General features: G+C 53.3%; 50 protein-coding genes (2 of these 50 cut by a window edge). 34 read left to right on the top strand and 16 right to left on the bottom strand.

Features of this window, described 5'->3' with window-relative positions; all coding sequences use genetic code 11:
• Positions 1 to 243: the 5' portion of a DUF2062 domain-containing protein gene (locus BMX66_RS10675; RefSeq protein WP_090882091.1), read on the bottom strand. It extends 333 nt beyond the left edge of the window; only the first 243 of its 576 coding nucleotides appear in the window; it begins with the start codon at positions 241 to 243; the stop codon falls past the left edge of the window.
• Positions 244 to 473: 230 nt separating this feature from the next.
• Between BMX66_RS10675 and BMX66_RS10670 the strand changes: the two genes are divergently transcribed.
• The 11 genes from BMX66_RS10670 (at position 474) to BMX66_RS10620 (ending at position 16,811) form a co-directional block, all read left to right on the top strand.
• Positions 474 to 2,906, top strand: a complete 2,433-nt coding sequence (locus tag BMX66_RS10670; protein WP_090881973.1) for a ComEC/Rec2 family competence protein — start codon at positions 474 to 476, stop codon at positions 2,904 to 2,906.
• A gap of 5 nt (positions 2,907 to 2,911) precedes the next feature.
• Entirely contained in the window at positions 2,912 to 5,119 is a 2,208-nt protein-coding gene (locus BMX66_RS10665; RefSeq protein ID WP_255398909.1) for a RelA/SpoT family protein, read from the top strand.
• A gap of 351 nt (positions 5,120 to 5,470) precedes the next feature.
• The gene (locus BMX66_RS10655) at positions 5,471 to 7,408 is read left to right on the top strand and encodes a glycosyltransferase (protein ID WP_090881969.1); all 1,938 of its coding nucleotides are present in this window, start codon (positions 5,471 to 5,473) and stop codon (positions 7,406 to 7,408) included.
• Positions 7,405 to 8,136 carry an SDR family oxidoreductase gene (locus tag BMX66_RS10650; RefSeq protein WP_090881968.1) on the top strand — a complete coding sequence of 244 codons (732 nt, stop codon included), beginning with the start codon at positions 7,405 to 7,407 and terminating at the stop codon, positions 8,134 to 8,136. The genes BMX66_RS10655 and BMX66_RS10650 overlap by 4 nt, the downstream gene beginning before the upstream one ends.
• Positions 8,127 to 8,678, top strand: a complete 552-nt coding sequence (locus BMX66_RS10645) for a D-glycero-alpha-D-manno-heptose-1,7-bisphosphate 7-phosphatase (RefSeq protein ID WP_199679310.1) — start codon at positions 8,127 to 8,129, stop codon at positions 8,676 to 8,678. Before BMX66_RS10650 ends, BMX66_RS10645 begins: the two co-directional genes overlap by 10 nt.
• A 50-nt stretch (positions 8,679 to 8,728) precedes the next feature.
• Entirely contained in the window at positions 8,729 to 10,204 is a 1,476-nt protein-coding gene (gene rfaE2, locus BMX66_RS10640; RefSeq protein ID WP_090881966.1) for a D-glycero-beta-D-manno-heptose 1-phosphate adenylyltransferase, read from the top strand.
• A gap of 14 nt (positions 10,205 to 10,218) precedes the next feature.
• Entirely contained in the window at positions 10,219 to 11,412 is a 1,194-nt protein-coding gene (locus BMX66_RS10635) for a glycosyltransferase family 9 protein (protein WP_090881964.1), read from the top strand.
• 42 nt (positions 11,413 to 11,454) lie between these two features.
• Positions 11,455 to 12,261 carry a glycosyltransferase family 2 protein gene (locus BMX66_RS10630; protein ID WP_090881961.1) on the top strand — a complete coding sequence of 269 codons (807 nt, stop codon included), beginning with the start codon at positions 11,455 to 11,457 and terminating at the stop codon, positions 12,259 to 12,261.
• Positions 12,262 to 12,462: 201 nt separating this feature from the next.
• Positions 12,463 to 12,636, top strand: coding sequence for a hypothetical protein (locus BMX66_RS15690; protein WP_158593406.1), 174 nt, complete (start codon positions 12,463 to 12,465; stop codon positions 12,634 to 12,636).
• Positions 12,629 to 13,441 carry an inositol monophosphatase family protein gene (locus tag BMX66_RS10625; protein ID WP_158593407.1) on the top strand — a complete coding sequence of 271 codons (813 nt, stop codon included), beginning with the start codon at positions 12,629 to 12,631 and terminating at the stop codon, positions 13,439 to 13,441. The genes BMX66_RS15690 and BMX66_RS10625 overlap by 8 nt, the downstream gene beginning before the upstream one ends.
• Before the next feature lie 160 nt (positions 13,442 to 13,601).
• On the top strand, positions 13,602 to 16,811 hold the full coding sequence (locus BMX66_RS10620) for a hypothetical protein (RefSeq protein ID WP_090881957.1): 3,210 nt from the start codon (positions 13,602 to 13,604) through the stop codon (positions 16,809 to 16,811).
• Between the two features lie 94 nt (positions 16,812 to 16,905).
• Here BMX66_RS10620 and BMX66_RS10615 read toward each other — a convergent pair whose 3' ends face one another.
• Positions 16,906 to 17,310, bottom strand: coding sequence for a hypothetical protein (locus BMX66_RS10615; protein WP_090881955.1), 405 nt, complete (start codon positions 17,308 to 17,310; stop codon positions 16,906 to 16,908).
• Positions 17,311 to 17,916: 606 nt separating this feature from the next.
• On the bottom strand, positions 17,917 to 18,375 hold the full coding sequence (locus BMX66_RS10610; RefSeq protein ID WP_090881953.1) for a YbhB/YbcL family Raf kinase inhibitor-like protein: 459 nt from the start codon (positions 18,373 to 18,375) through the stop codon (positions 17,917 to 17,919).
• A 341-nt stretch (positions 18,376 to 18,716) separates the two neighbouring features.
• On the opposite strand from BMX66_RS10610, the gene BMX66_RS10605 reads away from it, so the two are divergent.
• Positions 18,717 to 19,724 carry a glycosyltransferase family 9 protein gene (locus tag BMX66_RS10605; RefSeq protein WP_090881951.1) on the top strand — a complete coding sequence of 336 codons (1,008 nt, stop codon included), beginning with the start codon at positions 18,717 to 18,719 and terminating at the stop codon, positions 19,722 to 19,724.
• Between the two features lie 146 nt (positions 19,725 to 19,870).
• Entirely contained in the window at positions 19,871 to 20,674 is an 804-nt protein-coding gene (locus tag BMX66_RS10600; protein WP_255398908.1) for a glycosyltransferase family 4 protein, read from the top strand.
• Here the strand turns inward: BMX66_RS10600 and BMX66_RS10595 are convergent.
• The 3 genes from BMX66_RS10595 to BMX66_RS15685 all read right to left on the bottom strand — a co-directional run bounded on the left by BMX66_RS10595 (position 20,671) and on the right by BMX66_RS15685 (position 22,309).
• Entirely contained in the window at positions 20,671 to 21,792 is a 1,122-nt protein-coding gene (locus tag BMX66_RS10595) for a glycosyltransferase family 9 protein (RefSeq protein WP_090881947.1), read from the bottom strand. The genes BMX66_RS10600 and BMX66_RS10595 overlap by 4 nt on opposite strands.
• Positions 21,793 to 21,856: 64 nt before the next feature.
• A complete protein-coding gene (locus BMX66_RS10590; RefSeq protein ID WP_090881945.1) occupies positions 21,857 to 22,051 on the bottom strand; it encodes a DUF2795 domain-containing protein in 195 nt (64 codons plus the stop codon).
• Positions 22,052 to 22,147: 96 nt separating this feature from the next.
• Positions 22,148 to 22,309, bottom strand: coding sequence for a hypothetical protein (locus BMX66_RS15685; protein ID WP_158593408.1), 162 nt, complete (start codon positions 22,307 to 22,309; stop codon positions 22,148 to 22,150).
• A 953-nt stretch (positions 22,310 to 23,262) separates the two neighbouring features.
• On the opposite strand from BMX66_RS15685, the gene BMX66_RS10585 reads away from it, so the two are divergent.
• The 17 genes from BMX66_RS10585 (at position 23,263) to ftsZ (ending at position 43,238) form a co-directional block, all read left to right on the top strand.
• A complete protein-coding gene (locus tag BMX66_RS10585; protein WP_090881943.1) occupies positions 23,263 to 24,375 on the top strand; it encodes a DNA topoisomerase IB in 1,113 nt (370 codons plus the stop codon).
• Positions 24,376 to 24,997: 622 nt separating this feature from the next.
• On the top strand, positions 24,998 to 25,441 hold the full coding sequence (gene mraZ / locus BMX66_RS10580; protein ID WP_090881941.1) for a division/cell wall cluster transcriptional repressor MraZ: 444 nt from the start codon (positions 24,998 to 25,000) through the stop codon (positions 25,439 to 25,441).
• A gap of 18 nt (positions 25,442 to 25,459) precedes the next feature.
• Positions 25,460 to 26,395 carry a 16S rRNA (cytosine(1402)-N(4))-methyltransferase RsmH gene (rsmH, locus tag BMX66_RS10575; RefSeq protein ID WP_090882085.1) on the top strand — a complete coding sequence of 312 codons (936 nt, stop codon included), beginning with the start codon at positions 25,460 to 25,462 and terminating at the stop codon, positions 26,393 to 26,395.
• A gap of 46 nt (positions 26,396 to 26,441) precedes the next feature.
• Positions 26,442 to 26,747 (top strand): cell division protein FtsL, encoded by a 306-nt coding sequence (gene ftsL / locus BMX66_RS10570; RefSeq protein WP_090881939.1) that lies wholly within the window; start codon positions 26,442 to 26,444, stop codon positions 26,745 to 26,747.
• On the top strand, positions 26,744 to 28,525 hold the full coding sequence (locus tag BMX66_RS10565; protein ID WP_090881937.1) for a peptidoglycan D,D-transpeptidase FtsI family protein: 1,782 nt from the start codon (positions 26,744 to 26,746) through the stop codon (positions 28,523 to 28,525). Before ftsL ends, BMX66_RS10565 begins: the two co-directional genes overlap by 4 nt.
• Positions 28,522 to 30,087 (top strand): UDP-N-acetylmuramoyl-L-alanyl-D-glutamate--2,6-diaminopimelate ligase, encoded by a 1,566-nt coding sequence (locus tag BMX66_RS10560; protein WP_090881935.1) that lies wholly within the window; start codon positions 28,522 to 28,524, stop codon positions 30,085 to 30,087. Before BMX66_RS10565 ends, BMX66_RS10560 begins: the two co-directional genes overlap by 4 nt.
• Positions 30,084 to 31,466, top strand: coding sequence for a UDP-N-acetylmuramoyl-tripeptide--D-alanyl-D-alanine ligase (murF, locus tag BMX66_RS10555; RefSeq protein ID WP_177168778.1), 1,383 nt, complete (start codon positions 30,084 to 30,086; stop codon positions 31,464 to 31,466). Before BMX66_RS10560 ends, murF begins: the two co-directional genes overlap by 4 nt.
• 114 nt (positions 31,467 to 31,580) lie before the next feature.
• Positions 31,581 to 32,666 (top strand): phospho-N-acetylmuramoyl-pentapeptide-transferase, encoded by a 1,086-nt coding sequence (gene mraY / locus BMX66_RS10550; RefSeq protein ID WP_090881933.1) that lies wholly within the window; start codon positions 31,581 to 31,583, stop codon positions 32,664 to 32,666.
• A gap of 13 nt (positions 32,667 to 32,679) precedes the next feature.
• On the top strand, positions 32,680 to 34,158 hold the full coding sequence (murD, locus tag BMX66_RS10545) for a UDP-N-acetylmuramoyl-L-alanine--D-glutamate ligase (protein WP_090881931.1): 1,479 nt from the start codon (positions 32,680 to 32,682) through the stop codon (positions 34,156 to 34,158).
• 13 nt (positions 34,159 to 34,171) lie between these two features.
• Positions 34,172 to 35,335: a putative lipid II flippase FtsW gene (gene ftsW / locus BMX66_RS10540; protein ID WP_090881929.1), complete on the top strand. Its 1,164-nt coding sequence runs from the start codon at positions 34,172 to 34,174 to the stop codon at positions 35,333 to 35,335.
• A 42-nt stretch (positions 35,336 to 35,377) separates the two neighbouring features.
• Positions 35,378 to 36,469: an undecaprenyldiphospho-muramoylpentapeptide beta-N-acetylglucosaminyltransferase gene (gene murG, locus BMX66_RS10535; RefSeq protein ID WP_369826982.1), complete on the top strand. Its 1,092-nt coding sequence runs from the start codon at positions 35,378 to 35,380 to the stop codon at positions 36,467 to 36,469.
• A 53-nt stretch (positions 36,470 to 36,522) separates the two neighbouring features.
• A complete protein-coding gene (murC, locus tag BMX66_RS10530; protein WP_090882079.1) occupies positions 36,523 to 37,938 on the top strand; it encodes a UDP-N-acetylmuramate--L-alanine ligase in 1,416 nt (471 codons plus the stop codon).
• A 79-nt stretch (positions 37,939 to 38,017) separates the two neighbouring features.
• Positions 38,018 to 39,013, top strand: coding sequence for a UDP-N-acetylmuramate dehydrogenase (gene murB, locus BMX66_RS10525; protein WP_090881927.1), 996 nt, complete (start codon positions 38,018 to 38,020; stop codon positions 39,011 to 39,013).
• Positions 39,010 to 39,939, top strand: coding sequence for a D-alanine--D-alanine ligase (locus BMX66_RS10520; RefSeq protein ID WP_090881925.1), 930 nt, complete (start codon positions 39,010 to 39,012; stop codon positions 39,937 to 39,939). Before murB ends, BMX66_RS10520 begins: the two co-directional genes overlap by 4 nt.
• Positions 39,929 to 40,630 carry a cell division protein FtsQ/DivIB gene (locus BMX66_RS10515; RefSeq protein ID WP_090881923.1) on the top strand — a complete coding sequence of 234 codons (702 nt, stop codon included), beginning with the start codon at positions 39,929 to 39,931 and terminating at the stop codon, positions 40,628 to 40,630. The genes BMX66_RS10520 and BMX66_RS10515 overlap by 11 nt, the downstream gene beginning before the upstream one ends.
• A 74-nt stretch (positions 40,631 to 40,704) precedes the next feature.
• Complete coding sequence (ftsA, locus tag BMX66_RS10510) at positions 40,705 to 41,943, top strand: cell division protein FtsA (RefSeq protein ID WP_090881921.1); 1,239 nt, start codon at positions 40,705 to 40,707, stop codon at positions 41,941 to 41,943.
• 134 nt (positions 41,944 to 42,077) lie between these two features.
• On the top strand, positions 42,078 to 43,238 hold the full coding sequence (gene ftsZ, locus BMX66_RS10505; RefSeq protein ID WP_090881919.1) for a cell division protein FtsZ: 1,161 nt from the start codon (positions 42,078 to 42,080) through the stop codon (positions 43,236 to 43,238).
• Between the two features lie 301 nt (positions 43,239 to 43,539).
• Here the strand turns inward: ftsZ and BMX66_RS10500 are convergent, their stop codons facing one another.
• Positions 43,540 to 44,019, bottom strand: coding sequence for a DciA family protein (locus BMX66_RS10500; RefSeq protein WP_090881917.1), 480 nt, complete (start codon positions 44,017 to 44,019; stop codon positions 43,540 to 43,542).
• Between the two features lie 35 nt (positions 44,020 to 44,054).
• Between BMX66_RS10500 and BMX66_RS10495 the strand changes: the two genes are divergently transcribed.
• From BMX66_RS10495 to BMX66_RS10485, 3 genes are all read left to right on the top strand, one after another.
• Entirely contained in the window at positions 44,055 to 44,972 is a 918-nt protein-coding gene (locus BMX66_RS10495; protein ID WP_090881915.1) for a M23 family metallopeptidase, read from the top strand.
• Positions 44,973 to 45,064: 92 nt separating this feature from the next.
• A complete protein-coding gene (gene secA / locus BMX66_RS10490) occupies positions 45,065 to 47,818 on the top strand; it encodes a preprotein translocase subunit SecA (protein ID WP_090881913.1) in 2,754 nt (917 codons plus the stop codon).
• A gap of 290 nt (positions 47,819 to 48,108) precedes the next feature.
• A complete protein-coding gene (locus BMX66_RS10485) occupies positions 48,109 to 48,534 on the top strand; it encodes a PRC-barrel domain-containing protein (RefSeq protein WP_090881911.1) in 426 nt (141 codons plus the stop codon).
• Positions 48,535 to 48,701: 167 nt separating this feature from the next.
• On the opposite strand, the gene BMX66_RS10480 is transcribed toward BMX66_RS10485, so the two are convergent.
• From BMX66_RS10480 to BMX66_RS10450, 7 genes are all read right to left on the bottom strand, one after another.
• Positions 48,702 to 49,253, bottom strand: a complete 552-nt coding sequence (locus tag BMX66_RS10480; RefSeq protein WP_090881909.1) for a cytochrome P460 family protein — start codon at positions 49,251 to 49,253, stop codon at positions 48,702 to 48,704.
• Positions 49,254 to 49,676: 423 nt separating this feature from the next.
• Positions 49,677 to 51,842 carry a M3 family metallopeptidase gene (locus BMX66_RS10475; RefSeq protein ID WP_090881907.1) on the bottom strand — a complete coding sequence of 722 codons (2,166 nt, stop codon included), beginning with the start codon at positions 51,840 to 51,842 and terminating at the stop codon, positions 49,677 to 49,679.
• A gap of 89 nt (positions 51,843 to 51,931) precedes the next feature.
• Positions 51,932 to 53,206, bottom strand: a complete 1,275-nt coding sequence (locus BMX66_RS10470; RefSeq protein WP_090881906.1) for a dihydroorotase — start codon at positions 53,204 to 53,206, stop codon at positions 51,932 to 51,934.
• Between the two features lie 5 nt (positions 53,207 to 53,211).
• Positions 53,212 to 54,162, bottom strand: a complete 951-nt coding sequence (locus tag BMX66_RS10465) for an aspartate carbamoyltransferase catalytic subunit (RefSeq protein WP_090881904.1) — start codon at positions 54,160 to 54,162, stop codon at positions 53,212 to 53,214.
• Complete coding sequence (gene pyrR, locus BMX66_RS10460; protein ID WP_090881902.1) at positions 54,155 to 54,664, bottom strand: bifunctional pyr operon transcriptional regulator/uracil phosphoribosyltransferase PyrR; 510 nt, start codon at positions 54,662 to 54,664, stop codon at positions 54,155 to 54,157. Before pyrR ends, BMX66_RS10465 begins: the two co-directional genes overlap by 8 nt.
• Positions 54,651 to 55,139 carry a Holliday junction resolvase RuvX gene (gene ruvX / locus BMX66_RS10455; protein WP_090881900.1) on the bottom strand — a complete coding sequence of 163 codons (489 nt, stop codon included), beginning with the start codon at positions 55,137 to 55,139 and terminating at the stop codon, positions 54,651 to 54,653. The genes pyrR and ruvX overlap by 14 nt, the downstream gene beginning before the upstream one ends.
• A 37-nt stretch (positions 55,140 to 55,176) precedes the next feature.
• Positions 55,177 to 55,737 (bottom strand): YqgE/AlgH family protein, encoded by a 561-nt coding sequence (locus BMX66_RS10450; protein ID WP_090881898.1) that lies wholly within the window; start codon positions 55,735 to 55,737, stop codon positions 55,177 to 55,179.
• Positions 55,738 to 56,106: 369 nt separating this feature from the next.
• On the opposite strand from BMX66_RS10450, the gene BMX66_RS10440 reads away from it, so the two are divergent.
• Positions 56,107 to 56,619 carry a sodium:proline symporter gene (locus BMX66_RS10440; protein WP_255398906.1) on the top strand — a complete coding sequence of 171 codons (513 nt, stop codon included), beginning with the start codon at positions 56,107 to 56,109 and terminating at the stop codon, positions 56,617 to 56,619.
• Here BMX66_RS10440 and BMX66_RS10435 read toward each other — a convergent pair.
• Positions 56,613 to 57,065, bottom strand: coding sequence for a hypothetical protein (locus BMX66_RS10435; RefSeq protein WP_090881894.1), 453 nt, complete (start codon positions 57,063 to 57,065; stop codon positions 56,613 to 56,615). The two genes, BMX66_RS10440 and BMX66_RS10435, sit on opposite strands and share 7 nt — an antisense overlap.
• Before the next feature lie 391 nt (positions 57,066 to 57,456).
• Positions 57,457 to 57,671, bottom strand: partial view of a pilin gene (locus tag BMX66_RS10430; RefSeq protein ID WP_255398905.1) — the end only. 304 nt of this gene lie beyond the right edge of the window; only the last 215 of its 519 coding nucleotides appear in the window; its start codon lies beyond the right edge, outside the window — the gene reads right to left on this strand; the stop codon is at positions 57,457 to 57,459.

Here is a 57,671-nt window from a genome sequence, read left to right as displayed (position 1 = left end):
TGCTGACACGGGGAGATTTACCTTGAAAACGATGGCAAGCAAGGCGGCAAAAAAGAACTGAACGGGGTTGCTGCCGGGAATCAGGCCGGCAAATAAACCCACTGCAACGCCTCCTGCCACTGACCGGCGGTGCAGATGCCACAGATTGTGATGGTGCAGGCGTTTTCCAAATAGCGCGACAAAACGGTTTTGCCGAATGGTCTCGTGAGAGGGCAGATATTTTTTGAAAAATTTTCGCGACACAAGAAGAGTGTACGGAAATACAGGCTTGGGGTGCAACGTAAATAACCTGACCAGCCTTCGGTATGCCAACCGGAAATCCGGCGGCTTGAAGCAATCGTTCTTTCCTCCAATTGCTCCGATGTTGTACTGGCATGACTGAAGGGCGAAACTTTTGAGGCGAAGTGCCGTTTTCCTCATTGGCCCGATAGTTTTCCAATGTTCGTATTTTCAATAGATAGCTCAAGTCACTGATGCAAGCCTATATTCTGGCGTTTGCCGTTGGAGTCGGACTGCTGCAACAGCAGGCCGCACTGCCGGCCATTGCGTTGGCATACGCATTATTGCCCGGCGCAGCACTCGCATTCCTGTTCCTGCGCGCTCGAGACGCTACTTTTATCGCTATCGGCAAAGCTCTATTAACTGGTGTTTTTCTGGGAGCGGGATTTTTCTGGGCAGCGGCTTTTGCCCAGTGGCGCCTGGCGGATGTGCTCCCGCATGAATGGGAAGGACGCGATATCCAGTTGATCGGCGTGGTAGCAGAGTTGCCGCAAGTCAACGAGAGGCACGTGCGTTTTGCTTTCGATGTGGAGCAAGTGCTGACGACGGGCGCCATTGTTCCCGCACACATTTCCCTCTCCTGGTATGACGAGCACGGAAAGCGTTCGGCGGCAGAGGCTGCGCCCCCTAAAATCAGCGCAGGTGAGCGCTGGCGGATCACTACGCGGCTCAAACGTCCGCATGGCAGCGTCAATCCCCATGGCTTTGACTTCGAGCAATGGGCCTTGGAACGCAACATACGGGCTAGCGGCTACGTCCGGAAAAATGATGGAAACATGCGTCTGGACGAAATGGTCAGCCGACCGGCTTACCAGATTGAGCGCTTGCGCGAGGAAGTTCGCGAAAGTTTTACGCGCGCGTTGCCAGGCCATGCTTATACCGGTGTTCTGGTTGCGCTGGCGGTGGGCGACCAGCGCGCCATTCCCCGCGAACAGTGGCAGATATTTACCCGCACTGGAATAAACCATCTCATGAGTATATCCGGGCTCCATGTCACCATGGTATCTGGCCTGATATTTGCGCTGGTTTACTGGTTGTGGCGGCGGAGTCATTATTTGACGCTGCTGCTGCCGGCGCGCAAAGCCGCAGCCGTCGCGGGGCTGGTAGTGGCGTTAGGGTATGCGCTGCTGGCGGGGTTTGCAATCCCGGCGCAGCGTACAGTTTATATGCTTGCGGTAGTGGCCATCGCTTTGTGGCTGGGGCGATCCACTTCGATGACGGCAGTACTGGCCTGGGCATTGCTGGCAGTGGTGATGTTTGATCCATGGGCGGTACTATCACCCGGATTCTGGTTATCGTTCGGTGCGATAGCGGTCATCATGTTGATATCGGTCGGGCGTATCGGTAGATCGCACTGGTTAATCGGTTGGGCGCGGGTGCAATGGGCGATAACGCTTAGCCTGATACCTCCCCTGCTGGCGATGTTTCAGCAGGTATCGCTTGTTTCGCCTGTTGCCAATGCCATAGCGATCCCCCTGGTGAGCCTGGTGGTGGTTCCGTTAACCCTGCTGGCTGCGCTGCCGCCGCTCGATTTCATGTTAACGCCCGCGCACTGGCTGCTGAGCGCTTGCATGGAAGCGATGCAATGGATGAGCGATTCACCACAGGCGGTCTGGAGTCAGCATGCGCCGCCCACCTGGGCGGTCATGGCCGGAATGGCCGGAATCTTCTGGATAATGCTGCCCGGGGCATTAGGGCTGGGGTTGGGATCAGGGGGATTAGGACCCAGGCTTACCACGGGTTTCCCGGCTCGATGGCTGGGGCTGGTTGCGTTGCTGCCCATGTTTCTGGCGCTTCCGCCAAAGCCGGCATCAGGAGAGTTGTGGCTGACCATATTGGATGTCGGCCAGGGATTGGCGGTCGTGGCGCGTACGGAAAATTATGCCTTGCTCTACGATACGGGCCCGGGTTTCAGCTCGGAGGCGGATAGCGGCAACCGCACCATTGTTCCTTTTCTGCGGGCAGAAGGTATAAAACATCTTGACGCAATGATCGTAACGCATGCTGACGGAGACCACAGCGGCGGGGCATTGTCGGTACAGCAAGCCGTGCCGGTGGAATGGCTGGTTTCATCGTTGAGCGATGATCATCCCATACAACGGGCCGCTTCCAACAGGCAACGGTGCCGTGCGGGACAGTCGTGGCAATGGGACGGGATTCGCTTCGACATGTTGCATCCTTCGGAACATAATTACAGTAATCCCAGGCTCAAAACCAACGCGTTAAGCTGCGTGCTGAAAATCACCACTTTGCACGGCAGTGTGCTGCTGCCGGGCGACATCGAGAAAAAATCCGAGTACCAGTTGCTCGCAAATGACGCCGGCAACCTCGCCTCCACAGTGCTGGTCGCGCCCCATCACGGGAGTAAAACTTCCTCAACCGACGAGTTTGTACGCCGGGTGAATCCAGGGCTGGTAATATTTACCGTAGGATATCGCAACCGCTTCGGGCATCCCAAGGATGACGTGGTGGAGCGTTATCGGGCAGTTGGAAGCAGGTTGCTGCGTAGCGATATCGATGGCGCGATACTGCTGCGTTTTGAGGATAATGACCTTTCGGTGGAAACCTCGCGCGCACTGCGGCGCCGCTACTGGCAGGATATTCCCGAGATTAACACACGAGCATAAAAAAGATGAGCGACAGATCGCCGGATGCAGATCCCGCAGTAGCTTCTTCCGCCATGCAGAGACAGGATGATACGTCCTGGCTGGAAACCTTGGCGCCTATCTTTTCTCCCGGTGAAACCGAGGTACTCGCCCATGCGCTGGATTTTTCCCACCCGTTTTACGCCGGCAGATTCCTTCCCACGGGAGAGCCGAGCATTCAGCACATGCAGGGCGTAGCATCAATTCTGGCCTCGCTGCGGGTCGATAGCGACACTCTGGTGGCAGGCATTCTTTACGCTGTGCCGGATTATCTGGATGAATATGAGGTAAAAGTGCGAGCCGCTTTCAACCCGACGGTAGCTCACCTGGTGGAAGGAATGGCACGCATGGGCCGCATCAGGACAATGGGAGCGGGAGGGACCGGCAATGGAGTGGATCGTGGCGCGCAAGTCGAGGCATTACGCAAAATGCTGCTGGCTATGGTCGAAGACATTCGTGTCGTCATCATTGCCCTGGCGGATCGTTTGCAGACAATGCGATATATCGCGGGGAATAACGTTCCCAATAGAGCGGACATCGCACATGAGACGCTGGATATATTCGCACCATTGGCGAACCGCCTGGGGCTGTGGCAACTGAAGTGGGAGCTGGAAGATTTTTCGTTTCGAATTATCGACCCCGAACGCTATAAAAAAATCGCCACTTTGCTTGAGGATACGCGCCGCATCCGGGAACAGTATATTGCCATGGTGGTGGATAAATTGGGCGGCGAATTGCAGCGAACAGGAATCAAGGCTGAAGTCACCGGGCGCCCGAAACACATCTACAGCATCCACAAAAAAATGAAACGCAAGGGTGTGGACTTCGAGGAAATCCACGATGCCCGCGCTGTGCGCATTCTTGTTGACGACGTGAGGGACTGCTATGCCGCGCTGGGGGTGGTACATAACCTGTGGGTGCCCATCCCGAAGGAATTCGACGATTATATCGCCAGACCGAAAGGCAATGATTACCGTTCGCTTCATACCGCTGTCCATGGCCCGGAAGACAAGGTGATTGAAGTGCAGATTCGCACCCATGAAATGCATCGGCATTCGGAAATGGGTGTGGCCGCGCACTGGCGCTATAAAGAAGGGGCGAGGCGCGATGCCAGGTATGAAGAAAAAATTGCTTGGTTGAGGCAGATCCTGGAATGGAAGGACGACGTCGCGGACGCAGGCGAATTAGACGAGCATTTCAAGGTTGCGTTGTTCGAGGACTCAGTCTACGTGCTGACTCCGCAGGGCAGGGTAATTTCCTTGCCCAAGGGCGCCACGCCAATAGATTTTGCCTACCACGTGCATACCGACCTTGGTCACCGCTGCCGTGGTGCAAAAGTCGACGATGTCATGGTCCCGCTCGACTACACGCTGCAAAATGCGCAACGGGTGGAAATCATTTCCGCTAAACAGGGCGGACCGAGCCGGGACTGGCTCAATCCCGTTTTGGGTTATCTGAAGAGCCATCGTGCACGGTCAAAGGCCAGGCAATGGTTCAGCAGCCAGCAGCGCGACGCCGCGTTAACGCAGGGGCGAGCGCTAGTGGAAAAGGAATTGCAGCGCCACGGCATGACCGCGATGAGCCTGGACAAACTGGCCGGTGAGTTCAAGTTTGCCAAACTCGACGCTTTCCTGGCCGCGGTGGCCAGAGGAGATATCAATACCCGTGAGTTAGGGTCGTTCCTGGTCGGCGGGCCCGAGCCTGCAATGCCGGCTCCCGAGTTGCCGACAGACAGGAAACCCGTCTCCCAATATGATTCCGGCATACTCGTCGTCGGTGTTGACAAGCTGCTGACGACGTTTGCGAGGTGTTGCAAACCTGCTCCGCCAGATCCGATCATTGGTTTTGTCACGCGTGGACGCGGCATCACGATACATCGTCAAGAGTGCTCGAATCTGTCCCGCTTATCCGGGGAAAGCATCGAGCGCCTCATCTCCGCGGAGTGGGATTTATCGAAAGGCATGAGTTATCCGGTCGATGTGGAGGTCGAGGCTCAGGACAGGCAAGGATTGCTGCGGGATATTTCGAACGTTTTGTCTCGCGAAAAAATCGATGTTGCCGCTACCCGCGCGCAAAGCCGGGACGTTACCGCAACCATGCAGTTTACGCTGAAAATTACCGATCTCACGCAGTTGCGTCGCGTTCTGGCGTTGATAGGGAGCGTACCCGGAGTGATATCGGCATCGCGGAAATGATCGTTTGGCTGAGCGCTGGACGTTTCCAATTGCATTAATGAGAATGCCGGTCCTCCGGAACTCGGAGGCCCGCATCTATAGCTTTCCGTCGCTTGACATCTCACCGCCCTCACTCTCCAGCTGCTTTATAGCACCGATTCCGGGAAAAATCGCTTGAGTTGACATCAGCGCAGAGTCATCTATGCTTAATTCGGCGGGCTGATCTGGTGGAGATGCTCCATCCGTAGTTGTCTGGACACCGCTAAGTGGGTCCACCGACGAGGCTTTACGGTAAAACTTTGCCTGGTCCATGCTGCTCATGTCCCATAACCAAGATAGGTAATCTGTCTGGCTTCAGTAGAAGGGGAAAGCATGAAGAAGAGAATTGCCCTTATAAGCGAACACGCTTCACCCTTGGCAGCCGTCGGAGGCGCAGATACAGGCGGGCAAAATATTGCAGTGGCGGAGCTGGCCCAGCATTTGGCGGCGCTGGGCTACGAGATCGACATATTTACCCGTTGGGACGACCGGCGCATGCCCGAAATCATTAACTGGCGGGGAAGCATACGCGTCATCCATGTAAGAGCCGGCCCGGTAACGTTCATTCCCAAAGAAAAGCTGCTCCCTTATATGCCGGCTTTTACGAAGGACATGCTGCGCGTTATTGAAGCAGAAAACAACCCCTACAAGCTTATTCACGCCCACTTCTTTATGTCTGCACTCGTGGCGGCGGACATCAAGCAGAAACTTCGTATTCCTTTCGTCGTTACCTTTCATGCTTTGGCAAAAGTGCGCAGAATCCATCAGGGCAGGAACGACTGGTTCCCCGATGAAGGTTTTGCCATCGAGGAACGGATAGTAGCAGAGGCGGACCAGATAGTGGCGTTATGCCCGCAGGATCGGGACGACCTGATAAATCTCTATCAGGCGGATTCCGAAAAGATCACTATTATTCCAAACGGTTTCCGCCCGGATGAGATTTACCCGCTCGATAAACTGTTCGCCCGGATGGCGTTGAAACTTGATCCCAAGGAAAAAATCATCCTGCAGCTGGGCCGCATGGTGCCGCGTAAAGGAGTTGATAACGTCATAAAAGCGCTCGGCTACATGCGGCGGGAGCATAATTTCAACGCGCGACTGTTGATTGTGGGCGGCGAATCAGATGAGCCCAACCCCGAAACCACCCCGGAAATCGGCCGCTTGCAAAAATTGGCCGAAGCAGAAGGCGGAAGTGATCTCGTTACATTTGTGGGACGCCGGACTCGCGACGTGTTGCATTATTACTACAGCGCAGCCGATGTGTTTACGACGACGCCTTGGTATGAGCCCTTCGGGATTACCCCGCTTGAATCCATGGCGTGCGGAACGCCAGTGATAGGTTCAAATGTCGGCGGCATCAAATCCACCGTTATAGATGGCAAAACCGGTTTTCTCGTGCCCGCAAACGATCCCGCCTTGCTTGGCCGGCGCATCATTGAACTACTGAGTAGCAATAAACTCATGAAGTACTTCAAGGACAACGCCATTCGTCATGTCAATGAGAACTATACATGGATGAAGGCAACGCATCTTACGGCCAACATGTATGAACGGGTCGCGATGCAGAGCCCTTTGCGGACGGACGACGAGGATGACCCGCTCTCATACATCGACGACTCCTTCGAGTCATTGATAAATACCATTAAAACGTCGAAGCGGAAAATCCGCCTTGCCACCCTTGATTCCGCGCAGGCTATTTATCGGTCACTCGCGCGAGGAGGGAAGGTGCTGGTCTGCGGCAATGGCGGTAGTGCCGCCGAAGCGCAGCATTTTGCGACCGAACTCGTCGGCCGGTTCGAGGCCTCTCAACGTAGGGGCCTGCCAGTTATGGCGCTCACGGCCGATACAACATTTGTAACTGCCTGGGCAAATGATTTTACCTTTGAAGAGGTTTTTGCGAGGCAGGTCGACGCATATGGGCAAGCTGGCGACATTCTGATTGTTATCAGCACAAGTGGGCAGTCGCTGAATCTTGTCGCGGCGATTCGGGCGGCTCGCAAGCGAGAAATGTTTTGTATTGGACTACTCGGTAAAGAGGGCGGACCTGTTGCCGAATTGACGGATCTCAACATCATCGTTCCATCGAATGAGACGTCGCGTATTCAGGAAGTACAGCTGCTTGTTCTCCACATGCTGAGTCACTTGGTTGAGCAGCAAATCATGGTGGACGATCAGAATACTATTCAGGAACCGGAAGAATGGCCAATGGGTCAGCTCCAGGTGGTTGGCCGATCTGGAAAAATCATCAACAAGAGGAAAATCAAAGCATGAGTCAACAAAGCGTAACGGATAAAGTAGCCATTGTTACTGGTGCGGGCCAGGGGTTGGGCGAGGCTATTGCGAACACCCTCGGCGCAGCGGGGGCGATTGTCTGCGCCTGTGATATCAAGGAAGATCAAGTGAAAAGCGTAGTCCAGGCTATCAACGATGCGGGCGGCACCGCTTACTCGTATTTACTGGACGTTCGTAATGAGGATGATGTCAGGCAGACTGTCGATGACATTATGGCCGAACATGGGCGCGTTGATGTATTGATCAATAATGCCGGTACGGACGTGACGCTCTCGATCGAAGATCTGAGCATCGCTGACTGGGAGCGCGTAGTGGAGGTGAATTTACACGGTCCTTTCCTGCTGTCAAAAGCCATCTATCCGTTACTGAAGCGTCAGGGGAAGGGCCACATTGTCAATGTTACCTCCACGGCTGCGAAGCGGGTCTGGACCGAGGCGACCGCGTACCATGCCAGTAAGTGGGGCCTGCTTGGTTTCAGCCACGCTCTGCATGCCGAAGGCCGCCGGGATAATATAAAAGTTACCGCCGTGGTTGCCGGCGGAATGCGCACTCCCTTTATCATGGAGCGGTTTCCCGATACCGACCCAAATGTTCTTCAGGATCCTAAAAATGTGGCCGAGACGGTTCACTTTGTTCTGACCCAGCCGGACGAAACGGTGATACCAGAGGTAATGGTGCTGCCAATGAGGGAGACGTCATGGCCGTAGAGCCGATGGAAGGGGGCAGGGCTGTCTTTATCGATAAGGACGGTACCCTCATTCATGATGTGCCGTACAACGTCGATCCGCGGCACGTCTGGCTTTCGTGTGGTGCCGGCCGGGCGCTCCGCCGTATGAAAGATGCCGGCTACAAACTGATTGTCGTTTCCAACCAATCGGGCATCGCCAGAAGCTTGTTCAAGGAAAAGGATCTCCTGCCGATCAACAGGCGGATTCAAACGCTGCTGGCGCCATATGGCGCTCAAATAGACGCTTTTTATTATTGCCCGCACGCCCCGGATGACGGCTGCGAATGCCGAAAACCAATGCCGGGAATGATTTTACGGGCAGCGAAGGACTACGCGATCAAGCCGCAAATCTCCTGGATGATCGGCGATATCCTGCATGACGTGGAAGCGGGCAACCGCTCCGGCTGCCACACCATCCACTTCAATAACGGCAACGAGACAGAGTGGGTAATGGGTGACTATCGACAACCGGTGTATTCAGTCAGGGATTTGACCGAAGCAGCAGATATTATTTGTCATTAAGCCAAACCGCCACACTGTGGAGTCAAACACGTGGAGTGAAAGGAGGCAGTATGAACAGCGAGTGTCTTGCCATTATTAATCGTTTTGGTGGTTTAAAGGTACTGGTGATCGGTGATGCAATGCTCGATGTTTATATGGATGGTTCGGCTAACCGTATTTGCAGGGAGGCTCCAGTTCCGATTGTTGATATCAAGGAAGTCAAGGCAATGCCGGGAGGAGCAGCCAATACGGCGGTGAATCTGGCGGAATTAGGGGCCGAGGTCCATTATCTATCCGCCGTGGGGTGCGACCGCGAGGCCGAACTGCTAAAAGATACGCTGACTGGGCATGGTCTCGATATCTCACTCATCATTTGCGACCAGGCCCGGCGGACAATTACAAAACAGCGCGTCACTGCCGGCAGTCAGCTGCTTGTGCGCTTTGATTCGGGTACGACGGACGCGGTATGCGGCGAATATGAGCAGCAGATAATCGAGGCCCTGAAAGAAAAGTTTCACGAGGTTGACGCAGTCGTTGTCTCGGACTATGGCTACGGCATCATGACAGATAAGGTCATCGACGCCCTCGGCGCTCTACAGGGTAAAAGAGAGAATATTCTGGTGATTGACGCAAAGTCGCTCGATAAATACAGCTGCGTCGGGGCCACCGTTGCAAAGCCCAACTACCAGGAACTGGTAACACTTCTTGCCATCACGGAACCGGCCGCAATTGGCCACCGGTCAGAGCAGATCAAACTCCATGGACAGAAGCTGCTTAAAAAAACCGGAACAAAATATGTTGCCGCAACGATTGATATCGAGGGAGCCTTGCTGTTTCAACATGGCAAAGAGCCCTATCGCACATTCTCGAAACCGGTCGAGAATACCAGGGCCGCTGGCGCCGGCGACACGTATGTAAGTGCGCTTACCCTTGCGCTGGCTAGCGGTGCGTCTATCGAAGTTGCAGGTGAGATAGCCAAGTCCGCTGCTGCCGTGATATTGCAAAAATCAGGTACCGCTACCTGTATGCACAACGAGCTGAGTCAATACCTGGGAAGCAGCAGCAAGTATATTCACGACTGGCAGGAATTGAAGAGCCATGTTGATACTTTCAGAAAAGAAGGCAAGCGTATCGTGTTTACGAACGGCTGCTTCGACCTGCTTCACAGCGGGCATGTCACTTATCTGGAGCAGGCACGGGCTTTGGGTGATGTGCTGGTGTTAGGCCTTAACTCCGATGCCAGTATTAAACGACTGAAAGGCAGCGCCCGACCCATCAATAACCTGTACGAACGCCTCCGCATACTGTCCGGGCTGGAATCGGTGACGCTCATAACATCGTTCGAGGAGGATACGCCGATAAACCTTCTGGACATTATTCAGCCGGATGTGTACGTAAAAGGCGGTGACTATACCATCGGGAATTTACCGGAAGCGCCTATCGTCCTGGGCTATGGCGGAAAGGTCGAGATTATGCCTTTTGTACAGGATCGATCCACAACGAGCATCATTACCAGGATTAAAAACCTGGATAAGCAACTTGTCTAACCAGGAAACGAACGATGTTTTCCGAGGCCTGGAAGAACCATAAGAATATATTGTGCGTTCGCCCGGATAACATGGGCGATGTGATGATGAGCCAGCCCGCAATGCGAGCACTCAAGGAGTCGGTTCCGGGCCGGAAAATAACTCTTTTGACATCCAGCGCAGGATCGGCGGTTGCTCGGTTTATTCCGGAAGTGGACGAAATCAGCCCGTTTGATGTTCCCTGGGTAAAGACGAGTGAAACCAATGGAGAGCAACAGCTGTTGGCGCTTGCCGATGAGTTGAGAAGCCGGCAATTCGACGCAGCCGTAATCTTCACGGTCTACAGCCAGAACCCGCTGCCTGCCGCCATGCTGTGCTATCTGGCGGGTATCAAAATTGTCCTGGGTTATTGCCGCGAAAATCCCTACCAGCTTATCAGTCAGTGGGTGCCTGATAAGGAACCGCTCGACTATATTATGCACGAGGTTGAACGGCAGCTCCGGCTAGTCGAAATGGCCGGAGCAGTGACGCGCGACACAAGGCTTTCGCTAAAAATTCCAGAGGAGAGCCGGCAAAAGGTATCGGACAAAATATCCACAATATTGGCCGCCGCTGACATTCACCCGGATGAGCCCTGGCTGGTGCTGCACGCTGGGGTCAGTGAGGAAAAGCGGCTCTATCCAGCCAACGATTATATAGCCGCTTGCGGATCGCTCATCAAGCAAGGCTATAAAATCGTACTTACTGGTAGTGGCAGTGAGCGAGATTATGTTGATGAAATTGCTCGCCAACTCGGCGATGTTGCCACGAATCTCGCAGGTGAGATATCGATTGCGGAACTCATTGCCCTGATTGCGGCGGCGCCGGTTCTAGTCTCGAATAACACGGGTCCAGTCCATATCGCTGCCGCCGTCGGGACGCCGGTCGTCGTGCTGTACGCGATGACAAATCCACAGCACACGCCTTGGCAGGTATCAAATCGGGTGCTTTACTTTGAGGTACCGCCTGAGCTGCGGACGAAAAACCGTTTGCTTCAGTCTTTCCCGGGAGTTTCGACGCCCAGGGCTTCGCCGGAGGCAATTGTGGCAGCGGTAAGTGAGCTTGTCTGCCCGGCAGGAAAACACGTATCAGTCACTCCGGATTCAGTCGGGAACCTAGCCCGGAATCCAGCTGAAATCAACAACAGTATGCCGCGCATCCCACTGGTTACCGGCCTTCCACTGGCATGACGAATGCAATATCTGCTCATGGCATCAATATAAAAGGGATAAATGATGCGGACAGAAATTACGGTACTCATTCCTTCCTGTAATCGGCCCGCCGCCCTGGCAGTGACGCTCACAGGGCTTTGTTTTCAGCATTCCCCTGATTTTGCCGTCATTATTTCCGATCAAAGCGACACGCCTGTTTATCACGATGCCTCAGTCCAGACCGCTATTCGTCTGCTGGAAAAAAAAGGGCATCAGGTGCAGCAACTGGCCAACTTGCCACGACGTGGCCTGGCTCAGCAGCGGCAGTTTTTACTGGACCTTGTAGAGTCGCGATACTGTCTTTATCTCGATGACGACGTTTTGCTGGAGCCTTTTGTTATAGGGAATATGTTGCAGGCCCAAAGAGAGGAAGAGATCGGATTTGTCGGACAGGCGGTCATTGGACTGTCATACAGGAATGATTACCGGCCGGAGCAGCAGGCGATCGAGTTATGGGAGGGGCCGGTGGAGCCGGAAGTTGTTACGCCCCACGATGCAAGCTGGCAGCGCTATACCCTCCATAATGCAGCCAATATCCTCCATATACAGGAAAGACTGCGGCTCACTCCCGATACGCAAAAGAAATACAAGGTTGCCTGGATCGGAGGCTGCGTGATGTATGACGTTCAAAAGCTATGGGAAACGGGAGGGTTCAAATTCTGGGTAGAAGTACCAAAAGAGCATGCTGGCGAAGACGTTCTTGCACAACTACGGGTAATGAAGCGCTACGGTGGCTGCGGCTTGATCCCGTCGGGAGCCTACCATCAGGAAGCACCAACGACGGTAACTAACAGAAAATTCGATATTCCGAAGGAGTTGGTGCTGTGAGCAAAAATGGGAGACATCCAATATTTTGAAAAATTCGCCTATTTCTTCTATTGCTCAGCTACTTACGCTGCAAGAAAAATACGATGAGCTTTGTCATTCCGAACCTGACCTGGAAAATACCCCTGAATTATTCCGTCACTCGTGGCCTGCGCCGGAAAATACCATGAACCCCGTCATTCTAGGTCTGACTCGGAAAATATCATGAATTCGGTGGCGGTCTTTGACCCGAAAAATACCGTGAATTTCGTCATTCCGGGCTTGACCCGGAATCCAGCCAACAATAGTCATGTTCTCACGCTGCTGGATACCCGCTTTCGCGGGTATGACGAGTATGTTGTTTCCTCGCCACTTAAACCGATTGGAAACATTGATTAAACAAACCGATGATATGGAAAACTTGCAGATTAAAACTCGGGAAGAAGTTTCTTTTATTGAAGAAATAGAAAAAATTGCAAGAAACGCGGGGGACGTTATCACAGCGTACTACATTCAGGGTGTGGCACCCGAATTTAAATCCCAGCGGCAGGTAGTAACCGATGCTGACAGAGAGTCTGAACAGCTGCTAAAAGAACAGCTGCTAAAAATCCACCCCTGCGGCTTTTACGGTGAAGAAGAAGGTGGAGATATTGCTGAACAAGGCAATCAGTGGGTGGTCGATCCACTGGACGGAACAGAAAACATGAACGGATATCCTCCGCTTCTTGCCGTTTCGATCGGGCTTCTTCGGAATGGGAAACCCGTTCTAGGCGTTATTTATGATCCCATCCACTCCACCTTGTACAGCGCTCAGGAAGGTGGGCAAACAAGAGTAAATGGAAAAGTTATCCAGGTAAGCAGCCAGACCGATCCAGCAAAGGCCGTTATCAGCCTCGATTTTTCATCAGAAATGAACACGCGTCCTCAGACGCTGGAGCAACTTTCAAGAGTATTGAAGCAGGCTCGGGCAGTGAAGGTATTTGGTGTTCCTGCTCTATCTCTAGCAGCGGTGGCTGCAGGACGGCTGGATCTGTTTTTCCGTCCCTCGACGAAGCTGACGGATATGGTAGCGGGAGTCTGCATGGTCAGGGCATCAGGAGGGAAAGTGGTTGATTATGGTGGGAGGGACTGGACAATATATTCAAAAGGGGTTATTGCGGGCTCTGCCGGGATGATAGATGCTTATCTCTCTTGTTTTAAATAGATACACAGGAATCAGAGCAGCGCCGGCGCCTAGGTCGTCAACAGGAAGTTGTCACCGCCCCGGCTCGATACCAAAGGTTATTACAGGAATGGAAAATTCACGTCACTGATTATGTCGCCATAACGTAACCTTTAATTATAACTCAGAGGGTTATAGCAGAATGCCTTCGATAAAAGAGCCAGACCTCGCCCTTGCCGGGTTGGCTCTACTCGTCATATTTGGACTTTTGATCTGGTATGACCGCCCAGTTGAGAGTGCCCGGCCTTTTGACCCATACATACAACATCAAGACCTGCAAACAACTGATTATGCTTACCAAAGCTGGCTGTGGCAGGACCCCTTCGGGTTTGATCTCGATTCTTATACCGAGAGAAATCAATATTACATTGACTTTGGTGACAATATAGGAAAAACGTCTCCTTATCGTTTTCGAGTATACAAGAAGACAGACGTTGAGCCCATCGCTCACAAAAAAGAATCCGAAGATAAGAAAAAGGAAACTGATGAAAGTAAGAAAACAGAACCTAAAGAAGGTCAATGCGAAGGTGAGTTAAATAAAAAAATAAGTGATATTAAGAATAATGACAATAAGACAACCGTAAAAATATTGGCTCCGTTATTAAAAGTACGTCCCGATACTACAGAAAATAAGGAGCTGCGAACCCGAGATCGCTATGCAGTAATTGCGGGGCTCATGGAAGCAGGCTACCACCCCTCAGAAACCGACCGTTTGCACTTTTGCTCCAGTCAAAAGAATAAGGAGTATGACGTGCGCTGGGAGCATTTCCGTTATGAACCTCAACCGAATAAAGATACGTTCAGCAAAAATGAAACGGATCAACCGGAAAAGGATGAAGCGGACAATAAATCAGACAATAAGCCGGACAAGAAACCAGACATTGTTGTGGTGTGGATGAATAGTGAAATATTCGCCGACGCTGATAGATTTGACTTTATTTCGAAGAGCTTGCTCCGATTAGAAGAAATAGAGAATTTCTATATTTTCGACCTGAACAACATCTTGGACCAGAAACGGACTGTGGACGTAAATAAAAAAATTGCTTGTATTAATAAAAATAATAACAAGAACATTGAGTTCAAGCGCACTGAAACGGACGACAAAGGACTTGCTGATAAACTAACCGAGGAACTAAGGCTACGCTTTATTAAACCATCTGAAGTAATGATTATTACAGAACAGGATTCAGAAAATGTACGCGCTCTAGCAGACAACTTTTGTAAATCTTTCTCTGACTCTTTTAAAGAGAAACAGGATACTAACGTCAAAGATAGTCCTAACCCTAAAGATAAACCTGACGTTGACCTCAAAGATAATACTTGTGAAATAAGAAACGTTTTCTATCTAAAAGGCCTGGATGCCTACCAGCAAATAGTCCATAACCAAGATAAGAATGAAGAAGCGAACAAGCAGGCTGCTCGCCTTTCCGGGATCGATCTAAACATTCCACCGCCGCTACCCATTGGTCCAAGCCAATTCGATTACTTTCACCGGCTGGCAAAGCAAATTAATGACCCTCATAAGGAGATAAATCTCGAGACACGTGACATCGGCATAAAAGCTGTAGGCATTTTCGGCAGTGATTTTTATGACAAGTTGCTGATACTTGAGGCCTTGCGTGCAGAAATGCCTAATATCCTGGTTTTCACAACCGATCTGGATGCGCAGATGCTTCACCCGCCGCATTGGCTCTCGACCAGAAATCTAGTTGTCGCCTCACACTTCAATCTACTACTTGAAGATGGGGATAAAGATGAGAAGGAGCGCCTTAAACGATCCCATCAGGAACAAACTTCCCCTTTTCGCGATAGCCATCAGGGCAGTATTTTCTTCAGCACGATCAGTACGATAACAGGCCATGTCCAAGAATCTAGCCTCCCTTCACCTCAAATTTTTGAGATCGGCCGACACGGTTTCGTGCGCTTAGGCGCAGCACAGGAAAATGATCAAGCCATACTGCCGCTAATGTCCCCAGATATACCCATAGCGCGGCTATGGTTCTTGGCTCAAACCCAACTGTTGCTACTATCGCTACTGACCATGATGATAGTTTCCCTTATTTGTTTTCACTGGAGAATACTCCCCAACTCTCTAGAATCATCTCTTTGGTTATTGTCTTATCCATTGGCAATATTTGCCGTCGCTTTGTTCTTTGCTACAGATAAATTAGGAGAGCCGCTCAGCTTTACCGATGGTGTCAGCCTTTGGCCTTCAATATTCATACAAATTATTGCAATCATAATGGCACTCGCATTTTTCTTTCGTGGGAAGAAAGAACTTGACGCCAATTTTGATTCCCTTAATAACCAGCACTTTGGGTTTTGCCTACTTCGATGGGAAGAGGTGAGTAAGTGGCGAAATGTTCTGCTATTCACTGGGATTATTCTTTTCTTCTCTATTGCAATCTATGCCTACAATGATGTAAACCCATCAGATCTTCAGTTCAAATGGTGTTTCCTATTACTCATGTTTTTAGCAATCGCCTTTTTCTTACTTAAACTTAATTTCCCATATAACGATAATACATTTGATTTTAACTCTATCAAGGATTGGATAGAAAAAGACAATAGTCGTCCGGTAAAAAATGAGAACGACCTATGGAAGGAATACTATAATTATGGCCGGATTGATCATCGCGTAAGCCGTGTTGTCGCAATATGGCTGTTCTTTGCCATCATTGAAACCATACTTATTTACATAGTACCGCCTTGGCCATTGCCATGTCGTGGCAACGCTTGCGATTGGGCTTCCTGGATCGGGGTAATGAGCTTTACTGCGGTCATGCTTCTGCTTTTTTTTGTACTGGATGCGGTAAGGCTGAACTATTACTGGATTAAAAAGCTGCGTACGCAACATCCCCTACTCGCCGAGGATTACCAGGGAGGTTTTGATGCTTTTGGTAACGCAATAACAAATTATCCACTTCAGTCGCTTGAAAAAATTGTTGCCGTTGTTGCAGAAAGAACAGAGGTGGTCGACAAGCTTATTTATTATCCAATGCTCTGTATTATGCTCATGTTATTTGCGCGAATCACTTATTTTGATAATCAGGATTTTCCGCTTAGCAAAGGCATCACTTTTGCTGCAAGCATTTCTTTACTTTTTTTTTCAGGCTTTATACTTCGATATGAGGCGGAAAAACTCAAGCGTTTAGTCATTCAGAGCGCCGAAAACCTGGGTAAAAATAATACGCGCATTCAACCAGAAGCACGTAAAGTCATTAAGAGAATAAAAGGAATCTGCGAGGGCGCTTTCGAACCCATGTTTGAGCAACCGGTCCTGCGTGCGTTATTAATAATATTGGCGTCAGTAGGTCTTTTTGTCGGCGAATATCTCAAGTTATTTGAATAATCCTAGGTGCTATCTGAGCGAATTTGGTCCTTCACGATCATTGAGAGCCTATGCACCCGACTCTCTCCGGTAATCTCGTTCCCTTCGGTAGAAGTCATCTTCCCTCAAGCAACGCCTTCAGTTCATATTTTTCCCGGTCGATTTCGCTCCGCGTACGTACACCCGAGCGCCGCAATATAGGTAATGGCGGGCACCATCCCTGCAGGCTATGCTGGAGCAGGAATGACAGTACAACGGCCGGTAACGCCAGCCATTTCCTGTTGACGGTCGCGCCGAGCAAAAGACCGGTCAAGGCCAGAGTCGAGGCGTTGACTTCAAGCGCGCGCTCGATGTCCCACTCTTTGTCGAGCTCCTCGATGCGTCTATTGATGACTTCTTCGCTGCTGTTGGCATAACGCCGGATGTTGCTATTTGTTCGGCGATCTATTTCGTGGTTCACATGGGGTGCTGTTGAGTGACGAACGCGATCTGCGCTCGTTGGATCTTCGGCATGCAACATGATTTGTTCTCCTTTGAAGAGGTGATTTCACGGAAAGCATGATGGTTTATAAGCAGTTATTTATGCTGATGACTATTTGATAAAGATCGGCAAAAGGGATTCAATGCCTGACGTCTCTTCGGTATCCCCCCAAATAATCCTCTGCATTCTCAGACCCTTTTCTACTTACTGATGTCCGCGTGCACCAGGTTGTGGGCGGGCGGCGGCGTGATGATTTCCGATGGCGGCGTAGCCAAGTCTCGATCACCGATTTGACTAGCGAGATTGACCTGGACCATGCCGCAGCATTTTTTTTGCTGGATCGCCGGTACTAGAGACAACAACTGATGAATCTATGGTTCAGTTTCATGTTCAGCCTCGACAACCGGAACGAGACGATGAGCCTGTCAGGAAGAACTATTATTAAGCTTGATGCCTGGGATTATCTGTGCGGAACGACACAGTCGAGGCGAAGATGAATTGTTTCTATCGGGCAGGAAACGGGGGCAATAGAGCAATCTTTTGGTTCCTATCCTCGTGCGGAGGCGGAGGATAAGGACGCGCCAGAATCGCAATAGAAACGTTCGACAGAACGTATCCACTGTTTGAATTTAGCTTACAAGAAGCTTACGCCCCGGTTTTTGTCCCCTCGCATAAGCCAACGAGCGTTGCAGAATCGATAATGTGGTCCTGCATGCTCGCCGCCACTTGGGTTTTATCAGCGGTGGCAGGTAAATCAAGTACCGTATCGAGGGCGAACAACTGGAAGTGGTAATGGTGGGTGCCGCTGAAGTATTTGGGGCAGGGGCCTTCGTATCCGTGAGTGCCGCCATTGGCGATGCCCTCGGTACCGTCCTCGGGAATATGACCGGCGGGTACAGATGTGGTTGTCGGCGGTATGTTAAAAACAAGCCAGTGAATCCAGGGAACTGGTGTTGCGTCGCGATCTTCCACGACAAGAACAAGGCTTTTGGTCTCCGCGGGAAGGTCTCCAAGCTCCAGGGGAGGACTGATATTCTCCCCAGCACAGGTGTGGGGCGTGGGGACATTGCTGCTATCGCGAAATGCTGGACTGTTAATAAACATGAAAGGCTCCTTTCTTACCTGCCTGTCTGGCCGGCGAACAAATAATACAAACGTCGTACCGGCGGAAGCCGGCGTCAGCAGTTTGCAGGATTGAGTGGGGACTCCGGGCTGTACAGTATTGTTTTGATGGGCTGCGCTTCACTCCACTCACCCTACCTCTGCTGGATTCCGGGTCAAGCCCAGAATGACGAAATACGTAGTATTTCCTCTACGTTCTCACTGAATCAAATAGCGTACCGAAAACAACAATCAAATAAAACCCGAAACCTCTTGCAGAAATAGCCACGACCTTCTATGTAGTACTATGCAGACGATAATAATGGTATATCAGCAGGAACGATATGGCTCAGGTGACCGGACTGCCGATTAACAAAATCGCCATCTTCAGAGCGCTGAAGTTAGGCGATTTCCTGTTATTCACGCCAGCATTGAAAGCTATTCGGCGAGCCTTTCCACAAGCCACCATTGATTATATCGGTCTCCCCTGGAATAGGGAGCTTGCAAAGCGCTACAATCATTACATTGATCAGTTTGTCGAGTTTCCGGGGTTCCCGGGCTTGCCGGAATACCCGTTCAGCGCCAACGTGGTAACAGCGTTTCTGGTCAGCATGCAGGAGCGAAAATACGACCTTGTCTTGCAACTGCACGGCAAAGGCAATGTGTCGAATCTCCTCGTTTCCCTTTTTGGAGCCGGGGCAGTGGCTGGGTTTGCGGGTGAGGAACAGTACTGGCCTAATAGTGATTTCTTTATGCCATACCCTGCTGACCAGCCCGAGCTATTGAGAAGCCTTACCTTACTGGAGTTTCTCGGCATGGGTCAGCCAAACAAGGCAATGGAGTTTCCGGTATTCGAGGCGGACTATCGGAAACTGTACGCGTTGGGAGAATACCGGGCTATTCGTGGAAAACCTTACGTCTGTTTACATCCGGGGGCTATTTCCGCGACACCATGGCCACCCGGGCATTTTGCCGCAGTGGCGGACAGCTGCGTCGAGCAAGGTTTGAAGGTTGTCCTGACGGGCACGGCGGAGGAGAAGCTGCTGACACAAGCAGTGATGGGAAAAATGACGGGTGCGGCGATTGATATGGCGGGTAAAACGGATATTGGCTCGCTCGCAGCTCTGATAAAAGACAGTCGAGCGGTAATTTCCAACGACACGGGTGTTGCCCACCTGGGGGTGGCGGTTGAGGCGCCAAGTGTTACCGTCTTTACGACAACCGATCCTTTGATCTGGGGTCCGCTTGATCAGTTCCGACACCGGATTGTATCGGGGAGCGCTGTCAGGACGCCCGAGGCGGCGATCCTGGCGGTCAACGCGCTACTGGAAAATGAAAGGAGAATCTCATAAAACAAAAGAGACCGCGGGTTCTTACCTGGCATATTCATGGCAATTATCTTTACTATCTCACCCAGGCTCCCTTTGAATTTTATTTACCGAAAGGAGAGGGCGAAGGTTATGGCGGACGTGCGCTGGGTTTCGACTGGGGGGATAACGTGCATGACGTTCCTGTCGATGAGGTTAAGGATCTCGATTTTGACGTGATATTGTTTCAACATCGCAAGAATTACGAAGTCGACCAGTACCAGGTACTATCCGAACCCCAACGCCAGCTCCCCAAAGTTTATCTCGAACACGATCCCCCGCAAGAGCACCCTACCAATACGATGCACTGGGTGGACGACGCGTCCATGCTGCTGGTCCACGTGACCGACTTTAATCGCCTGATGTGGGATAACAACCGGACGCCGACGGCAGTTATCGATCATGGCGTGATGGTTCCGGATAATGTGGCGTACACCGGGGAGCATCCGAAAGGCGTCGTGGTGGTGAATAATATTCATAAACGCGGCCGCCGGTTGGGCCTGGATGTATTCGAAAAAATCCGTGAACAGATACCGCTGGATCTGGTAGGGATGGGTACAACCGAACTGGGTGGCCTGGGCGAAGTGCCGCACGATGAGCTGCCAGCTTTTGTCGCAAAATATCGTTTCTTCTTTAATCCGATTCGCTATACGAGCCTGGGCCTGTCAGTCTGTGAAGCGATGATGACGGGATTGCCGATGGTAGGGCTTGCTACAACCGAGATGGTGACGGCGGTTGAAAACGGGAAGACGGGCTATGTTGAAACCGATGTGGACAAGCTTGTCGAGCGGATGCGCTATCTGATAGATTACCCCGAGCACGCCAGAGAACTGGGCCGAAACGCCAGGAACTATGCAAACCAGCGCTTCAGCATAAAGCGATTTGCAAGCGACTGGCAGCGCGTCGTTAGTCGTGTTGTCGAAAACGCTCGCTAACCTGTTGCGGGAGGTAGTAATTCCGCGGCCAGCTCAAGTACCTCTGTAGCCGCTATGCTTTCAACAAATGAATACAGATGCTCACAGCTGGGCGTTACGGGCTGAAAGGGCCATGGTGAAACAGGTTTAATGCCGCACTCCGGGCATTCAAGTTGCCAGTCTATAGCGACGCGGTGACGGTTCCGGTTAAGTGGCCCCCAGTTGAGTACATTGGGCGCCCAGTAAATCCCGACAGTCGGGGCGCCCACTGCTCGCGCCAGATGAAGCGGCCCTGTGTCGTTGCTGATGACCAGTGCGCTTTTCTGCAGAAGCGCCGCCAACCCGCCAAGGGCAAGCGACGTGCAGGAAATAGCGGTATGTTTCATTGCTTGGAGGACGTTTGTAACGATGTCTTCTTCTTTTGGCGTGCCCGTCAAAACAACTTCGTATCCCCTTTCAATCAGGCTATCCGCTACATCGGCAAATTTTGCCGCCGGCCATACCCGCCGCATGTCATCCGCACCAGCATGGATTACGACATAAGGCCTGCCTTTAATGATTTCTCCAAGGGGAGCAGCTTCCTGCTCGTCTGTTTCCGTTACTTCAAGATGGGGTTCGAGATTAGCGGTGCGAGCTCCTATTAAAGCCGCAATCTCCAGATTGCGCAGAATCTCGCTTTGGTAATGCACATAAGGAATAAAGCGATCGATGGGCTCGGCCGCCGCGTTGCGGGTGCCTGCTGTGAGAGCCGCGCCGAGCTTATTGATAAAAGGATTGGCAGCTTTACCGCTACCCTGCATGTGAATAACGACGGCAAACTTTTCAGCCAGCATGGCTTGGCAAAATAGCTCAACTTCGGCTGAGTCAGTTTCCGGATCGGTATTATCGGCTTGACCTCCTGTTTCAACCGCGTCGTTGACGCCAGCAAGTACTGGAACGCTGATGACCCGGTCAACCACAGAAGGCCGTACGGCCAGGAAGTCCTTTACCCAAGGTCTCGCAAGCAGGACCAGCTCTGCGTTCGGATAGGTTTCTTTTATCGCCGCTAATGCAGGCAAGGTGACGATAAAATCACCTAGCGCCTTCGCGTGGAGAACGGCGATTTTATGTGCTGTGTTGGATAAGTAAGCTGTTGCCAACGTTAATTACAGCGCCCTGCCCACTCTTCGGTCAAATCGAGCCTCCAAGCCGATGGCGGGAAGACTAATCAATTTGGCCAATTGCTTTGCTGACGTCGGCGGGAGTCTCAAAGCTCTCGTCTGGCAGCTGCTCGAGCGTTCGCATTATATTTTCATCCGCCCCTTTGGATTTGGCATGCTTTACAACTTCCTCCTTGCTCGCCGGATAATCCATGCCGGATAAGAACTTCTGTACTTGAATCGGATTGGCTTTTGTCATAACTCCTCCATTATTGAAGTTTATTGTCTTCGGTCCCGATCCTCGTTTTTCTCGCAGGCCGTCGATCTTTACTGCTGGATGGCATTGACACGAGTGCTAATCAGCAATGTAAGCCAAAAAGTTATCAAAAATACCGCTCGCGATAGCTGTTGTTGCTTCAGTCTCTGGGTCGCGACTCGTATTCTTTTTATAGCACCCGCCATCGCCCTTGTCACTCCAGTTATGCTGAGGATATCGCTTTCCGGTAATAAAGTTCATCAGAAAACAGTTCCTGCATGCGCCGCCGTCAAGCCGTTGATTCTCGGAGTGGGTAAGCGGCTTTATAAACGCAGGCGTCAGCGACCGCTAGGTCAACCGGGTGCATGATGACGGAAATAGCTCTTTAAATTTCTTTGATGTGCCGGGAATGCTTCTTGATACCGCTCTATGTGTAATGGCGAACAGAAATTAAATGCCTGGAGGGGGACAATAGACGTTCAGTAAAGCCGGATCAGCAGTCTGATCGGCGGCCTTATGTTACTTCTATCGGTAAACTGTTTTAAGGAGAAGCGCCATGAACAACATAATCTGGTGGGTTGGCTTTATAGTTATCCTTCTTGCTGTATTAAGTTTCCTGGGGTTGCGCTAAAGACCAGCACGTTATCCGCCATGCGATTAACGTATTGACATATGTGCTTCCCGCCCGGCAGCGATAACCCGGCCCGATCATCCAGGTCGGTTCCGGGCCGTCAGCCGTCCTTCAAGATCTTTTGCCTTCATTGGTTTCGCATATAAAGACAACCTTGGCTTTCGGTGCATCCGATGCTTTGAAGATAGCCGCTACCGAAGTTATCAATTGCTATGCTTATGCCGCACGTGTCTAAGATACCCATTTTCCGCGCGTATACGATCAGCAAGCACACTCTGTTAGGCCCGTTCCGATATTCGCCCTATCCACCTCATCCCTTCTAGCAAAGAAGCTCGGCGGCGAGAACAATAATTTCCACCTACAGTCATCCTGTGAAATTGGTCATGGGAATGCGGCCGAGTGGCGAGAGGTGAATTCCGCGCAAGAGATTATCTTCCTACGCTTTTTATGCCAAGACATGCCGAGACCATTTTCGCTTTACGCTGTGGCAGCGGCGAGTCTATGATGCCACCATCCGGCAAACGTCTCGGTGCGATACATAACGTCAATCGAAGAATTGGAACCAATGGACACGGCAACGCACATGATTTCGAAGCTTCGTGACAAGGGTCCTGACACTGCGGGGACAGAGGCTCTGGCGGCACAGGCGGCTGACGCAGGGCTAGTGTATGTTTGCGATACCGAGCCTGGAATTAGGAGGTTGCGTTCGGGCCGAGGATTTCGCTACATGGGGCCGGATAAAAAGGCCGTGACCGATAGGTCCGAGCTTGAACGTATCGCCCGGCTGGCCATCCCACCCGCTTATACGGATGTCTGGATTTGCCTTCACGCGCGCGGCCACTTGCAGGCTACCGGATTTGATGCCCGCAAGCGCAAGCAGTACCGCTACCATCCTGACTGGCATATGGTGCGGGAGGACATCAAATTTGATCGAATGGTGGAATTCGGAGAAGGCCTCCCCGGGCTTCGCCAGTGTCTGCAGCGTGACCTGAGAAAAAGGGGTTTGCCGCGGGAAAAGGTCGTTGCGGCTATTGTGTGCCTGCTTGACACCACACGCGTGCGAATTGGCAACCTGTCCTATGCGCGCGACAACCATAGCTTCGGGCTTACCACGTTACGCAGGCGGCACCTTGCCTTCAGCAACGACCAGCGCGTGCTACTGAGATTCCAGGGCAAGAGCGGCGTTGAGCATGAGGTCAGGATTGATGATAGACGCATCGTGAAAATCATCCGTGATTGCCAGCAGTTGAGGGGTCAGCATCTTTTTCAGTATCTGGATGATCATGGCAAGCGCCGCGCCGTAGGAGCGGAGCAGGTAAACAGGTACCTTCACGAAACCATGAATGCCGAGTTCACCGCCAAGGATTTCCGGACCTGGGGCGCAACGTTGAGAGCGTTTGAACTTATGCTGAATACGCCATTGCCGGCGTTTCCAACTAAACGCGCCCTTAGCGCCTGTGTTGTAGCTGCGACGAGAAAAGTCGCTGAAGAGCTGCGCAATACCCCTGCAGTCTGCCGGAAATCTTACATAAATCCCCTGGTGTTTTCCGCCTGGCAAAAAGGGATTCTCCACCGATGCACGCAAGAACCGGCAGCGGGAATGGGTGAGACATTGGAGTGCATGGTGCTGGCTTTTCTTCGTAAAGAAAAGGCAACGCCGGGACAGCACGTACGCGCGCTGGAAGATGGCGTCTAAAGTCCATCGATTCCATTCGGATGCTCGAATTCAAGTTGTCAAAGGGGGCAGCGTTCTACGCGGGGCAATTTTCTACGCTGAGGTTGAAGAATTCGGCGGCCTAAATCGCTCGGCTATTGCATGGCTCAGCGTTCATCGATGCAAATACAGGACGGAATATCGAAGGTTCAATGATGTTCAATCGGGTTTTCTGCCTTCTTCCGATGCATCATGAATCCCGATGAGGTCCAACCCGGCCAGCGTTTTTATATCCTGACCAATTTGCACAACTCTGCCTTCACAGACCGTCATTTTTCTTAAAAAGCTTTCTCAAAATGGCGAGGAGGCCTATCCCAGGCATCCAATTCTCGCAGTATTTCATATTTTTTTAACTACGATATTTCCCCGCTATTTCGTCGCATTTGACTGACGTTTTCTTATCCCCTTCATCTACATGGCTATTTTTAGCCACCGAAACTTTTTCGTCGTTTTATTTCAAGCTTTCGTTCTGAAATCACCTAGCATCTTTCTTGACTTTGCCATTTTTTTTAACTACAGTGGATAAAAGTGGGTAAAAGTGGGAGGAATTTTTGACGGCTTCGCTCCTGCAAAATAGAGGAGCCAATGTTTCCAAAGGGGCGCAATGTTTCGCGGTGGGACACCTATCAGTCTTGACAACAAGGGTAGACTCGCGGTGCCTGCGAAATACCGCGAGGGACTTGTTTCCCTCTGCGCGGGCCATTTGATTATTACCGCCGATCCTTCCAAGTGTCTGCTGATTTATCCCCAACCCGTGTGGGAACCCATAGAGCAAAAACTCAACAGTTTATCCAGCTTCAATCCGCAAACACGCAGTCTTCAACGTCTTCTTGTCGGCAACGCCAGCGACGTGGAGATGGACGGGTCGGGCCGCATTCTCGTGCCGCCGCCGTTGCGTCATTTTGCGGGCTTAAGCAAGGACGTGGTTCTGGTGGGGCAGGGGGCGAAATTCGAGTTGTGGGACGACGAGAAATGGAATTTGCAAATCGAGAACGCGCTGGCTTTCAAAGACGGAATTCCGGCGGAACTCGATGGTTTTTCACTGTAATGCGTGGTTGATACATACTTGCATACCACGGTCTTGCTGCAGGAGGCGGTGGATGCATTGGCAATCAAGCCGGATGGAACATACGTGGATGGTACTTTCGGCCGTGGCGGTCACAGCCGGCTCATCCTCGAACGATTGGGAAAAAACGGGAGACTGATAGCATTTGACAGGGATTTGGCAGCATTGGCAGCCGGACGGGCTTTCGGCGATGCACGTTTTTACATGATTCATAGCAGTTTTGCACGAATACAGGAGGCTTTACACCAGTTGGAAGTGGATCGCGTTGACGGGATATTGCTGGATTTAGGAGTGTCTTCGCCGCAACTTGAGGATGCGCAGCGTGGTTTCAGTTTTCGCCTGGAGGGTCCGCTCGACATGCGCATGGACACGAGCCACGGGCAGAACGCTGCGGAATGGCTTGCCTCCGCTTCAGAAGCTCACTTGGAAGAGGTAATAAGAAACTATGGCGAAGAGCGGTTTGCTAAGCAGATTGCAAGAGCGATTGGTAAGGCTAGAGCGAGACAGCCCATCGTCACCACACATCAGCTTGCCGCTATCGTGGCAGCGGCCCTGCCCTCGCGCGCGCGGGAAAGCAAACAGAACCCGGCGACGCGCACTTTTCAGGCTATCAGGATTTATGTCAATCAGGAGCTTGAGAAGTTGTCGCTGGTCCTGCCGCAATGCGTGGAAATTCTGAAGCCTGGTGGCCGACTCGTTGCTATCAGTTTTCACTCACTGGAGGACCGTATAGTGAAACGTTTCATGCGCGAATTGTCGAATCCAGACCTTCTACCGAAGGATTTGCCGCTGCGGGCAAAGGAAGTGCAGCTATTGAGCCGCCCGAAATTGCGCCTGGTGGGCAAAGCGATACGTCCCGGTGCCAGCGAGATTGCAAGCAATCCTCGGGCCAGAAGCGCAGTAATGAGGGTTGCGGAACGAGTAAATACGACATAGTCGGGATAGCAGCCATTACGGTGTCTCCGGCTTATGAGAGACTGATGTGACCAGGATAAACATGTTGTTGACGTTAATTCTCATTGCCTGCGCGCTGAGTGTTGTGACTTCACAGCACAAGGCGCGCAAGCTTTTTGTAGAGCTGGAAAAAGAGCAGGAGCTGGCGGAGCAACTGGCAGTGGAATGGGGACAATTACAGCTTGAGCAAAGTACCTGGGCGACGCATACACGCGTTGAAAAAATCGCTGCCGGACAATTGCGTATGCGCGTGCCGGACGCATCGCGCGTGCGGGTTGTTCCGTTGACAATTTCCGGCACTGCAGCGGATTCCGCGGAAGCATCGAAACAATGAAGCCCGGTCATGCGCCCCGTATCATCTTGCCCGCAGGACGCTCACGCCTGTTGGCGGCGTTATTGCTGTTGGGGTTGGCGGGATTGGCGGGGCGCGCCGCCTATCTGCAGGGAATGCACAACGGTTTTTTGCAACAGAAGGGCGAGTCGCGTTACAGCCGTGTACTCGAAATGAGCGCAAATCGCGGAATGATCACGGATCGGCGTGGCGAACCACTTGCGATCAGCACGCCGGTGGAATCGGTATGGTCGAGTCCTCAAGACATGAATGCAACACCCGAGCAATTAAGAAAACTGGCGAATCTGATCGACCTGGATATAAAGGAACTCCGCCAACGGCTTGAGGGACCTCGGCGTGGGCCGCAGGGCGGCATCCACGGCAGCCGGAAGCCTGAACCAAAGCGTGATTTTGTATACCTGAAGCGGCACTTATCGCCGGAAGTCGCCGCCCGAATAGTTGAACTCAACATGCCGGGCGTGTTTCTCAAGCGGGAATACCGTCGTTATTATCCAGCGGGGGAGTTGACAGCTCATGTCCTTGGTTTTACCGATGTGGATGACAAGGGGCAGGAGGGGATTGAGCTGGCCTGGCAGGACGAGTTGGCGGGCAAACCCGGAAGTCGCCGCGTCATCAAGGATCGAAAGGGACATATTGTCGAGGATGTGGAAAGTATCCGCGCGCCGAGGTCAGGGGAGAACATTGCGCTTTCCATAGATAGTAAAATTCAGTATCTCGCTTACCGTGAATTAAAGCAGGCAATGGAAGTCAACAAAGCCAAGGCAGGCGGGATCGTGGTACTGGATGCACAGACAGGCGAGGTGATGGCGCTCGTTAACCTCCCTGCCTACAATCCTAATAACCGGGCGAGCATGAAGGCCGGCCGAGCGCGTAACAGGGCCTTGACGGATGTATTCGAGCCGGGTTCGACACTGAAACCATTTACGATAGCCGCAGCGCTCGAGGCCGGGAGCATAACACCCGATACCGTTTTCGAAACAGCCCCCGGCACATTTTCCATAGGTAGGGCGACAATACGCGATGCGCATCAGGAGGGCCCGCTGACGGTCGCGCAAGTGATCCAGAAATCCAGTAACGTCGGCTCGGCAAAAATTGCGTTGTCATTGCCGCCGCAAACATTATGGGAAATGCTGAGCGAGGCAGGATTTGGCACGCCAACCGGTTCAGGATTTCCCGGAGAAGTCGGCGGAAAGCTCCGCCCCTACCATACCTGGCGCCCGATCGAGCAGGCAACAATGTCGTATGGTCATGGCATCGCTGTGAGTCTGCTGCAACTCGCGCGCGCCTACACGCTGTTTTCCGGACAAGGTGAATTGAAACCGGTATCGCTATTGAGGCTCGATTCGGTTCCGCCTGGAAAGCGCGTACTGTCGCCGGACACCGCTCTCGCTGTCAGCAGAATGCTGGAAATGGTGGCGCAGCCGGGCGGCACCGCACCGCAAGCCCAGATCAGCGGCTACCGGGTGGCGGGGAAGACGGGCACTGCGCACAAGCTGGAAGGTAACGGCTACGCAAAAAACCGTTATCTATCCACCTTTGTCGGCTACGCGCCGGCTTCCAACCCAAGGTTTGTCATTGCAGTCATGCTGGATGAGCCGTCGGCCGGACAATATTTTGGCGGGGCGGTTGCGGCGCCGGTATTCAGCCGGGTCATGGCTGGCGCCCTGCGTTTGCTGAATGTGCCCAATGACGCGCCCATCGGCAGCGTAATGTCGCTGACGGCAGCACCCGGGCCAAAGGATGGCAAGGGTGACGTATGAGTTCAAGACCCGCTATTCGAAATAAGTTTCCGGAAAAACCGAAGCCATACTTTAACTGTCATGCGCTTGATAATCTGGGTGTCGGGATCAGTAGTCTTGTTACGGATAGCCGCATGGTTAAGCCGGGAGATACGTTTCTTGCTTATGCGGGGGAGAAGGCCGACGCTCGCAAATTCATCCCTCAAGCCATTGCGGCAGGAGCAAACGCGGTACTTTGGGATCCTGCCGGTTTCTTATGGGACCCGGCGTGGAAAACGCCCAATTTGCCAGTACCCGAGTTGCGAGCCAGAGCGGGCATTATTGCCGATCATATATATGGCCATCCATCGCGGAAATTATGGCTCGTCGGTATTACGGGAACGAATGGCAAGACTTCCTGCAGCCATTGGATTGCACAGGCGATGACCGCGCTGGATAGGAAAACCGCAGTTATCGGCACGCTGGGGATGGGCTTTCCCGGAGAGTTGGAACTAACCGCCAATACAACGCCTGACGCGGTGCTATTGCACGGTAAAATGGCGGATTTCTTACGACGCGGCGCCCATTGTGTGGCGATGGAAGTGTCCTCGCATGGGATTGTGCAAGAGCGTATCAACGGTGCGGCTTTTGCGGTCGCCATGGTCACGAATCTGTCGCGCGATCATCTCGATTACCACGGCAGCATGGAAGCGTACGCCGCGGCAAAAGCGCGATTATTCCATTGGCCGGGGCTCAAGTATGCCGTGCTCAATCTTGATGATGCATTCGGCGTCAGCTTGCTGAACGATCTGGAAGGAACGGAAACGCAGATAATCGGGTATGGGTTTACCGAACCGCCGGCTCAGTTCCCGGATGACAAATTCAAAATGCTTCGTGGACGCAGCCTCAGGGCGAGCCCTCAGGGTCTGGAGTTTGATGTTGAATTTGAAGCTGAACATCTGGAATTTAAAACTGATGTCGTGGGACGCTTCAATGCTTCAAATCTGCTGGGCGTGCTTGCAACCCTGCTGGCCAGCGGCATCACGTTGGCCGACTCAGTGCGAGCCTTGCGCGTAGCTCAGCCTGTAGCAGGCAGAATGCAGCAGATAGGGGGCGGTGAACAGCCTTTCGTTGTGGTGGATTATGCTCATACGCCAGACGCAATGACAAAAGTATTGAACACGCTGCGAGAAATTCTTCATGCTGACCCGAGGGGTGACACAGAAGCGGAAACCCGGAGCCGAAGATTGATCTGCGTATTTGGTTGCGGAGGGGAGCGCGACCGCGGCAAGCGCCGGTTAATGGGTGAAGTTGCAACGCAACTGGCGGACGAAGTCATTATCACCAGTGACAACCCGCGGACCGAGAACCCCGATGTCATTATCAGCGAGATCGTGGCAGGCGCAAGGGCCGATTATCACATCGAGAGGGACAGGGCGGCGGCTATTCAACAGGCGATTCGTGGCGCACGGAAGGGTGACATCGTCCTGATCGCGGGACGGGGACATGAAGCGTATCAGGAAATAGACGGGAAAAAACTCCCGTTCAGCGACACCGATGTCGCCAGGGGAATACTGATGGATACAGCACCGTTACAAGCATGATGACAGTGCAGGAAGCAGCCGGTGCTCTGCGCAGCGAATGGTTTGGCCAGGACGCGCATTTTACCGGAATCAGTACCGATAGCCGGTCCGTGCAGCGCGGCGATTTATTTGTCGCTCTGAGAGGGCCCAAATTCGACGGTCACAATTTTATTGGCGAAGCGAAGGAAAAGGGCGCAGTGGCGGCAATGATTTATCGGGATGCTGGTGCCAAAACCAGGGAGCCGGGCATTCCTCTGATACTGGTGGAGAATACGCTGACGGCATTGGGTCAGCTGGCTGCCCACTGGCGGGGACGCTTCAGCATCCCGGTCATTGCGGTGACCGGCAGTAATGGCAAGACTACGGTAAAGGAAATGGTCGCATCGATCTTGCAGCGGGTGGTCGGGGCGGCGGGGCAGATAAACAGCTCTGCCAGGGTACTGGCGACGGAAGGCAACCTCAACAACGATATTGGCGTGCCGCTGATGCTTTTGAGATTGCGCGAATGGCATGACTATGCGGTGTTGGAAATGGGCATGAATCATTCCGGCGAAATCTCGTACTTGACGGCTCTGGTAAAACCAGGCGTGGCGCTGATCACCAATGCAGGGGAAGCGCATGTTGAAGGGCTGGGTTCCGTGGAAGCAGTGGCTTGCGCCAAGGGCGAGATTTTCGAGGGACTCGATCAACAAGGAATCGCCGTCATCAATGCTGATGATCGGCACGCTCCTCTGTGGCGCAAACTCGCCGGCAACAGACGGGTGGTGGATTTTGGACTCGGGGGGAAACCAACGGTCGGCGCTCGTTATCAGTCCGATTTCTTTGGCAGCAGAATGGCTCTGCTTCTGCCTGACGGGGTAGAGGACGTGGAATTGCAGGTTCCCGGTGAACATAACGTGCGAAATGCGCTGGCAGCGGCGGCAGCAGCCGTGGCAATAGGGATTGGCGCTAAAGCGATAGCGTCGGGATTAGGCGCATTTCGCGGGGTGAAGGGCCGCATGCAGCGAATACGCGGGCTGCATGACGCAACCGTGATAGACGACACGTATAACGCCAATCCGGATTCGGTAAGGGCCGCGCTGGCTGTGCTGGCAAAAGCCAAAGGTAAAAAAATACTGGTACTTGGCGACATGGGGGAACTGGGCGGCGGCGCAAGAGATTTTCACGAGCGCATCGGTATCGAAGCGCGCATCGCCGGGATTGACAAATTACTGGCGCTGGGGGAATTGAGCACACATACCGCGGAGAAATTTGGCAGCGGCGCACGGCATTTCGAGAAAATCGAGGATTTGCTGGCCGAAGTGGAAAACCTGCTGGATCCCGATGCGACGCTGCTGATAAAGGGGTCGCGCTTCATGCAGATGGAGAGGGTGGTCAAGCATATCAGACATGACTCTTGATCTTGACTCTTGACTCGGGTTCATCAATTTTAGCTATATGGAAATCATGAGCAGGCTGATCCAATTTTTGCCTTTGCGTGTTTCGAAGAATGAAGGCTTGTTCCGGCGGTTGCCATGCTGCTAGAACTTGCACAATGGCTTGCCAAGGATATACGGGTTTTCAATGTCTTTCATTACATTACATTGCGTACGGTTCTGGCTGCGCTGACCTCTCTTGCGATTTCGTTCGTAGTCGGCCCCGCCATGATACGCAAGCTCACGGCTTACAAGATCGGACAATCGGTACGCGATGACGGGCCGCAAACCCATCTAATCAAAGCGGGTACACCCACTATGGGCGGCGCGCTGATATTGGTATCCATTGCCGTTTCCACGCTACTGTGGGCGGATTTGAGCAATCGCTACGTTTGGGTGGTGCTGCTGACCACGCTGGGTTTCGGCATTATCGGCTGGGTCGATGATTACCGTAAGGTGGTATATCGCAATCCGAAGGGACTCTCTGCCAGAGCAAAACTCTTCTGGCAATCGGCAATTGCGATCCTGGTGGCGCTATATCTTTTTTTAACGGCCGAGCTGCCAGCACAGACGACCATGATTGTTCCGTTCTTCAAACAAGTGGCGATACCGCTTGGCATAACCGGGTTTGTGGCACTTGCCTATTTTGTCATAGTGGGTACCAGCAATGCGGTGAATCTGACTGACGGGCTTGATGGTCTGGCCATCATGCCGACAGTGATGATCAGCAGCGCCCTCGCCATTTTCGCCTATGTGGCGGGACATGCCGTATTCGCAAAATATCTCGGTATTCCGCATATCCCCGATGCAGGCGAACTGGCGGTCTTCTGCGGTGCACTGGCAGGTGCGGGACTCGCCTTTCTCTGGTTCAACGCTTACCCGGCCGAAGTGTTCATGGGCGATGTGGGTGCACTGGCCCTGGGCGCCGCACTCGGAATCGTGACCGTGATCGTGCGCCAGGAAGTCGTATTGGTCATCATGGGCGGCGTATTTGTGGTGGAAACCTTATCCGTGATGTTGCAGGTTGCTTCGTTCAAGCTGGTCGGCAGACGTATTTTTCGCATGGCGCCGCTGCATCATCACTACGAATTGAAGGGCTGGAAGGAAAATCAGGTAGTGGTGCGGTTCTGGATCATCACCATGATGCTGGTGCTGTTTGGATTGTCGACATTGAAGTTGAGATGAAATCCAAAGCCTTATGAACTTGCATGGAAAAATCGTATTAGTGCTTGGAGTGGGGGAGTCCGGGCTCTCCATGGCCAAATGGTTATCACGCAAGGGAGCGGACGTACGTGCGGCCGACACCCGTACGAACCCGCCCTGCCTGCATGAATTAAAACAGGCCGTGCCTCACGTCCGGATAACGGTAGGGCCATTTTCGGCTGAGACTTTTGCCGGCCTCGATCTTATCGCCATCAGTCCCGGCGTAGCGCTGGCGGAACCATTTATCCGGCAGGCGGCGGAGAAGGGTGTTCCCGTGGTGGGCGATGTGGAGCTTTTTGCTTTGGCAATCGCGCAATCCGGCATGCCAAGGCCAGCAATATTGGCCATTACAGGTTCCAACGGCAAGACGACCGTGACCGCCATGACAGGGGCAATGGTAAAGGCAGCGGGCCGGGATGTCGAGGTAGCGGGGAATATCGGCCCAGCCGTGCTGGATGCGCTCATGCGGCGGGAGGATTCAGGAAAACTGCCCCAGGCGTGGGTATTGGAGGTTTCCAGTTTTCAGTTGGAAACCACGCGAAGCCTTGGCGCCAATGCAGCAACGGTGCTGAATTTAAGCGAGGACCATTTCGACCGCTATGCGGGGATGCACGATTATGCCGCTGCCAAGGCGCGGATATTTCTCGGCGGCCCCAATGGCAGCCCTGATGGCGGCTCCAGTGGCAACACCGGTGAAGCCTTTGATCGCCGAGGCGTCCAGGTATTGAATCGTGACGATCCCATCGTTCGCGAAATGGCATTGATGGGGAGAAAGCAGATCACTTTCGGCGTGGATACGCCACAAGGCGAACGCGACTTCGGTGTATTGCGCGAAGGCGAAAATACCTGGCTGGCACAGGGAAACACCCGTCTGATGAAGACCAGTGAGCTTTGCGTCAGCGGCCTGCACAATGCGGCGAACGCGCTGGCTGCCCTGGCGCTATGCCGTGCCATCGCTCTGCCATTTGAGCCGTTATTGCAGGCATTGCGGGAATTCAAGGGTTTGCCGCATCGAATGGAGAAGGTTGCTGAATTCAGCGGCATTACCTTCTACGACGATTCGAAAGGTACCAACGTAGGGGCGACGGTCGCGGCCTTGAATGGTATGCGGCAAAGGGCGGTTTTGATAGCGGGTGGAGACGGCAAGGGACAGGACTTTTCACCTTTGACCGGACCGGTAGCGGAACACGTGCGGGCTGTGGTGCTGATCGGGCGCGACGCGGGAAAAATCGCAACCGCGATAGGTCAGTGCGGGGTGCCGCTGCATTACGCACCCACGATGGAAGACGCGGTGCAGAAAAGCTTTGGGCTGGCACAGGATGGCGATGCGGTACTGATGTCGCCCGCATGTGCAAGCTTCGACATGTTCAGGAATTATGCTCACCGCGCCGAGGCTTTTGTTGCGGCGATCAGGCAAATACAAGCCGGCAGTTGCAGACCGGCCATTGCAGACGAGATTAGACATGCTTCATAAGCATCATTAACTGATGATCTATCAGCAGGATATCGGAAACCAGAAGGCGCTGCCCCATTTTGATCAGTCCCTGATCTGGTCCGCAATACTGTTGTTGAGCCTGGGGCTGGTGATGGTTTATTCCGCTTCCATCTCGATTGCCGAGGCAGGGCGGAGCACCAACGGTTACGCAGCTTATTTTGTTGTTCGGCACGGTGTCTATTTAATGGCGGGTTTGCTGGCCGGTTTGATTGCATTCCAGGTACCGATGCAGATGTGGCAGAAGTACTCGTTCCACCTGTTTTTAATTGGCGTGTGTCTGCTGGCGCTGGTGCTGATTCCCGGAATAGGCCACGAAGTCAATGGCAGCCGACGCTGGATATCGTTGAGAGTCGCAAACTTTCAACCCTCGGAGTTCATGAAATTGTTCATGGTGATTTACGTCGCCAACTATACCGTCCGTAAAGCGGCTTATCTGGGAAGTTTTCGTAAAGGTTTTCTTCCCATGCTGGTCGTCATGCTGCTCGTGGGCGTGCTGCTATTGCTTGAGCCGGACTTCGGTTCATTCGTTGTTATCACCGCCATTGCAATGGCGATACTGTTTTTGGGAGGAATAAACCTGAAACTGTTCACCGGGTTGATCGGTTTTGTGATGGTCGGCCTATTGGCGCTGGTCTGGATTGAACCTTACCGCATGCAGCGTTTTCTCGGATTCATGGATCCATGGGAAGACCCCTACGGAAAAGGCTACCAGTTGAGCCATGCCCTGATTGCGTTCGGGCGGGGCGAATGGCTGGGTGTCGGTCTGGGCGGCAGCGTGGAAAAACTTTTTTACCTACCCGAAGCACACACTGATTTCCTGCTTGCCGTCATTGCAGAGGAACTTGGTTTCGCAGGAGTCATAACGGTTGTGGCGCTTTTTGCGTGGCTGGTGATACGCGCTTTCATCATAGGCCGTCAGGCGGCCGTACGGGAACGGCATTTTCCCGCGCTGGTGGCACAAGGTATCGGGGTATGGCTGGGCGTGCAGGCCTTTATCAACATGGGTGTGAATATGGGAGTGCTGCCGACGAAAGGATTGACGCTCCCGCTGATGAGTTTCGGTGGCAGCAGTATTGTTGCCAGCTGTATCACGCTGGCGGTGCTGTTGCGGGCGGACTGGGAGAACCGGCAACTGATGAAGGGTTATGCGGCATGAAAGCTGACGGAAATATGAACCTCAAGCCGGGATGTTAACTTGATCCATACCATTCTTATTATGGCGGGCGGAACTGGCGGGCATGTATTTCCCGGGCTGGCGGTCGCGGAATATATGAAGACTGCGGGATGGCGCGTGGTGTGGCTGGGAACCGAGGGAGGAATGGAAACAACACTCGCACCCCGGCAAGGGCATGACCTGGAAATCATCCGCTTTTCCGGTTTGCGCGGCAAGAGCGTTCGGACCTGGGTGTTGCTACCGCTGCGCCTGTTACTCGCATTCTGGCAGAGCGCGAAAGTGATACTCAGGGTGCATCCCGACGTGGTGCTGGGTATGGGCGGTTACCCGGCCTTCCCCGGCGGCATGATGGCCTCGTTGCTGGCTAAGCCATTACTGATACACGAGCAGAATTCGATTGCGGGTCTGGCCAACAGGACATTGGCGAAACTTGCTGACAAAGTGTTACTGGGTTTTCCCGAAGCGATCAAAAACGGTAAACGGATTGTGTTTTCCGGTAATCCGGTACGTCGTGAAATCACTTTGCTGGAGGCGCCGGAAAAAAGATACGCCACCCGGATCGGACCATTGAAGTTGCTGGTGGTGGGCGGCAGCCTGGGCGCTCAGGCGCTGAATACCATCGTGCCGCAGGCAATGAAGCAGATTCCGGAGAAGCTGCGTCCGTTGGTGACACATCAGGCCGGAACAAGGCATCTGGAGGCGCTGCGAAAAAATTATGCCGAGGCGGAAGTGAAAGGCGAGTTGACCACGTTCATTGACAACATGGCTGCCCAGTACGCGGATTGCGATCTGGTGATCTGCCGGGCCGGGGCGCTGACTATTGCTGAGCTTAGCGCGGCTGGTGTGGCAAGTATCCTGGTGCCTTATCCGTACGCAGTGGATGATCATCAGACATGCAATGCGAAATTTCTAAGTGAGAGGAACGCCGCGGTATTGCTACCGCAAAACGAACTGACCCCGGAACGCCTGGCGGGTTTACTGATGGAGTTCAGCCGGGAGCAACTGATGGAAATGGCAATGCGGGCACGCGAACTGGCGAAACCGGATGCGACCAGGCTGGTGGCGGAAGCGTGCATGGCGATGATAAAGCATAAAAATGGAAGCGCTGATGAATAACGTTGCCGTTCTTCAATCGTGCTGCTGCGCTTCACATTTTGCAAATTGCAGATATGAAACATAAAGTCAAACGAGTTCATTTTGTCGGAATCGGCGGTTCAGGTATGAGCGGAATCGCGGAAGTGCTGCTCAATCTCGGGTACGAGGTGAGCGGCTCGGACTTGTCCAGTACTGTCATTACCCGCCGCTTGAAGAAACTGGGGGCGACTATTCATGTTGGGCATGCGAAAAGCCATGTGGCATCGGCTGACGCCGTCGTGACCTCGACGGCGATCCAGGCAGACAACCCGGAAGTCATGGCGGCAAGGGAGGGTAATGTGCCCGTCGTCCCGCGCGCCATCATGTTGGCGGAACTGCTGCGGCTGCGCCAGGGAATCGCCATTGCGGGCACCCATGGCAAGACCACGACCACCAGCCTGATCGCCAGCATTTTGGCCGAAGCGGAAATGGACCCGACATTTGTTATCGGCGGCAGATTGGAGGCGGCCGGTTCTCATGCCAAGCTGGGCCGTGGCGAATTCATCGTGGTGGAGGCGGACGAATCCGACGCCTCGTTTCTCTATTTGCAGCCCGTGCTGGCGGTAGTGACCAATATAGATGTGGATCACATGGAGACCTACGCACACGATTTCAGCAAGCTCAAACAGGCATTCGTCGATTTTGTGCAGCACCTGCCTTTTTACGGCATGGCGGTACTGTGCGTGGACGATGCAAGCGTACGCGAAATCATGCCGGCTATTACCAAGCCCATCACCACGTACGGCTTATCGGATACCGCCCAGGTTCGTGCCGCCGATATCCGGCACTGTGAAGGACAAATGAATTTTACCGCGTTGGTGGGCGTTAACGGCAAGACCCGGAAACTCAAGATCATGCTTAATCTGCCCGGATTGCATAACGTGCAAAATGCGCTCGCGGCCATCGCCGTGTGCAATGAAGTGGGTTTGCCGGATGCGGCAATAGTCCGGGCACTGGCCGGCTTCAGGGGTGTGGACCGGCGTTTTCAGCGCTATGGCGAAATCGAATTGGCAGCAAATGAAACCGGCAGGGATGGAAAATTCACACTGATAGATGACTACGGTCATCATCCGGTGGAGATGGCGGCCACCATCGCAGCGGCTCGCGGCGCATTTCCCGAACGCAGGCTGGTACTTGCGTTTCAGCCGCATCGCTATACCCGTACGCGAGATTTGTTCGAGGATTTCGTCAAAGTGTTGTCGACCGTCGATGTGCTGCTGTTGACCGAGGTTTATCCCGCGGGAGAAGCGCCGCTGATTGCAGCCGACAGTAAGGCGCTGGCGCGTGCGTTGAGAGTGCTGGGCAAGATCGAGCCAATTTTTGTCGAGGCTGTGGACGAACTCCCAGCCGCCATCCATGGCGTGGCGCAAGCCAACGACGTAGTACTGATAATGGGTGCGGGATCGGTGGGCGGGGTGGCGCCCAGTCTTTCCAAAGGAATTGAAGGTTGAGTATATAGGCCTTGCAATCAAGGACGAGTAAAAACTGCCGATTTCGTTGCAGAGAATGGTTGTTCAACAGGATTCACGAATGGATATGTCGGAAATTGCGCTAACCCATGGCTTGGATGCCCTCCGGGGCGAAACATACGTGAATCAGCCAATGCAAAAATACACATCCTGGCGCGCAGGCGGAGCGGCCGAGCGCGTCTATCTGCCGGCCGGTTTGGCTGATCTTGCCGGATTTCTGCGCAGATTGCCAGAGGATGAACCGGTGCATGTAGTGGGACTGGGCAGTAATCTGCTGGTGCGCGATGGAGGCGTGCGCGGCACGGTGGTGATATTGCATGCAAGGCTTAACGACCTGCTGCTGGCGCACCAGGATAAATGTGAAGGCGGCGTGCTGATCCGCGCTGGAGCCGGCGTGGCTTGCGCGAAGGTGGCGCGATTCGCCGCAATGCACGGTATGGCCGGGGCAGAGTTTTTAGCGGGTATCCCCGGAACGGTCGGGGGTGCGCTGGCAATGAATGCGGGGTGCTACGGTGTCGAAACCTGGGAAATTGTCGAGCGGGTGCAGACGCTCGACCGTGCAGGGCAACTGCGTGAACGTGGGATCGGCGATTACGAGATTGGCTACCGGCATGTGAAATTGAAGGCTGACGGAGTTAACCCTGCCCAGGAGAAGAAAACCGGAAATTTCCCGGATGAGGAATGGTTTGTAGGCGGGTATTTCAAATTGAAGAGTGGCGATGAGGCGGAGTCGCGTCAAAAGATCAAGGATCTGCTTGCTCGCCGTATCAACAGCCAGCCTTTGAATCTGCCAAATGCCGGGTCCGTGTTCCGCAATCCACCGGGAGATTCGGCAGCGCGACTGATCGAATCGTGCGGACTGAAGGGCTTGCGGATTGGCGGCGCGATGGTTTCGCCCAAGCATGCAAATTTTATCGTCAATATCGGCGCCGCCACCGCTGGAGACATCGAAGCGGTGATCATGGCGGTACGTAAGACAGTGAAAAAACAAACCGGAGTTGAATTGCAGCCGGAAGTGCGAATTATCGGCGTCGCCCGGGAACCGGATCAGGGATGATCAATATTGTGAAAAACCACGATTTTGGCAAAGTCGCAATTCTCCTGGGGGGGCGCTCCGCCGAGCGCGAGATTTCACTCAAAAGCGGCAAAGCCGTGCTTGACGCGCTACGGCGCGGTGGGGTTGACGCCCATCCATTCGATCCATCCGAGCAACCCATGGAGGCGCTGCTGCAGCAGGGATTCAATCGGGCTCATATTGCCCTGCATGGGCGCTACGGGGAAGACGGTACCGTGCAAGGGGCATTGGAACTGATGGAATTGCCTTATACGGGCAGCGGCGTACTGGCAAGCGCGCTTGCAATGGATAAATGGCGCACAAAATTGCTCTGGCAGGCGACAGGAATCAATACACCGCGCTCGGTTCTGCTCGATGAGCAGAGTGATTTTGACGGAGTGGCGGAAGAGCTTGGCCTGCCGCTGATTGTCAAACCGTCGCGAGAAGGGTCGACCATCGGCTTGAGCAAGATAACCAACGCAAGGGAATTGCCTGCAGCATGGCGGCTGGCGGCCAAACACGACGCGATGGTACTGGCGGAACAATATATCGAGGGAATGGAAGTTACCGTCGCCATTCTCGGCGAAACGGCGCTGCCTTTGGTACGGATTCAGACCGAGAGCGGTTTGTACGACTACGAAGCTAAATATGTTTCCGACAACACGCGTTATTTCTGTCCCAGTGGCCTGTCCGCCGTGCAAGAACAAGCGATACAGGCGCAAGCATTGCAGGCACACAAGGTTTTAGGTTGCGAGGGATGGGGAAGGGTGGACGCGATACTGGATAAATCCGGGAAGCCCTATTTTCTTGAGACCAACACATCACCCGGCATGACGAATCACAGCCTGGTACCAATGGCGGCAAGTGCTGCGGGAATCTCATTCGACGAACTGGTATTGCGGATCCTGGAACTGGCCCATGTGGGATAACCACCAGACGCTGGACCTCCTGTCAAGCTGCCTGTTTGTGCTGGCTGTGCTGACAACCGGGTACCTCATCAGCCAGTGGGCGATTAATCTGCCGGTTTTTCCGTTACAGGAAATGACTGTCCGCGGTAGCGGCGACGGGGGCCGCCTGAGGCATGTGACGCGTGAACAGATCGACGGGGTGGTGCGCAGCGAAATGATGGGAAATTTTCTTACAGTTGACCTGGAAACGACCCGTAAAGCATTCAGCAAGTTGCCCTGGGTTCGGGCGGCCAGCGTCCGGCGTGTCTGGCCGAAGGGGTTGGATGTGACGCTTGAGGAACATGTGGCCCTGGCGCGCTGGGGCAGCGACGCGCTCGTGAGCACCCGGGGGGAAATTTTCAGCGCTGCCTCCAATGGGAAATTACCGGTATTTGAAGGTCCCAGGGAAAATTCAGGCGAAATGGTCAGGAAGTATGTTGCGTTCAGCAAATTGCTGCGCCGGTTGCAACAGAACATTGAGCAGATAAACCTTTCTCCGCGTGGCGCCTGGCGAATCCGTCTGGAAAACGGTGCCGTGCTGGAACTTGGACGCGAACAGATGGAACCGCGGTTGGCGCGCTACGTACTGGTGCATGACCAAAATGCTGCGCAATTGAATCAGCGATTGAGTTATGTGGATTTGCGTTATCCCGACGGTTTCGCTGCGCGCTAAACGAAGCGATGCGGGCAGGCATAACAGGATGCGTTTTGAAAAAATATCGCGGGATCAAGGGCTGGTAAGGGTAGATGAATAGAAGTAGCGAAACCAAAAATCTGATTGTGGGCCTCGATATCGGCACATCAAAAATTGTTGCCATTGTGGCGGAGGTGAAGCCCGAAGGCGGATATGAAGTGATCGGCATGGGCAGCAATCCTTCGCGCGGTCTGAAGAAAGGCGTGGTCGTCAATATCGAGACAACGGTCAGCGCGATCCAGCGGGCGCTGGAAGAAGCGGAGTTGATGGCCGACTGCAAGATTCGCGAGGTTTACACCGGTATTGCCGGTAGCCATATCAAAAGTTTCAATTCGCACGGAATGGTTGCAATCAAGGATAAGGAAGTGTCCCGGCTGGATGTGGAGCGAGTAATGGAAACCGCCAAGGCAGTGAACATCCTGAACGATCAACAGGTTCTCCATGTCCTCAACCAGGAATTCATCATCGACGGTCAGGAGGACGTGCGCGAGCCCATCGGCATGAGCGGTATACGGCTTGAAGTCAAAGTGCACATCGTTACAGGCGCCGTATCTGCGGCGCAGAATATCATGAAGTGCGTGCGCCGCTGCGGGCTCGAAGTACGCGACCTGGTGTTGCAACCGCTGGCTTCGGCAATGGCGGTGTTATCTGATGACGAAAAAGATCTGGGGGTGTGCCTGGTGGATATTGGCGGCGGCACGACCGACATCGCGGTATTCACCCATGGCGCTATCCGGCACACCGCAGTGATTCCGATTGCGGGGGACCAGGTTACCAACGATATCGCCATGGCGCTCCGTACCCCTACCAAGGATGCCGAAGACATCAAATGCCGGTACGGTTGCGCGCTGCGTGGGATGGCCGATCCGCACGAAATGGTGGAAGTGGCCGGCGTGGGCGATCGGGGAACACGGCAGCTTTCAAGACAAACGCTGGCTGAGGTAATCGAACCGCGCGTGGAGGAGCTTTACTCCCTGGTGCAGGCTGAGCTGCGCCGCAGCGGTTTCGAGGAATTGCTGTCATCCGGCATCGTCATTACCGGCGGCAGCAGTTCCCTGCCAGGAATGGTGGAACTCGGCGAAGAGATATTCCACATGCCCGTAAGGCTGGGTCTACCGCACTATCGCGGCAGCCTCGAAGAAGTTGTGGTCACCCCGCGATGCGCTACAGGCATCGGTTTGATTCTGGCCGGCATGGAGCAGCTTCAACGGCAACAGCATACCAGATTGCAGGGAAATTCGTTCAAGCGGATTTTGGAAAGGATGAAAAGCTGGTTTCAGGTCAACTTTTGAGCTTGATGTTCAAGTGTTCCGGGAGTGACGGAATGCTGCTTTTCGGCAACGTGCGGGATGGCGGCAACGTTCAGAAGCGGAAGATCGTAACAGAATAACTGCTTGGTTGTTTCAATTCATAAAGGAGAAGCGCTATGTTCGAAATCATGGACACACAAACACAGGAAGCCGTTATCAAGGTCATTGGCGTGGGCGGTTGCGGCGGTAACGCCGTGGATCACATGATCCTGAACGGGGTGCAAGGTGTTGAATTCATTTGCGCCAACACGGATGCACAAGCCTTGAAGCGCAATCAGGCGCGTACTCTGCTGCAAATGGGCTCGGCCATCACAAAGGGATTGGGTGCGGGCGCCGATCCTGAAGTCGGGCGCAATTCGGCACTGGAGGATCGGGACCGGATTGCCGAAATGATCGAAGGCGCAGATATGTTGTTTATCACCGCCGGGATGGGCGGCGGTACCGGAACAGGCGCCGCACCGGTGGTAGCGCAGGTAGCCAAGGAAATGGGTATTCTTACCGTCGCGGTCGTCACCAAGCCCTTTTCTTTCGAAGGCAGGCGTCTTAAGGCGGCTCAGGCGGGAATGGAGGCGTTGTCGCAATATGTCGATTCGTTGATCGTGATTCCAAACGACAAACTGATGATGGTTCTGGGCGAAGACGTCAGCATGCTGGATGCATTCAAGGCCGCCAACAACGTGTTATATGGTGCGGTTGCGGGCATCGCGGAAGTCATCAATTGCCCGGGCCTTGTCAACGTTGATTTTGCCGATGTAAAAACGGTGATGTCGGAAATGGGTATGGCAATGATGGGGTCCGCGTTTGCGTCCGGTGTGGATCGTGCGCGCGCCGCGGCGGAGCAGGCGGTCGCAAGTCCGCTGCTGGAGGATGTGAATCTCTCGGGTGCCCGAGGAATACTGGTCAACATTACCGCCAGTTCGGCAATGAAGATGCGTGAAGTTCACGAAGTGATGAGTACTATCAAGGATTTTACCGCCGAAGACGCAACGGTGATAGTCGGCACCGTGATCGACGAGGACATGGAGGAAAACCTGCGTGTCACCATGGTTGCAACGGGACTGGGCGGTGTCGTTAACCGCACGCAGTCCAAACCGCTAAGCGTTATCCATACGCGCAACGGGACCGATAATATGGCGGATGGGATTAACTGGAAGGATCTGGATGCTCCTGCAGCTATCCGCACGAACAGACGGCGGGATGCAACCGTCGAAGCCATGAAACAATCAGGCGTGGATGTGCTGGATATTCCGGCATTCCTGAGAAAACAGGCGGACTAAGCATCTACCGGAATAGATCGAATTGAAGCCTTGTGAGGCGGGTCCCTCGGAGGGTAACGCCTGATATCCAGTGGCTGGCTTAGCGGCGTTTGTCCTGTATGAAGGAATGGAGATAGCGGCTATCATCAGCGTTTCGCGGCAGGTACGCCCGTCGTTTCCTCGCGCAAACCGAAAATTTACGCCTCACCATTCTGCCTGACGTCGGCTGCCTGCTCTGTCGGCTACACTCCTTGATTCATTGTAATTCATTTGCTATTGCCATTACCCGCCCCTATATCCTGTTCCTATAGGCATTCATGGATTATCCGGATCGTGGCGATCCTTTTGAAATGCTGCCATTTGCTGTTTTTTTCAGCAGCGATTCGATAGCAGTTTTTAAAGGCGATCGGGGTAATCCCGCGGCCAGGCCATTCAGACTTTCTATGCCAACTTTGCCTATTCGCGGTTTTTTTCTGGATAGCTCATTCCCGGGAAAATTACGGTAATTCGCTTGCACAGTAATTCGAATTGCAGTAACCTCAGAGCCCATCGCCTGAAATTTTAATAATAATGAAGGCAGTGTTTGTCTTAGTTTTGCTGCAATTGCACCATTATTTGCGCAGATTGTCAGGTTTCCCTCAGAAAACGCGCCTAAAGCGCAATGTTGAGTAAGTTGAGGAGGGGCGATTCTCGTGAATACCTGTTGCATTGCAACCAACTCTTCCATATAACTGAATAAGCGTTGATGCTCCGGCGCCAGCCTCAGAGCTTCAAGGTAGAAATTGATCTTGCGCGCGGTCATGGGGGTCATGGCTGAACGATAATTAAGGGAATGAGATGAATATTATTCTAATTTCCAACAAGTTGCCAAAAGCGAAAACCCTGACTTTAACCGGCACGCATCTTGTGCTTCTGGCGGTCGGATTCTTTTTAGCTTCCATGTTAATGGCGATGGGACTGAACTATCTTTCCCTGCGCTATGCGGACAAGATTGACAGTCCCTCCCTGCGGTCGTTGATTTTAAGCGTACAGCAGGAAGAGCATGAAAAATCGCAGTCGTATTTGCGCGACAGCCTAAACGCCATGGCTGTCAGAATGGGCCAGATGCAGGCGCAACTGTTGCGCCTCGACTCGGTCGGCGCCCGTCTGGCAGAGTTATCCGGTATCAAACCCCAGGAATTTCTATTCAATCAAAATCCGGGCCAGGGAGGAACGGTGGCCACTCTGCCGTCCCAGGATATGTCGTTTGTGGAGTTTAACAATAAAATCCAGGAGTTGTCGATCATGCTGGATGATCGTGCGGACAAGCTCGGCGCATTGGATTCGTTGTTGATGCAGGACAGGCTCAAGAAAAAGATGCTTCCGTCCGTGATGCCCGTCAATACGAGGTGGTACTCCTCCGGTTTCGGTGTGCGCATCGATCCTTTTTCCGGAAAGCGCGTTTTTCACGAGGGGGTTGATTTCACCGCCACAACGGGAACGCCTATTGTGGCCGCGGCGGGAGGAGTGGTAGTGTATTCCGATTTTCATCCCGAATATGGTAATATGATTGACGTCGATCATGGCAATGATTTCGTCAGTCGCTATGCTCATGCTTCCAAGCGCCTGGTTAAACTGGGCCAAATCGTGGTGCGGGGAGAGAAGATTGCAGAAGTGGGCAGCACTGGCCGTTCTACCGGTCCGCATCTGCATTTCGAAGTGAGGCACAGGGGCTCGCCGCAAAATCCATCCCGGTTCCTGAAGATGCCAGGTTGAGCCGGATTTTAATACACTGCGGCGGGGGTGAGGCGAAAAACCTCACCCCTTATTTTTTGGACGGTCGCTTAATATAGAATTGTCGGGATTTCATGCTGAACAATCTGCTCAAGAAAGTCTTCGGAAGCCGTAACGACAGGCTAATCAAACAGTATTTCCAGGCTGTCGGGGCCATCAATGCGCTAGAGGCAAAGATTACGCCGCTTACCGACGCCGATCTACGCGCCAAAACCGAAGAGTTCAAACAACGCATTGCCGATGGAGCTACGCTTGATGCGTTGCTGCCCGAGGCGTTTGCGGTAGTACGCGAAGCCGGCAAGCGCACGCTGGGTATGCGCCATTTCGATGTGCAAATGATCGGCGGCATGGTACTGCACAGCGGCAAGATTGCTGAAATGCGAACTGGCGAAGGTAAAACGTTGATGGCGACGTTGCCCGCATATCTCAACGCACTGGTCGGGAAGGGCGTTCACCTCGTCACCGTGAATGACTATCTGGCAAAACGAGATGCGGAGTGGATGGGGCGTATTTATCAATTCCTCGGTATCAGCGTGGGAGTGATCCTTTCACAGATGGACCACGGCGAGAAGCAGGCCGCTTATGGTGCCGACATAACCTATGGCACCAATAACGAATACGGTTTCGACTACCTGCGCGACAACATGGTTAATCATCCCGCCGAGCGGGTGCAGCGCGCGCTCAACTATGCCATCGTTGACGAAGTGGACTCCATTCTGATTGACGAGGCGCGTACGCCCTTGATTATCTCCGGGCAGGCCGAAGGAAACACCGAGGTTTACGTGCGCATGAATGCGCTGATTCCGAAACTGGTCCGTCAGGAAACAGAGAAAAGTCCGGGCGATTTCAGCGTGGACGAAAAAGCTCAGCAGGTGCTGTTGAGTGAGGCAGGTTTCGAACATGCGGAAAAATTGCTTGTCGAGAGCGGTTTGCTTCCTTCCGGAACAAGCCTTTACGATCCCGCCAATATCAACCTCGTCCATCATCTCTACGCTGGCTTGCGTGCTCACGCATTATTTCTCCGCGACCAGCACTATGTGGTACAGAACGGCGAAGTGGTCATAGTCGACGAATTTACGGGGCGGCTCATGTCGGGCAGACGCTGGTCCGAAGGGCTGCATCAGGCGGTGGAGGCGAAGGAGGGCGTTCCGATCCAGAAAGAGAACCAGACACTCGCTTCGATCACTTTCCAGAACTATTTTCGGATGTATGAAAAACTGGCTGGGATGACGGGGACGGCCGATACCGAGGCTTACGAGTTTCAGCAAATTTACGGGCTGGAAACGGTGATCATCCCAACCCATCGCCCCATGATCCGTATTGATCGAATGGATCAGGTCTTTCGAACCATGGGTGAAAAGAACCGCGCCATCATCGAGGATATCAAAGACTGTTACCAGAGGGGACAGCCTGTTCTGGTCGGAACAACTTCTATTGAGAACAACGAGTTGCTGTCAGAGTTGCTGACTCGGGAGAAGTTGTCGCACCAGGTGCTGAATGCCAAGCAGCACGCAAGTGAAGCGGAGATCGTCGCCCAGGCTGGACGTCCAAAGATGATTACCATTGCAACCAATATGGCAGGGCGGGGTACCGACATCGTGCTGGGCGGAAATCCGGAACCTGAGCTTGAGCGCATTCGTTCTGACGAAAGCCTGAGCGAGTCGGCCCAAACTGAGCGTATTGCGGAATTGCAGGAGCAGTGGAAGCTGCTGCACGACGAGGTGCTGAAACACGGGGGGTTACATATTATCGGCACGGAGCGGCATGAATCCCGCCGGGTGGACAATCAGCTGCGCGGACGATCCGGCCGCCAGGGCGATCCTGGTTCCAGCCGTTTCTATCTCTCACTGGAAGATCCGCTTTTGCGCATCTTCGCATCCGATCGCGTAGCGGGCATCATGCAGAAGCTCAACATGCCGGAGGGGGAGGCTATTGAGCACCCGTGGGTTACCCGCGCCATTGAAAACGCTCAGCGCAAGGTCGAAGCCCGCAACTTTGACATACGTAAGCAATTGCTGGAATACGATGATGTCGCCAACGATCAGCGCAAGGTGATTTATCAGCAACGTACTGAGCTTCTTGAGTCCCAGGATATTTCAGAGACGATCACCGCAATGCGCGACGACGTTCTCGGCAGTCTTGTTGGCCTCTACATTCCGGCGCAGAGTGTCGAGGAGCAATGGGATATACCGGGACTTGAGAAGGCCTTGGCTGCCGAATATCAGCTGTCATTGCCACTACAGGAGTGGCTGGAGAAGGAGCCCGATTTACACGAGGAAAGCCTGCATCAGCGGATTACCGCGGTTGCGCGTGAACATTACTCGGAAAAGGTCGATCAGGTCGGCGTGAATGTCATGCATCAGTACGAGCGCGCGGTCATGCTGCAAAGCCTCGATACCCACTGGCGCGAGCACCTGGCGGCGCTGGATCATCTGCGGCAGGGTATCCATTTGCGCGGGTACGCACAGAAGAATCCAAAACAGGAGTACAAGCGAGAGGCTTTTGAATTGTTCACCTCCATGCTCGAGGAGATCAAGGCGGAGGTCACCAGAACAGTCCTGACCGTGCAGATAAGGAGTCAGCAACAGGTGGAAGAGGTGGCGGAAACACAGCGCCCGCCTGTCAATGTGCAGTATCATCATGCGGCTTTCGAAGAGGTACTGGGCGAAGAGGAACACCCGGAAGACAGCGAAATGGCCGAAGAAACCCGGGATCGTCAATCGAAGCATCAACCGTTTGTGCGTCAGGGCGAGAAGATCGGACGCAACGATCCATGCCCCTGCGGTTCAGGGAAAAAGTATAAGCAATGTCATGGCAAGCTCAGCTAGACAGGTTTCATATCCACATCGGATTGAGATATTTTCCGGCAATTGACGAGATGCCCCGGCCTCATGATTTGTTTTTGCACAAAGAGCGAAGAAAGGGAGACTTCCACGGCTATTGACTTTTGCAGCCGCCGACTACAGGGTTATTTCGGCAAGCAACTGAATCGCTGTGTTAACGAGCGAATCGAACATCTTTTCCTGTTTGGGCCATCCCTTGTTGAATGTCATTGGCAACTTTCGCAGGGCTCAGGCACTCCAAGAGATTTTCCTGCAACAACTCCAGGGAGGTGAAGATGAGTAAGCTAGAGCGCAATATCGATGGCTTGGACAAAATCACGGAGGGTAATGGACCTGGCCCCAGATTGATGGGCGCCAACTGGCCCATAGGAATGAATATCTACAATCCCAAAGGCGAAAAGCTCGGCAATATCAAGGAGATCATGCTGGACGTCGACAACGGTAGCGTTGCCTATGCAGTGTTGTCCTTCGGAGGATTTCTCGGCATCGCCGACAAACTTTTCGCTGTGCCGTGGAACGCGTTGACGCTGAAGCTGGAAACTCTGGATAAACGTTTCATACTCGATGCAGAGAAGGAACGTCTGGAATCGGCACCGGGGTTCGACAAGGACAATTGGCCGGATATGGCCGACCAGTCCTGGATCGACCAGATTCATTCCTACTATGAGGCCAGGCATTATATAAACAACAGGAGCGATTGATTTACCTTCTTGCTGGCAAACCAATCGCTTTGACGTGCCACCCCCAGCCAGGGGACCGGGCACCGAGCCGAACGTGCATGACCGCACTAGGCCTATTGGCACTCCAGAAGACGCTGCCAGAACTGTAACAACAAATTGTAGAGAACCAGGTTCAGGCATCCGTTGCGCTATTTTGCGCGTTTCTGAAAATACTCATCGTACCGGAAAATATAGTCCTTGTCCGTCAGCGGCAGATGACACGCTCGGCAGGTTGCGTAATCGTCCGGCGCCTTGGTTTTTCCATCACCCATATACATCGCATATACCCAGTCGCCATTCCTGAGTTCCGGCGGTGCACTTTCCCCCCAGCCTGGACCCTTGCCCATTACCCCTATCTTTAACAATTCACCCTTGACAAGTTTCCCATCGGGGCCTTTCAGCAGCGCGCCATCGGCTGCTTCACGCGCCTTGTAAATTTCCATCACGGTAATAGTCCCGTTGGGAAAATCTTCACCCATTTTGGCGCTATGTCCGATGGGGTTGATATATATTTCCCGGACTTGTTTGCTGTCTGTCCGCTGTATATCGGACAAAAATTTCGGCCAGCTCTTGTAATTGGCCGGCACTGACAATTCTCCATCCGCAACTTTCTCGACCTGGGGGGTTGGGGGCCGCTGCGCGCATCCCACCAACGCCGTAACCAGCGCTGCAGTAATAATCCCGCTTGTAATCCGTTTCATTTTATTTTCTCCTATTGTCGAGCGATGCTAAACATTCACCGTAATCGGCCTTGATGACATGCCGCCAGCTTGAGCTGTGAACGATTACCAGGAATTCTTGATCACCCCGGTTCGACTCGAAAAATTACGATGCCGGACCGTGGATTTGACGAGGATAAGCGATGTGTGCCCTCGCGTATACTAACTTCGGAAAGAAGTTGTTGCAAGAGTAGCCAGCAATCAAAATGAATCCCTGAAGGCTGGCCGGAATGACGTTCGCTTACAGGATAAAAGGGTTTTCGGACCATTCCATTGTAGAGGTATATGGCGATGCAAGTGGTATCCCGCACTTCTGCACCCAGCGTTCCGCTGCAGTGATACAAAGCGGGAAAAGCCGCCCGATTCACCGTATCTGTCTGCCATCATAATCCAGGAATCGAATTTTCATGCAATCGCCATACCGTTGTGGCGTAGCAGCGCATCTATTTTCGGCTCGCGCCCCCGGAATGCAATAAAGGATTCCAGCGCTGGACGGCTTCCGCCCACCGCGAGAATTTCATTCCGGAATCGAATGCCCGTATCCCGGTTAATTACCCCTCCAGCGGGGGCTTCCTCAAAGAGGCTGTAAGCATCGGCAGACAATACCTCCGCCCATTTGTAGCTGTAATATCCCGCCGCGTAGCCTCCCCCGAAAATATGCGAAAAGCTGTTGGGAAAACGATTGAACTTCGGTGGAATAATGACTGCAACCTGCTCTCGAATCTCATCCAGCAGTTGCTGTGCCGTTTTCCCGCCATTCGGATCGAAATCGGAATGCAGATGCATATCGAATAGTGCGAATTCGATCTGGCGGAGCATTTGCAGGCCGCTCTGAAAATTTTTAGCCGCCAGCATTTTGTCGAACAACTCGCGGGGGATAGGTTCGCCATCAGGCATCCGTGCTCCACTGGCTGAATCGTCAGAAGCGCGCGATACAGGCCCTACCCGCCGGGTCATGTTATGCAGTACGTCCCATTCCCAGCAAAAGTTCTCCATGAACTGGCTGGGCAGTTCTACCGCGTCCCATTCCACACCGTGAATGCCCGATACCCCCAGGTCTTCCACCTGAGTGAGCAGATGGTGAAGGCCATGTCCAAACTCGTGGAACAGGGTTATCACGTCATCGTGGGTAAACAGCGCCGGACGAGATTCACCATTAATACGAACGGGTGCGGAGAAATTACAGTTGAGGTACGCTACCGGCGTCTGGATGCGATACTCGCCGGTACATTCGGCGCCAATACGGCGTCGGCTGACGGCGTCGTCCATCCAGCCCCCGCCCCGCTTGCCAGGCCGCGCATAGAGGTCCAGATAAAATCGGCCGACCAGGTTTCCTGCGGTATCGGTTATATTGAAAAGCTTTACGTCCGGATGCCATAGCTGAGCATCGGCTGCATCCACTAGAGTAATAACGATGCCATAAAGACTCTCCACCAGCTTGAACATCCCCGGCAGCACACTCGTTTCAGGAAAATATTGCTTCACTTCCTGTTCGGAGAAGGCATAACGCTCAAGGCGCAGTTTTTCGCTCGCATAGGCAATGTCCCATGCCTCGAGCGCTTCCAATTGCAACTTATCGCCGGCGAATTGGCGCAACTCTTTCAGATCCCGCTCAGCATAAGGTCGGGCTTTAGCAGCCAGTTCACCAAGAAAATCCAGTACCTGCTTCGGAGTCGAGGCCATTTTTGCCGCAAGCGAGACCTCGGCATAGCACTCAAATCCAAGCAGTTGCGCTTCCTCCTTGCGCAGTTGAAGCATTCTGGCGATGAGCGGGGTATTATCCAGGTCGGCTGTACCGCCAGCCGGCGGAGCAGGAGCTTCAATCTCGCCAGCCTCAATTTCACTGGCGCGGGTGGAATAGGCGCGGTACATTTTTTCGCGTAGTTTACGGTTGTCCGCGTATTGCATGACGGGAAGATAGGAAGGGGCATGCAGGGTAAATTTCCAGCCGGGAACATTATCCTTCTCCGCAGCCTCTCTTGCCGTTTGCAGCACATCGTCGGGAATGCCGGAAACTTCATCGGCATTCTCCACTTGCAACGCAAAATTATTGGTGGCATCCAGGAGATTATCATTGAATCTGGAGCCGAGCGCCGACAGTTCTTCCTGAATGTGGAGGAACCGCTCCTTTTTTTCCGGCGAGAGTTCCGCTCCGCCCAGCCGGAAATCACGCAAGTCATCCTCGATTATCTTTTTTCGAGCGGGACTCAGATTCTCGAATTCGTTACTGCTGCGGAGTTGTTTGAATTTCCCGAACAGCACCTGGTCCTGAGCCAACTCGGCATAATACTGCGTGATAAGTGGTAGGTTCGCGTTATAAGCCTCGCGTAATTCAGGTGTGTTTTTCACCGCATTCAAGTGCGATACCTGTCCCCATGCACGGGACAGACGCTCGTTTGCATCTGTCATCGGCTGTACGAAATTATCCCAGGCCGGCGTAGATGTATCGTTACGTATCGAATCAAGCATCGCGTGGTTTTCTGCCAGCAACTGTTTTACCGCCGGGGTGATATGTTCGGTTCGAATATCCGCGAAGCGAGGCAGTCCGGAGAAATCAAGCAGAGGATTCATGATATTGATCCAGTAATCGTTCAGATGCGCGGTTCAGTGCGCGGTTCAGATGCGTGATGCCATGGCCATGCCGTGCCGTGAACTGTGGCCTAGCCCTCATGCACGATGTTGCCGGCTACCACAGTATATTTTACCCTGCCTTGCAGTTCCATACCCAGAAAGGGCGTATTCTTGCCCTGGCTTTTGAGGGCTCCTGCTTCCACTATCCAGTATTGATCGGGATCGAAAATGCAAAGATCAGCAGGCGCGCCGGATGACAGATGTCCAGCATCCACACCGAGTATACGAGCGGGTTCCGAGGTAATCCTGCCTAGCGCCGCAATCAGCGGAACCTTCATCTCCGCCGCCCATTTCAATGTAAGCGGGAGCAGCAGTTCCAGACCGGTGGCGCCAGCCTCGGCCTCAGCGAAGGGTAACAACTTGGCGTCTTCGTCTACCGGTGCATGATCGGAGCATATCGCATCTATTGTACCGTGCAGAAGACCGCTCCGTAGCGCATCACGGTCTCCCAGCCCTCGTAATGGAGGAACAAGATGACAATTGGAATCGAAGAAGCCGATGTCCATCTCGGAGAGATGTGTATGATTCACCGCCACATCGCAGGTAATGGGCAATCCTTGCCGTCGGGCTGCCCCGACCATGGCAACACCTTCCGCGCTGGATATCCGGCACAGATGTACCTTGGCCCCTGTTTCCCTCGCCATCAGAATAATATTCGATAGCGCCACGGTTTCCGAGCATACGGGAATCGCAGGCAGGCCCAATCGCGTCGCCACTTCTCCGTCATGCGCCACGCCGCCGTCAGCAAGGTTTACATCCTGCGGACGCAACCATACCGAGAAGCCGAAGGTGGAGGCGTACCGCATCGCTTGCATCATTACTCGGGTGTTGGGAAGCGGCATGTCGGATTGTCCAAAAGCGACGCACCCGGCGTCGCGTAATTCGGCCATTTCCGTCAGCCATTCGCCTTTCAAGCCGCGGGTAAGCGCACCGATGGGGTAGACATGAGCCTGATTGAGATTTCTGGCGCGATGCTTCAGCATTTCCACCAGTCCCGGTTCGTCCAATACAGGGTCGGTATCCGGCGAGCATGCCAAGCTGGTCACTCCCCCGGCCACTGCCGCCGCCATTTCGGATTCGAGCGTGGCCTTATATTCAAGGCCGGGTTCACGCAACCGCGCCGACAGATCAACCAGGCCGGGACAAACTACCATATCCTTTGCATTTATTTTGCGGTCGGCCTGGAAGCCGTCAGGAGGAGCGCCGAGCGCGGCAATTTTCCCCTCCGCGATGAAAACATCCATAATCGTGTCAATACGGTTTTCAGGGTCTATGACACGCCCATTTTCGATGATTATCTTCATGGTGCTCAGCTGCCCGCCAAAATCGACATGACCGCCATCCGGACCGCGATACCAAAGGTCACTTGAGGCAGGATGACCGATTGCTTGCCGTCAGCCACCGCGGAATCGATTTCGACGCCCCGATTCATCGGACCAGGATGCAATACAATAGCGTCGCGCTTCGCTAACGCCAGTTTCTCCTGAGTCAGTCCGTAATACTTGAAGTATTCTTCTGTGCTGGGGAGGCGCGCACTCAGCATGCGCTCATTTTGCAAACGCAGCATCATTAGCACGTCCACATCTTTCAACCCTTGCGTCATGTCATGGTAAACATGTACGCCGAGCCGCTCGACCTTGGCTGGCAGCAAGGTTTTGGGCGCGATCACTCGCACTTCCGGTACGCCGAGAGTGGTGAGGGCATGAATTTGCGAGCGCGCCACACGTGAATGCAGAATGTCCCCGACGATAGCCACTCGCAGATTACGGAAGTCACTCTTGTAGCGGCGGATGGTAAACACATCGAGCAAAGCCTGCGTCGGATGCGCATGGCGGCCGTCTCCCGCATTGATAATATGGATCTCGGGCCGCATATGGCGCGCGATCAGGTGAGCCGCGCCGCTTTGCGAGTGCCGGACCACGAACATGTCGGCATGCATGGCAGAGAGATTATCCACCGTATCCAGCAGCGTCTCACCTTTGGATTGAGATGACGCTGCAATGTTGAGATTGACGACATCGGCCGAGAGCCGTTTTGCCGCGATTTCAAACGTTGTCCGGGTGCGGGTACTGGGTTCGAAGAATAAATTGAATATGGATTTGCCGCGCAGCAAAGGCACCTTTTTAACATCGCGCTCGGTAACCCCGACAAAAGACTCGGCGGTATCGAGTATATGAAGCAAAATGGGGGCAGGCAGTCCCTCGGTCGTGAGGAGGTGTTGCAATTGGCCATTCTTGTTCAGCTGCGGATTGTTACTCATTGTCCCGGCGTTTGTCATACAGGCTCAGGCTTAATTTTCCCTCGGCACTCTTTTCCAGCGCCAGCATTTTATCCGATGGCACGTCGAGCACGGTACCAACGTATTGGGCTGCCATCGGAAGCTCCCTGCCGCCCCGGTCTATCAGCGCGGCGAGGCGAACACTTGCGGGCCGGCCATAGTCGAATAACTCATTGATCGCGGCGCGGATGGTACGCCCGGTGTATAGTACGTCATCCACTAAAACGATATGGCTGCCTTCTACCTTGAATGGGATATCCGAAGGCCTGATCTGGGGATGGAGGCCAATCTGGCCGAAATCATCCCGGTAGAACGAAACATCCAAAGTGCCCAATGGGAGCGAAAGCTGCAAATTCTGGTGCAGCCGTTCCGCCAGCCATACGCCTCCGGTGTAGATGCCTACAAGTGCGGTATTCGGCCCGAGGTCGTGCCGTACCCTTTCAGTCAAGTTGGCCAGTAAATGTTCTGCGTCAGGTAGTTGCATCTCGTCTGTCAAAATAAGTTTGTAATATCAGCTGCGCCGCTATTTGATCCAATACAGGTTTCTGTTTCTTTCCTTTGAGACCTCCTTCCCGCAGCGCTGCACTCGCGTCAACCGAAGTGTATCGTTCATCCACCAACACGGTCTTGATGCCGAAACGGCCTTCCAGGCGCCGGGAAAAACGCCGGCTACGCCGTGTCAATTCGTGCTCCGTGCCATCGGCATGAGTGGGCAGGCCCACTACCAGTAAAACTGGCCGCCACTCTCCAATTAATTGCGCGATGCTTCCGAAGCACTCCTCCGCATTCGCATTACTCACTGTGGCAAGAGGATGCGCCAAGCCTAGTTCCAGCTGCCCGACCGCCACGCCGATGCGCCTGCCACCGAAATCGAACCCCAGAACCGTCGCGGGACGATGCCCGCTGTTCCCGCTGTCAAGGGGCGATTGTCGAGCGACTGAATCATGCCGATCTTGCATGACTGGGATACCTGATTGCTACCGGATCAACGCTGTTTCAAGAATGACCCACTTCATCCGACAGGCTGGAGAAATCGACGCCGAGCGAACGCATCGCCGCCGTCAATCGCTCCTCGACCGGCAATTCAAAGATGATGTTGGGCGATGCGGGTACCGTGAGCCACGCATTCTGAGACAGCTCATGCTCTATCTGACCGGGCGCCCATCCTGAATAACCTAAAGCGACCAGTACTTCCTCCGGGCTCTCCCCGCTTGCCATCGCTCGCAAGATGTCGAGTGAAGTCGTAAGTCCGACTTTATCGTTCACGATCATGGTCGATTGCCACTCCCCAACAGGCTGATGGAGTACGAAGCCGCGATCCAGTTGTATCGGCCCGCCAAACATTACCGGCAATCCCCCTATAGCCTGGTCTTCAGAGGATATATCGAGTTGATCCAGCAGGTCCTTCAGAGTAAGGTCAATGGGCCGATTCACCACGAGGCCTAACGCGCCCTGGTCGCTATGCTCGCATATATACGTTAGCGTCTTGGCAAAGAAAGGATCCGCCATGGCTGGCATGGCGATCAGAAAATGGTGGGTCAAATCGACATTTTGCATGAGTGCGCTGATTGCATGCCGCTACGAGGTATCTCGGGAATCCGAATTTTCAAAAATCCGGTCCGTGGAGTCCCTGCTTTTCGGTTTCATGGCAATATCCTCGCTATTCATATTGAGTATTCCGGACAGGCAGTATGGATCATGCATGCGCGAGACGCCGCTACGGCTATTTCCCGAGATAGCTTTGCTATCATTGTAAAACGAATCCGTTTACATTAGTGGGTTTTGAAATATAGAAGTCGCACAGATCAAAGGAACAACGTCAAAGGAACACCATCTTCATGGTGATATCAGCTGCTCCGAACGGCGATATTTGCCGTTCGCTGCCAATTGGAGGGCTGCGCGCGAAGTTTCGGTTTAGCGGAGGGCATGAATGATTTTCACCGGGATGAATGGTTACAGTCTCAATTCTTACACATGCCATTGAACTGGAGCGCCGCGATTGGGGCTGGTATAGTCGCTGGAGTCGTTGCCACTGGAGCGCAGGTCGTCCTGTGGTGGTCGTTCACTGATGCTCTGCCGGCGATTTTATTCAGAGACGCTCGTTTGGCCGCGGCCATCCTGATGGGCCCGGAGGTTCTACCGCCACCGGCAACGTTCGACTGGCAGGTGATGGCGGCGGCGACCTTCATTCACTTTGCGATTTCAATGGCGTACGGCCTGATTCTGGGTTGGTTGATTTCCCATTTTGGTATGGGCACAGGGTTTTCCTTGCTTGCCGGTTCTATCTACGGATTGACGCTATACGTAATTAATATGTACGGGGTCACGTTCGTTTTCCCCTGGTTCTCGGCGGCTCGTGACTGGATCACGGTAGTGGCGCACGTCGTGTTTGGAATTTCCCTTGCCTGGACATACAAAGCGTTGTCTAAAACTCAGTAGTTCGCATGACGTAAAAGGTTGGAGACAAGCGTGTGAAAGGTTTTTTTTGGATCCGGCTCTATGCCGGGATTCATCTCCGCCGCGGTACATTTGTCGTCGGTTACCTCGGCACGGCAAAAGTGGCAGTAGTTGTCCCAGTCCCTGTTGTAAGCCGGCAGATCCTCCTGCGGGACATTCTGTTTAAAGTATTCGATGATTTCCTGCATCACGGGCAAACGCGCGCAAAGATAGGTATCTATACTTTTAGGCCAGTTGGTAGGCTCGGGATACAGGCCGGAGAGCGTCGAGAGAATAACCGAGCGAAATTCCTCGGCGGCCTCAGCCCGGCGTTTGCGGTGAAACAGCTCATAAATTCCCGTGACAACAATCCCCATGCCGAGCAAAACCAAGGGCCACATGGGTACCTGATTGAAGTATCCTGCTATTTGATCGGTAAATTCATTCATATATTCTTCCCGTTGTCTTGTTTTGCTACAGAACATGCAAGTCCGCAGGTTGCGTTTTCGGTTTTTTCTTCCTTTTTCGTCCGGATGAGAATTCGCGTCGGCTAAACCGGCGTTCAGAAGTAACAAATAAATGTAGTGGGCTGAGCGAAAGGACGGTTCCACCCTTCGGATGAGAATATAGCCATTTAATGATTATAAGCTTTGAGGGATGGGGGTCAATGCTCAATGGATTTCAGCCAGCCGCCTCTCTGTCCCTTTTTCCAGCCAGGAGGTAGGTGCGTCATGCGCGGTGTATGATGCCTTATATTTCCCATGTCTTCTTGCGTAACCCGATATAAGTTTGAAAGGATATCGCGGCATGCGCGGCGAGCCCACGCTGTATTTTGCATCTCTACTTGCAGGACTGCGGTCGGTGTTGAGGTAACACACTTCCTGCGATTAGACCAGGGACGCCGTTGGCAGAATCTGTATTATCGTTGCAGACCCATTCCACACCGTTTTTTGTGGCGAGAACCAGCGTTCTGCCGGTACCTTCGTTCAAAAGTCCCGGGCTCACGCCTTTGTTCCTGAATGTTGCCGTGACCTGAAAACCGTTGGGCAGGATTC

The sequence above is a fragment of the Nitrosovibrio sp. Nv6 genome, from assembly GCF_900110495.1.
In the GTDB taxonomy this organism is placed as follows: domain Bacteria; phylum Pseudomonadota; class Gammaproteobacteria; order Burkholderiales; family Nitrosomonadaceae; genus Nitrosospira.
Note: the sequence above shows the minus strand (reverse complement) of the source record. Positions and strands in the feature narration are given on the sequence as shown.

What these genes read in the sequence shown, in the direction of transcription:
- BMX66_RS10670 (WP_090881973.1), top strand. Translation starts at nt 474, where the DNA reads ATGCAAGCCTATATTCTGGCGTTTGCCGTTGGAGTCGGACTGCTGCAA.
- BMX66_RS10665 (WP_255398909.1), top strand. Translation starts at nt 2,912, where the DNA reads ATGAGCGACAGATCGCCGGATGCAGATCCCGCAGTAGCTTCTTCCGCC.
- BMX66_RS10655 (WP_090881969.1), top strand. Translation starts at nt 5,471, where the DNA reads ATGAAGAAGAGAATTGCCCTTATAAGCGAACACGCTTCACCCTTGGCA.
- BMX66_RS10650 (WP_090881968.1), top strand. Translation starts at nt 7,405, where the DNA reads ATGAGTCAACAAAGCGTAACGGATAAAGTAGCCATTGTTACTGGTGCG.
- BMX66_RS10645 (WP_199679310.1), top strand. Translation starts at nt 8,127, where the DNA reads ATGGCCGTAGAGCCGATGGAAGGGGGCAGGGCTGTCTTTATCGATAAG.
- rfaE2 (WP_090881966.1), top strand. Translation starts at nt 8,729, where the DNA reads ATGAACAGCGAGTGTCTTGCCATTATTAATCGTTTTGGTGGTTTAAAG.
- BMX66_RS10635 (WP_090881964.1), top strand. Translation starts at nt 10,219, where the DNA reads ATGTTTTCCGAGGCCTGGAAGAACCATAAGAATATATTGTGCGTTCGC.
- BMX66_RS10630 (WP_090881961.1), top strand. Translation starts at nt 11,455, where the DNA reads ATGATGCGGACAGAAATTACGGTACTCATTCCTTCCTGTAATCGGCCC.
- BMX66_RS15690 (WP_158593406.1), top strand. Translation starts at nt 12,463, where the DNA reads ATGAATTCGGTGGCGGTCTTTGACCCGAAAAATACCGTGAATTTCGTC.
- BMX66_RS10620 (WP_090881957.1), top strand. Translation starts at nt 13,602, where the DNA reads ATGCCTTCGATAAAAGAGCCAGACCTCGCCCTTGCCGGGTTGGCTCTA.
- BMX66_RS10615 (WP_090881955.1), bottom strand. Translation starts at nt 17,310, where the DNA reads ATGTTGCATGCCGAAGATCCAACGAGCGCAGATCGCGTTCGTCACTCA.
- BMX66_RS10610 (WP_090881953.1), bottom strand. Translation starts at nt 18,375, where the DNA reads ATGTTTATTAACAGTCCAGCATTTCGCGATAGCAGCAATGTCCCCACG.
- BMX66_RS10605 (WP_090881951.1), top strand. Translation starts at nt 18,717, where the DNA reads ATGGCTCAGGTGACCGGACTGCCGATTAACAAAATCGCCATCTTCAGA.
- BMX66_RS10590 (WP_090881945.1), bottom strand. Translation starts at nt 22,051, where the DNA reads ATGACAAAAGCCAATCCGATTCAAGTACAGAAGTTCTTATCCGGCATG.
- BMX66_RS15685 (WP_158593408.1), bottom strand. Translation starts at nt 22,309, where the DNA reads ATGAACTTTATTACCGGAAAGCGATATCCTCAGCATAACTGGAGTGAC.
- BMX66_RS10585 (WP_090881943.1), top strand. Translation starts at nt 23,263, where the DNA reads ATGATTTCGAAGCTTCGTGACAAGGGTCCTGACACTGCGGGGACAGAG.
- mraZ (WP_090881941.1), top strand. Translation starts at nt 24,998, where the DNA reads ATGTTTCGCGGTGGGACACCTATCAGTCTTGACAACAAGGGTAGACTC.
- BMX66_RS10565 (WP_090881937.1), top strand. Translation starts at nt 26,744, where the DNA reads ATGAAGCCCGGTCATGCGCCCCGTATCATCTTGCCCGCAGGACGCTCA.
- BMX66_RS10560 (WP_090881935.1), top strand. Translation starts at nt 28,522, where the DNA reads ATGAGTTCAAGACCCGCTATTCGAAATAAGTTTCCGGAAAAACCGAAG.
- murF (WP_177168778.1), top strand. Translation starts at nt 30,084, where the DNA reads ATGATGACAGTGCAGGAAGCAGCCGGTGCTCTGCGCAGCGAATGGTTT.
- mraY (WP_090881933.1), top strand. Translation starts at nt 31,581, where the DNA reads ATGCTGCTAGAACTTGCACAATGGCTTGCCAAGGATATACGGGTTTTC.
- murD (WP_090881931.1), top strand. Translation starts at nt 32,680, where the DNA reads ATGAACTTGCATGGAAAAATCGTATTAGTGCTTGGAGTGGGGGAGTCC.
- ftsW (WP_090881929.1), top strand. Translation starts at nt 34,172, where the DNA reads ATGATCTATCAGCAGGATATCGGAAACCAGAAGGCGCTGCCCCATTTT.
- murC (WP_090882079.1), top strand. Translation starts at nt 36,523, where the DNA reads ATGAAACATAAAGTCAAACGAGTTCATTTTGTCGGAATCGGCGGTTCA.
- murB (WP_090881927.1), top strand. Translation starts at nt 38,018, where the DNA reads ATGGATATGTCGGAAATTGCGCTAACCCATGGCTTGGATGCCCTCCGG.
- BMX66_RS10520 (WP_090881925.1), top strand. Translation starts at nt 39,010, where the DNA reads ATGATCAATATTGTGAAAAACCACGATTTTGGCAAAGTCGCAATTCTC.
- BMX66_RS10515 (WP_090881923.1), top strand. Translation starts at nt 39,929, where the DNA reads ATGTGGGATAACCACCAGACGCTGGACCTCCTGTCAAGCTGCCTGTTT.
- ftsA (WP_090881921.1), top strand. Translation starts at nt 40,705, where the DNA reads ATGAATAGAAGTAGCGAAACCAAAAATCTGATTGTGGGCCTCGATATC.
- ftsZ (WP_090881919.1), top strand. Translation starts at nt 42,078, where the DNA reads ATGTTCGAAATCATGGACACACAAACACAGGAAGCCGTTATCAAGGTC.
- BMX66_RS10500 (WP_090881917.1), bottom strand. Translation starts at nt 44,019, where the DNA reads ATGACCGCGCGCAAGATCAATTTCTACCTTGAAGCTCTGAGGCTGGCG.
- BMX66_RS10495 (WP_090881915.1), top strand. Translation starts at nt 44,055, where the DNA reads ATGAATATTATTCTAATTTCCAACAAGTTGCCAAAAGCGAAAACCCTG.
- secA (WP_090881913.1), top strand. Translation starts at nt 45,065, where the DNA reads ATGCTGAACAATCTGCTCAAGAAAGTCTTCGGAAGCCGTAACGACAGG.
- BMX66_RS10485 (WP_090881911.1), top strand. Translation starts at nt 48,109, where the DNA reads ATGAGTAAGCTAGAGCGCAATATCGATGGCTTGGACAAAATCACGGAG.
- BMX66_RS10480 (WP_090881909.1), bottom strand. Translation starts at nt 49,253, where the DNA reads ATGAAACGGATTACAAGCGGGATTATTACTGCAGCGCTGGTTACGGCG.
- BMX66_RS10475 (WP_090881907.1), bottom strand. Translation starts at nt 51,842, where the DNA reads ATGAATCCTCTGCTTGATTTCTCCGGACTGCCTCGCTTCGCGGATATT.
- BMX66_RS10470 (WP_090881906.1), bottom strand. Translation starts at nt 53,206, where the DNA reads ATGAAGATAATCATCGAAAATGGGCGTGTCATAGACCCTGAAAACCGT.
- BMX66_RS10465 (WP_090881904.1), bottom strand. Translation starts at nt 54,162, where the DNA reads ATGAGTAACAATCCGCAGCTGAACAAGAATGGCCAATTGCAACACCTC.
- pyrR (WP_090881902.1), bottom strand. Translation starts at nt 54,664, where the DNA reads ATGCAACTACCTGACGCAGAACATTTACTGGCCAACTTGACTGAAAGG.
- ruvX (WP_090881900.1), bottom strand. Translation starts at nt 55,139, where the DNA reads ATGCAAGATCGGCATGATTCAGTCGCTCGACAATCGCCCCTTGACAGC.
- BMX66_RS10450 (WP_090881898.1), bottom strand. Translation starts at nt 55,737, where the DNA reads ATGCAAAATGTCGATTTGACCCACCATTTTCTGATCGCCATGCCAGCC.
- BMX66_RS10440 (WP_255398906.1), top strand. Translation starts at nt 56,107, where the DNA reads ATGAATGATTTTCACCGGGATGAATGGTTACAGTCTCAATTCTTACAC.
- BMX66_RS10435 (WP_090881894.1), bottom strand. Translation starts at nt 57,065, where the DNA reads ATGAATGAATTTACCGATCAAATAGCAGGATACTTCAATCAGGTACCC.